At 44.9% G+C, this 57,671-nt stretch carries 54 protein-coding genes (2 of these 54 cut by a window edge); 31 read left to right on the forward strand and 23 right to left on the reverse strand.

The window, feature by feature from the left end; all coding sequences use genetic code 11:
* Both B7360_RS13780 and cobA read left to right on the forward strand, forming a co-directional pair.
* Window positions 1–332 carry the 3' end of a formate/nitrite transporter family protein gene (locus tag B7360_RS13780; protein WP_085343767.1) on the forward strand. It extends 520 nt beyond the left edge of the window, so only the last 332 of its 852 coding nucleotides appear in the window; its start codon lies off the left edge, out of view; the stop codon is at window positions 330–332.
* A gap of 173 nt (window positions 333–505) precedes the next feature.
* Window positions 506–1,264 carry a uroporphyrinogen-III C-methyltransferase gene (gene cobA / locus B7360_RS13785; protein WP_085343768.1) on the forward strand — a complete coding sequence of 253 codons (759 nt, stop codon included), beginning with the start codon at window positions 506–508 and terminating at the stop codon, window positions 1,262–1,264.
* A gap of 13 nt (window positions 1,265–1,277) precedes the next feature.
* On the opposite strand, the gene B7360_RS13790 is transcribed toward cobA, so the two are convergent.
* Window positions 1,278–1,718 carry a DUF4174 domain-containing protein gene (locus B7360_RS13790; RefSeq protein WP_085343769.1) on the reverse strand — a complete coding sequence of 147 codons (441 nt, stop codon included), beginning with the start codon at window positions 1,716–1,718 and terminating at the stop codon, window positions 1,278–1,280.
* 117 nt (window positions 1,719–1,835) lie between these two features.
* Between B7360_RS13790 and B7360_RS13795 the strand changes: the two genes are divergently transcribed.
* Complete coding sequence (locus B7360_RS13795) at window positions 1,836–2,324, forward strand: NYN domain-containing protein (protein ID WP_005394594.1); 489 nt, start codon at window positions 1,836–1,838, stop codon at window positions 2,322–2,324.
* Between the two features lie 88 nt (window positions 2,325–2,412).
* Here B7360_RS13795 and B7360_RS13800 read toward each other — a convergent pair whose 3' ends face one another.
* Window positions 2,413–3,744: an anaerobic C4-dicarboxylate transporter gene (locus B7360_RS13800; RefSeq protein WP_005394592.1), complete on the reverse strand. Its 1,332-nt coding sequence runs from the start codon at window positions 3,742–3,744 to the stop codon at window positions 2,413–2,415.
* Between the two features lie 420 nt (window positions 3,745–4,164).
* On the opposite strand from B7360_RS13800, the gene B7360_RS13810 reads away from it, so the two are divergent.
* On the forward strand, window positions 4,165–4,902 hold the full coding sequence (locus B7360_RS13810) for a siderophore ferric iron reductase (protein WP_085343770.1): 738 nt from the start codon (window positions 4,165–4,167) through the stop codon (window positions 4,900–4,902).
* An 88-nt stretch (window positions 4,903–4,990) separates the two neighbouring features.
* On the forward strand, window positions 4,991–7,162 hold the full coding sequence (locus B7360_RS13815) for a TonB-dependent receptor (protein WP_085343771.1): 2,172 nt from the start codon (window positions 4,991–4,993) through the stop codon (window positions 7,160–7,162).
* A 49-nt stretch (window positions 7,163–7,211) separates the two neighbouring features.
* Here B7360_RS13815 and B7360_RS13820 read toward each other — a convergent pair whose 3' ends face one another.
* Window positions 7,212–7,403, reverse strand: a complete 192-nt coding sequence (locus B7360_RS13820) for a DUF2986 domain-containing protein (RefSeq protein WP_005376066.1) — start codon at window positions 7,401–7,403, stop codon at window positions 7,212–7,214.
* A 136-nt stretch (window positions 7,404–7,539) separates the two neighbouring features.
* Here B7360_RS13820 and B7360_RS13825 point away from each other — a divergent pair, with 136 nt between their 5' ends.
* Window positions 7,540–8,049 carry a GNAT family N-acetyltransferase gene (locus tag B7360_RS13825; RefSeq protein WP_053808379.1) on the forward strand — a complete coding sequence of 170 codons (510 nt, stop codon included), beginning with the start codon at window positions 7,540–7,542 and terminating at the stop codon, window positions 8,047–8,049.
* A 13-nt stretch (window positions 8,050–8,062) separates the two neighbouring features.
* The gene (locus tag B7360_RS13830) at window positions 8,063–8,452 is read left to right on the forward strand and encodes a nitrous oxide-stimulated promoter family protein (protein ID WP_005394584.1); all 390 of its coding nucleotides are present in this window, start codon (window positions 8,063–8,065) and stop codon (window positions 8,450–8,452) included.
* Between the two features lie 49 nt (window positions 8,453–8,501).
* On the opposite strand, the gene B7360_RS13835 is transcribed toward B7360_RS13830, so the two are convergent.
* Entirely contained in the window at window positions 8,502–9,662 is a 1,161-nt protein-coding gene (locus B7360_RS13835) for an MFS transporter (protein WP_085343772.1), read from the reverse strand.
* Window positions 9,663–9,838: 176 nt separating this feature from the next.
* On the reverse strand, window positions 9,839–10,273 hold the full coding sequence (gene trxC, locus B7360_RS13840; RefSeq protein WP_085343773.1) for a thioredoxin TrxC: 435 nt from the start codon (window positions 10,271–10,273) through the stop codon (window positions 9,839–9,841).
* Window positions 10,274–10,435: 162 nt separating this feature from the next.
* Between trxC and B7360_RS13845 the strand changes: the two genes are divergently transcribed.
* Window positions 10,436–11,530: a ketoacyl-ACP synthase III gene (locus B7360_RS13845; RefSeq protein WP_005394577.1), complete on the forward strand. Its 1,095-nt coding sequence runs from the start codon at window positions 10,436–10,438 to the stop codon at window positions 11,528–11,530.
* A gap of 86 nt (window positions 11,531–11,616) precedes the next feature.
* Here the strand turns inward: B7360_RS13845 and B7360_RS13850 are convergent, their stop codons facing one another.
* From B7360_RS13850 to B7360_RS13895, 10 genes are all read right to left on the reverse strand, one after another.
* Window positions 11,617–12,942, reverse strand: a complete 1,326-nt coding sequence (locus tag B7360_RS13850) for a DUF1501 domain-containing protein (protein ID WP_085343774.1) — start codon at window positions 12,940–12,942, stop codon at window positions 11,617–11,619.
* A 9-nt stretch (window positions 12,943–12,951) separates the two neighbouring features.
* Window positions 12,952–14,520: a DUF1800 family protein gene (locus tag B7360_RS13855; protein ID WP_085343775.1), complete on the reverse strand. Its 1,569-nt coding sequence runs from the start codon at window positions 14,518–14,520 to the stop codon at window positions 12,952–12,954.
* Between the two features lie 406 nt (window positions 14,521–14,926).
* Entirely contained in the window at window positions 14,927–16,189 is a 1,263-nt protein-coding gene (locus B7360_RS13860; RefSeq protein WP_085343776.1) for a hydroxymethylglutaryl-CoA reductase, read from the reverse strand.
* Window positions 16,190–16,539: 350 nt separating this feature from the next.
* Window positions 16,540–17,757, reverse strand: a complete 1,218-nt coding sequence (gene manA, locus B7360_RS13865) for a mannose-6-phosphate isomerase, class I (RefSeq protein WP_085343777.1) — start codon at window positions 17,755–17,757, stop codon at window positions 16,540–16,542.
* A gap of 124 nt (window positions 17,758–17,881) precedes the next feature.
* Window positions 17,882–19,222, reverse strand: a complete 1,341-nt coding sequence (locus tag B7360_RS13870; protein WP_085343778.1) for an MFS transporter — start codon at window positions 19,220–19,222, stop codon at window positions 17,882–17,884.
* A gap of 6 nt (window positions 19,223–19,228) precedes the next feature.
* Complete coding sequence (gene uhpB, locus B7360_RS13875) at window positions 19,229–20,731, reverse strand: signal transduction histidine-protein kinase/phosphatase UhpB (protein ID WP_085343779.1); 1,503 nt, start codon at window positions 20,729–20,731, stop codon at window positions 19,229–19,231.
* Entirely contained in the window at window positions 20,731–21,339 is a 609-nt protein-coding gene (gene uhpA / locus B7360_RS13880) for a transcriptional regulator UhpA (protein ID WP_005376090.1), read from the reverse strand. Before uhpA ends, uhpB begins: the two co-directional genes overlap by 1 nt.
* Before the next feature lie 138 nt (window positions 21,340–21,477).
* Window positions 21,478–22,872 carry a hexose-6-phosphate:phosphate antiporter gene (uhpT, locus tag B7360_RS13885; protein ID WP_021707729.1) on the reverse strand — a complete coding sequence of 465 codons (1,395 nt, stop codon included), beginning with the start codon at window positions 22,870–22,872 and terminating at the stop codon, window positions 21,478–21,480.
* A gap of 406 nt (window positions 22,873–23,278) precedes the next feature.
* Window positions 23,279–24,109, reverse strand: a complete 831-nt coding sequence (gene fdhD / locus B7360_RS13890; RefSeq protein WP_085343780.1) for a formate dehydrogenase accessory sulfurtransferase FdhD — start codon at window positions 24,107–24,109, stop codon at window positions 23,279–23,281.
* Window positions 24,110–24,162: 53 nt separating this feature from the next.
* A complete protein-coding gene (locus B7360_RS13895; RefSeq protein WP_046875405.1) occupies window positions 24,163–25,047 on the reverse strand; it encodes a LysR family transcriptional regulator in 885 nt (294 codons plus the stop codon).
* 666 nt (window positions 25,048–25,713) lie between these two features.
* On the opposite strand from B7360_RS13895, the gene B7360_RS13900 reads away from it, so the two are divergent.
* From B7360_RS13900 to B7360_RS13915, 4 genes are all read left to right on the forward strand, one after another.
* Window positions 25,714–28,038, forward strand: coding sequence for an FdhF/YdeP family oxidoreductase (locus tag B7360_RS13900; protein ID WP_085343781.1), 2,325 nt, complete (start codon window positions 25,714–25,716; stop codon window positions 28,036–28,038).
* A 297-nt stretch (window positions 28,039–28,335) separates the two neighbouring features.
* A complete protein-coding gene (locus B7360_RS13905; RefSeq protein WP_085343782.1) occupies window positions 28,336–28,812 on the forward strand; it encodes a DM13 domain-containing protein in 477 nt (158 codons plus the stop codon).
* A gap of 141 nt (window positions 28,813–28,953) precedes the next feature.
* Window positions 28,954–29,754, forward strand: coding sequence for a PhzF family phenazine biosynthesis protein (locus tag B7360_RS13910; protein WP_085343783.1), 801 nt, complete (start codon window positions 28,954–28,956; stop codon window positions 29,752–29,754).
* Window positions 29,755–29,899: 145 nt separating this feature from the next.
* Window positions 29,900–30,595, forward strand: a complete 696-nt coding sequence (locus tag B7360_RS13915) for an aspartate/glutamate racemase family protein (RefSeq protein WP_085343784.1) — start codon at window positions 29,900–29,902, stop codon at window positions 30,593–30,595.
* Between the two features lie 78 nt (window positions 30,596–30,673).
* On the opposite strand, the gene B7360_RS13920 is transcribed toward B7360_RS13915, so the two are convergent.
* Both B7360_RS13920 and B7360_RS13925 read right to left on the reverse strand, forming a co-directional pair.
* A complete protein-coding gene (locus B7360_RS13920; RefSeq protein WP_085343785.1) occupies window positions 30,674–32,377 on the reverse strand; it encodes an FAD-dependent oxidoreductase in 1,704 nt (567 codons plus the stop codon).
* Window positions 32,378–32,448: 71 nt separating this feature from the next.
* Window positions 32,449–32,634 carry a DUF2892 domain-containing protein gene (locus B7360_RS13925; protein ID WP_012842250.1) on the reverse strand — a complete coding sequence of 62 codons (186 nt, stop codon included), beginning with the start codon at window positions 32,632–32,634 and terminating at the stop codon, window positions 32,449–32,451.
* Between the two features lie 178 nt (window positions 32,635–32,812).
* Here B7360_RS13925 and B7360_RS13930 point away from each other — a divergent pair, with 178 nt between their 5' ends.
* The 5 genes from B7360_RS13930 to B7360_RS13950 are packed head-to-tail and all read left to right on the forward strand — an operon-like array spanning window position 32,813 to window position 38,427.
* Entirely contained in the window at window positions 32,813–33,121 is a 309-nt protein-coding gene (locus tag B7360_RS13930; protein WP_085343786.1) for a metalloregulator ArsR/SmtB family transcription factor, read from the forward strand.
* A gap of 28 nt (window positions 33,122–33,149) precedes the next feature.
* Window positions 33,150–33,569, forward strand: coding sequence for a YeeE/YedE family protein (locus B7360_RS13935; RefSeq protein ID WP_005394547.1), 420 nt, complete (start codon window positions 33,150–33,152; stop codon window positions 33,567–33,569).
* 10 nt (window positions 33,570–33,579) lie between these two features.
* The gene (locus B7360_RS13940) at window positions 33,580–34,038 is read left to right on the forward strand and encodes a YeeE/YedE family protein (RefSeq protein WP_046875443.1); all 459 of its coding nucleotides are present in this window, start codon (window positions 33,580–33,582) and stop codon (window positions 34,036–34,038) included.
* Window positions 34,039–34,066: 28 nt separating this feature from the next.
* Window positions 34,067–37,375 carry an efflux RND transporter permease subunit gene (locus B7360_RS13945; RefSeq protein ID WP_085343787.1) on the forward strand — a complete coding sequence of 1,103 codons (3,309 nt, stop codon included), beginning with the start codon at window positions 34,067–34,069 and terminating at the stop codon, window positions 37,373–37,375.
* Window positions 37,372–38,427, forward strand: coding sequence for an efflux RND transporter periplasmic adaptor subunit (locus B7360_RS13950; protein WP_005394544.1), 1,056 nt, complete (start codon window positions 37,372–37,374; stop codon window positions 38,425–38,427). Before B7360_RS13945 ends, B7360_RS13950 begins: the two co-directional genes overlap by 4 nt.
* 91 nt (window positions 38,428–38,518) lie before the next feature.
* On the opposite strand, the gene B7360_RS13955 is transcribed toward B7360_RS13950, so the two are convergent.
* Window positions 38,519–39,385, reverse strand: coding sequence for an endonuclease/exonuclease/phosphatase family protein (locus tag B7360_RS13955; protein WP_085343788.1), 867 nt, complete (start codon window positions 39,383–39,385; stop codon window positions 38,519–38,521).
* Between the two features lie 309 nt (window positions 39,386–39,694).
* Between B7360_RS13955 and nrdD the strand changes: the two genes are divergently transcribed.
* Window positions 39,695–41,815, forward strand: a complete 2,121-nt coding sequence (nrdD, locus tag B7360_RS13960) for an anaerobic ribonucleoside-triphosphate reductase (protein WP_085343789.1) — start codon at window positions 39,695–39,697, stop codon at window positions 41,813–41,815.
* Between the two features lie 84 nt (window positions 41,816–41,899).
* Entirely contained in the window at window positions 41,900–42,370 is a 471-nt protein-coding gene (gene nrdG, locus B7360_RS13965) for an anaerobic ribonucleoside-triphosphate reductase-activating protein (RefSeq protein ID WP_005394529.1), read from the forward strand.
* Between the two features lie 84 nt (window positions 42,371–42,454).
* On the opposite strand, the gene B7360_RS13970 is transcribed toward nrdG, so the two are convergent.
* On the reverse strand, window positions 42,455–43,840 hold the full coding sequence (locus B7360_RS13970) for an MATE family efflux transporter (protein WP_085343790.1): 1,386 nt from the start codon (window positions 43,838–43,840) through the stop codon (window positions 42,455–42,457).
* Between the two features lie 120 nt (window positions 43,841–43,960).
* Here B7360_RS13970 and B7360_RS13975 point away from each other — a divergent pair, with 120 nt between their 5' ends.
* The 3 genes from B7360_RS13975 (at window position 43,961) to B7360_RS13985 (ending at window position 46,856) form a co-directional block, all read left to right on the forward strand.
* On the forward strand, window positions 43,961–44,818 hold the full coding sequence (locus B7360_RS13975) for an AraC family transcriptional regulator (RefSeq protein WP_053808398.1): 858 nt from the start codon (window positions 43,961–43,963) through the stop codon (window positions 44,816–44,818).
* A 155-nt stretch (window positions 44,819–44,973) separates the two neighbouring features.
* Window positions 44,974–46,161, forward strand: a complete 1,188-nt coding sequence (locus B7360_RS13980) for an amino acid aminotransferase (RefSeq protein ID WP_048625063.1) — start codon at window positions 44,974–44,976, stop codon at window positions 46,159–46,161.
* A gap of 11 nt (window positions 46,162–46,172) precedes the next feature.
* Window positions 46,173–46,856 carry an ATP-dependent zinc protease gene (locus B7360_RS13985; protein WP_054867620.1) on the forward strand — a complete coding sequence of 228 codons (684 nt, stop codon included), beginning with the start codon at window positions 46,173–46,175 and terminating at the stop codon, window positions 46,854–46,856.
* Window positions 46,857–46,969: 113 nt separating this feature from the next.
* Here B7360_RS13985 and B7360_RS13990 read toward each other — a convergent pair whose 3' ends face one another.
* On the reverse strand, window positions 46,970–47,506 hold the full coding sequence (locus B7360_RS13990) for a hypothetical protein (protein WP_005394515.1): 537 nt from the start codon (window positions 47,504–47,506) through the stop codon (window positions 46,970–46,972).
* 153 nt (window positions 47,507–47,659) lie between these two features.
* Window positions 47,660–48,034 (reverse strand): YgiW/YdeI family stress tolerance OB fold protein, encoded by a 375-nt coding sequence (locus B7360_RS13995; protein ID WP_085343791.1) that lies wholly within the window; start codon window positions 48,032–48,034, stop codon window positions 47,660–47,662.
* A 155-nt stretch (window positions 48,035–48,189) separates the two neighbouring features.
* Between B7360_RS13995 and B7360_RS14000 the strand changes: the two genes are divergently transcribed.
* The 4 genes from B7360_RS14000 (at window position 48,190) to modC (ending at window position 52,286) form a co-directional block, all read left to right on the forward strand.
* Window positions 48,190–49,641 (forward strand): cobyric acid synthase, encoded by a 1,452-nt coding sequence (locus B7360_RS14000; protein ID WP_085343801.1) that lies wholly within the window; start codon window positions 48,190–48,192, stop codon window positions 49,639–49,641.
* Between the two features lie 69 nt (window positions 49,642–49,710).
* Window positions 49,711–50,466 (forward strand): molybdate ABC transporter substrate-binding protein, encoded by a 756-nt coding sequence (gene modA, locus B7360_RS14005; protein ID WP_085343792.1) that lies wholly within the window; start codon window positions 49,711–49,713, stop codon window positions 50,464–50,466.
* Window positions 50,467–50,493: 27 nt separating this feature from the next.
* On the forward strand, window positions 50,494–51,180 hold the full coding sequence (modB, locus tag B7360_RS14010; RefSeq protein ID WP_005394498.1) for a molybdate ABC transporter permease subunit: 687 nt from the start codon (window positions 50,494–50,496) through the stop codon (window positions 51,178–51,180).
* Window positions 51,180–52,286 carry a molybdenum ABC transporter ATP-binding protein ModC gene (gene modC, locus B7360_RS14015; protein ID WP_085343793.1) on the forward strand — a complete coding sequence of 369 codons (1,107 nt, stop codon included), beginning with the start codon at window positions 51,180–51,182 and terminating at the stop codon, window positions 52,284–52,286. Before modB ends, modC begins: the two co-directional genes overlap by 1 nt.
* Window positions 52,287–52,357: 71 nt before the next feature.
* On the opposite strand, the gene B7360_RS14020 is transcribed toward modC, so the two are convergent.
* Window positions 52,358–52,795 (reverse strand): DUF3069 domain-containing protein, encoded by a 438-nt coding sequence (locus tag B7360_RS14020; protein WP_005394495.1) that lies wholly within the window; start codon window positions 52,793–52,795, stop codon window positions 52,358–52,360.
* Between the two features lie 273 nt (window positions 52,796–53,068).
* Between B7360_RS14020 and B7360_RS14025 the strand changes: the two genes are divergently transcribed.
* Together B7360_RS14025 and B7360_RS14030 are read left to right on the forward strand one after the other, a co-directional pair.
* A complete protein-coding gene (locus B7360_RS14025; protein WP_085343794.1) occupies window positions 53,069–54,028 on the forward strand; it encodes a diguanylate cyclase in 960 nt (319 codons plus the stop codon).
* Window positions 54,025–55,017, forward strand: coding sequence for a Solitary outer membrane autotransporter beta-barrel domain (locus B7360_RS14030; RefSeq protein ID WP_085343795.1), 993 nt, complete (start codon window positions 54,025–54,027; stop codon window positions 55,015–55,017). The genes B7360_RS14025 and B7360_RS14030 overlap by 4 nt, the downstream gene beginning before the upstream one ends.
* A gap of 24 nt (window positions 55,018–55,041) precedes the next feature.
* On the opposite strand, the gene B7360_RS14035 is transcribed toward B7360_RS14030, so the two are convergent.
* On the reverse strand, window positions 55,042–56,280 hold the full coding sequence (locus B7360_RS14035; protein ID WP_053808401.1) for a GGDEF domain-containing protein: 1,239 nt from the start codon (window positions 56,278–56,280) through the stop codon (window positions 55,042–55,044).
* Window positions 56,281–56,534: 254 nt separating this feature from the next.
* Between B7360_RS14035 and B7360_RS14040 the strand changes: the two genes are divergently transcribed.
* The 3 genes from B7360_RS14040 to B7360_RS14050 all read left to right on the forward strand — a co-directional run.
* Window positions 56,535–56,903 carry a late competence development ComFB family protein gene (locus B7360_RS14040; RefSeq protein ID WP_085343796.1) on the forward strand — a complete coding sequence of 123 codons (369 nt, stop codon included), beginning with the start codon at window positions 56,535–56,537 and terminating at the stop codon, window positions 56,901–56,903.
* A gap of 41 nt (window positions 56,904–56,944) precedes the next feature.
* A complete protein-coding gene (locus B7360_RS14045; protein WP_012842269.1) occupies window positions 56,945–57,226 on the forward strand; it encodes an HlyU family transcriptional regulator in 282 nt (93 codons plus the stop codon).
* Window positions 57,227–57,661: 435 nt separating this feature from the next.
* A protein-coding gene (locus B7360_RS14050) for a Re/Si-specific NAD(P)(+) transhydrogenase subunit alpha (protein WP_005394487.1) crosses the window boundary here: on the forward strand, window positions 57,662–57,671 show its beginning. The gene runs 1,547 nt beyond the window's last position; the window shows 10 of its 1,557 coding nt (coding positions 1–10); the start codon lies at window positions 57,662–57,664; the stop codon falls past the right edge of the window.

Consider the following 57,671-nt stretch of genomic DNA (forward strand, 5'->3'; position numbering starts at 1 on the left):
TAATGGTGTGCCTAGGCGTGATCGGCAACATGACGGCACGTTCAGTATCTGGTCGTGTAGCGATGATGTGGTTCCCAATCTTCATCTTCTTCGCGCTAGTATTCGAGCACACAGTAGTAAACATGTTCCTATTCCCACTGGGTATGATCTTAGGTGCGGATTTTGGTATCGCGACTTGGTTGAACTTCAACCTTATCCCAACCATCATAGGTAACATCGTTGGTGGTCTTGTAATGACTTGTCTGCCACTGTACCTAACTCATGCGAAAACAGCGCCTTCTATCAACGTAGTTGAAGAAGAAGTAAAAGCAGAGCCTGCAATCGCAAAATAAACTGCTTTTTTCTGGCCCTACCTATGGAAGGTAGGGCTACTCAACTCATTTAACTTTCAATAGATATTGTATTGATTTAGCTATAAAAAGTAATAACTCCTTGGGGTAGTTTAAACCTTAAGTTAATAACGTGAGTGTTACTCTTTATATCCAAATTTCCGATAGGCGTTGATATGACTACTGCGAACTCATCTTTAAACAGCGGCTTTGTTTCTTTAGTTGGTGCAGGTCCGGGCGATCCAGACTTGCTGACGGTCAAAGGTTTGAAAGCCATTCAAGCGGCTGAAGTTGTGGTGTATGACCGATTGGTATCTAAAGAGATTCTAGAGTTAGCACACGTATCCGCCGAGATGATTTATGTCGGGAAAAAGCTCGATTTTCACTGCGTACCACAAGACCAGATCAATCAAATTTTGGTGGAAAAAGCACAAGAAGGTAAACGCGTTGTGCGCCTAAAAGGTGGTGATTCTTTCATCTTTGGACGCGGCGGTGAAGAGTTAGAAGAGCTTGCAGAATATGGCATCAAATACGAAGTGGTGCCAGGGATCACCGCTGCGGCGGGTGCAACAGCTTACGCGGGTATTCCATTAACGCATCGCGACCACGCGCAAAGCGTTCAATTTATTACGGGTCACGTGCAAAAAGACGGTCGCGAAATTGAGTGGCATTCGTTAGCGCAATCTAACAACACACTTGTGTTCTACATGGGTTTGAAGCAAAGCGGTCACATCATGGATAAGCTGATCACTCATGGATTAGATCCAGAGATGTCATGCGCCATTATTGAAAATGGTACGCGTCCAGAGCAGCGCGTGTTCCAAGGAAAACTGAACGAACTTTCTGAAATGGCTGAGAAGGCGATCAGTCCAGCATTGATCCTCGTTGGCAGCGTGACTCAGTTGCACAACAAACTAGACTGGTTTAGAAAATAAGTTCATCTAATGGTTAGATTTTGCAGGGGCTATGACGTCTCTGCATTTCTTGCTTACGCATTGGCATTTGATCAATCAAGTTGTTGATAAATGGCCAATCCGTTTTTGCGCCCCATCGGTATTTCTCTTGACCATCTTTACCAAGTAAAATTGCGGTATGTGAGCCTTTTTCAATTTCATACAGCTTGGCAAGCATTTTCAAATCAAACTCTTCTTTGAGCCAAGCTGGAGACGTATAACCTTGTTCTGTAATGACTAATGTGACCACATCTCTGTCTTCCAACTCGCACTCATTCATGAGTGTTTCTAGTAAGAACTGTTTAACGTATTCATCGTTTTCTGGAGCGAAGTAAAGCACACTCCGATGCGGCCAGTACTTTGAATGTGCTGGATAACCGAATGCTGTCGATGACAAGATACAAGAAAGTAGTATCACTAGTAACTTTCCACCCATGACAGTTCCCCTAGAAACCCAAATACCGTTTATACGTTAAGTTTAGTGGAATTGGCTCATTGTGCTTTTACCAAAACTGACTTAGGGTAGGCAGCAAATAAATCAAGCGTAGAAAAGATGAATTCAGAAAGAAAACAAAAGATCGCCATTTTGGTTGATGTACAGAATGTGTATTACACCTGTCGCGAAGCGTATCGCAGTAATTTTGATTACAACCAGTTTTGGTATGTTGCGACGCAAGGGAAAGAGGTGGTGAGTGCTCGTGCTTATGCCATCGCGAGTAACGATCCAAAACAGCGTCAGTTTCATCACATTTTACGCGGTGTTGGGTTCGAGGTAATGCTTAAACCCTATATTCAGCGTCGTGACGGCAGCTCGAAAGGCGACTGGGATGTCGGTATTACTCTTGATGCGATTGAAATTGCCCCTGAAGTTGAGGAAGTGATTCTCGTTTCTGGAGATGGGGACTTTAGTCTTCTGGTGGAACGAATTCAGCAGCGCTTCAATAAAACGGTGACTGTTTATGGTGTGCCTAAGCTAACATCCCAAACTCTGATTGATTGTGCCGATAACTTTGTCGCGATTGATGATGACTTCTTACTGTAATCACTAGCGTGACAAAGAAAAGGCGAGTCATTCAGGCTGTACGCTAACGTACAATGACTCGCCTCTAATTTATTGTTGATTTGGCTAATTATGAAGGAATGATCATTTGTCCTAACAAGTAGCCCAGACAGCAGGCACCAATCACACCAATCAAACCTACCGACATAAATGAATGGTTGAAGTACCACTTACCAATCTTAGTGGTACCTGACGTATCGAAGTTCACTGTCGCGATGTCTGAAGGGTAGTTCGGAATAAAGAAGTAACCGTATACCGCAGGCATTAGGCCGATAAGCAGTGCAGGATCTAGACCCAAGCCAAGACCGACAGGCAACATCATACGTGCAGTCGCTGCTTGAGAATTCACTACAACCGACACAATGAACAACGCAAGCGCGAACGTCCAAGGGTAGTTGGTTACCATCTCAACGATGCCAGATTTGAACTGAGGCATTGCGTATTGGAAGTAAGTATCTGACATCCAGGCGATACCGAAGATCGCAATGGCAGCCACCATACCTGATTTGAATACTACGCCGTTTGGTACGTCACGTGGGTCAGTTTTGGTTGCAAGCAAAATGATACCGCCGAAGCAGAGCATCATCATTTGAATCACAACGGCCATGCTGATTGGTTTCGCGCCATCCACTATGGTACGAATGTCCGGCCACATCGCGATAACGACGATAACCAAGATAGAAGCGATGAACAGCAACACAGAGTTACGAGCACTTGTTGGTAGCACTTCATCAAGAGACGTTGCAGTGGTGTTGAGGATCTTTTCACGCCACACCGGATCTTTTAAACGCTCTTGGTATTCTTCATCGTCTTCCAGTTCTTTACCGCGTTTTAGGCTGTAAAGTGACATCAGCAACGTACCGAATAGCGTTGCAGGTACAGTAACGAGCAGAATAGAAAGCAGAGTGATCTCGTGTTGAATATCGGACAGCTGTGCCAAGTAGTAAACCACTGCCGCTGAAATTGGAGAGGCCGTAATCGCGATTTGTGAAGCGACGGAAGCGGCTGCCATTGGACGTTCTGGACGAATGCCGTTTTTCAGTGCAACGTCTCCAATGATTGGCATGATGGAGTAAACCGCGTGACCTGTACCGAGCAAGAAGGTCATAAAGTAAGTAACAAAAGGAGCGATCAGGGTGACGCGTTTTGGGTTTTTACGAAGCACACGTTCGGCAACTTGCAGCATGTATTTCAAACCACCAGCCGCTTCAAGAATGGATGCACATGTTACCACTGCCAAGATTATCAACATAACGGTGACAGGAGGGGAGGTTGGCGGCATCTTAAAGATGAAGACTTCAATCACCAAACCAATACCAGATACGACCCCAAGGCCTATACCACCATAACGTGAGCCGATATACAGCATCACGAGCAAAAATAGAAACTCAAGATACAACATGTGGATTTCCTTATTCAAAACAGGGGGCTATATAGCCAAATTACTTAATTACATTGTCCCGATATTCAGAAAGAAAATACTTCATGTTGTTCACACTCCTTTGGATAAGAAACAGCAATATTCAATTATTGGCAATAACTCACGCTACACAGGGAAACTGTTAACACAGTTTTATCAGGGTGTTTTTATGCTGTGTATTTTTACGGTCATGTCAGCGCTAAATGCGAAGAGGTTTAAGAGTTTGTTGCTATTTATCGCATACGTAACCAGACCTTACGGGCGCAAAGAGCTTGAAAATAGAGACAGAGACCACTGATGAGAATAGGCTCTGGTTATGTGAACACAAAGGATAATAGTTTGCATTGCGATTAGTGCTTGGGTATAAAGGTGTCAGAATGACTACACCAACAATAAACCATCATGTCTGAGCAATTTTTCCCGCAACTATTTCAAACTTCGAGTGAGATTACGCCTTACCTGCACGGTGATATTGGCGAAATAGGGCAAGAAGTTATTCATATCGAAAATGATATCAATCCGATCATTCAAGGCCTTTACCAACAGTTGTCTGAGGCTCATCCGGAAGCAGGAAAAGCGTATTGGTTGACGAGAACGTGGGATTTGTTGTGTTGGCAGCCTGTTTATGTTGCGTTCATTTCTATTTACGGTTTCCACACGTTGCCAAACATTCGTGAGATGGCGCAGCAACTCAAGCCTTGTTTTGTATCTGGATATCGATTCGCTGACGAAACACATATACATGGTAAGCCAGAAGAATTAATAAAAGAGGCCGGACGTCAAATTCGAGAGTTGTTCGATTTCTACCAACAAGAAATGAGTCAATGGACGCGCATTCGCCCAGGTTTCACTCACCAATTGATGTCGGATGGGATCATGGCTTGTTTGATTCGTCTTCAACAGCGTTTTCCGCAAATGACCAACACGACATTGCGTGAGCATGCCATCTTGTGGTTACAGGCATTGGGTTTAGATGCCAACAGTAGTCATTCACTTTATGAGACGTCACTGGATCAGCCGCTAAAATTGGTCAGAAAAAGCTGTTGTTTAGTCTATAAGTGTGAAGGCAGAAAGCTTTGTGAAGATTGTCCTCGTTTAGAAAAAAATCGACAGTTTATGAGCAAGCATAATCCTAATTAACATTTGGTTAACTTATGTAACAGTGCTCGATTTGAGAGTGAGAATAAGTATCATTGCATGCTCTTGTTGACAACAAAAGATAAATACAATGATAAAAAGGACGTTTTCTCTTAATCTCATCGTACTTGCGATGAGCAGTGGATACGCAGTTAGCTCAATAGCTGCGGAAGAACTTCAACAAACATCAACACCAAGTGATGAACAAATGGTGGTCGTGGGCAGTGTGATGCCGAAATCGATCTCTGATATTCCAGGAACGGTTTGGTTTGTAGGGCAAGAGGAAATTGCCCAACAATATCGCGCGGGCAAGACACTTGGTGACATTCTTTCTGCGACCATTCCTTCGCTAGACGTTGGTACGGGTGGTCGAACTAACTACGGCCAGAACCTGCGTGGCAGAGCGATGTTGGTGATGATTGATGGTGTCTCACTGCAGTCTTCTCGCCCAATTAGTCGTCAGCTTGATGCAATTGACCCATTCAACATCGAGCGAATTGAAGTACTATCTGGTGCAACCTCCATTTATGGGGCTGGCGCTACAGGTGGTGTTATCAACATTATCACCAAGAAAGCTTACTCCGATGACTTGTCGTTTGAATCCTACGTGAGTGGCACTACAGGTTTTAACAGCAGCGATGACTTTGATTACAAACTAGCGCAGTCTATCTCAGGTGGTAATGAGCGAATTGCCGCTAGGGGTTCGGTTGTGTACACCGAGACACAAGGTGCATTTGACGCAAATGGCGACATTGTCACGCCAGATATCTCCCAAGGCTCTTTGCAGTACAATTCAACGCTCGATGTGATGGGATCGACAGAGATTCAAATCTCCGATGCCAGCAAGTTAAACCTTGTCGCACAATACTATGACAGCCAGCAAGATTCGCCATACGGCTTGTACATTGTTAACAATAAATTTGTTGATGTACGAGAGGGATTCGATTCCGATCGTGAACACGGTACAGAGCGAGTTCTCTTAAGTGCGAACTACGCTCACGACAGCGTATTCGGTCATCAACTGATTGGCGAGTTATCTTACCGAAGTGAAGACCAAACATTTACTCCTTATTATCAAGGTGCTTCTCAGCAAAAAACAGAGGTTTTTGCTGGACGTTTGGCACTGGCAAAAAACTGGGAATCATTCAACCTTGTTTATGGTGTTGATGCGTATTTAGACCGTTTTGAGAGCAATCAAGCTCTGTTCGATCCAACTATCGCGAACAACTTGGGAAACTTGATTAATAAAACGTACGCCGAAGTTGGTCGTTACCCAGGTGTAGATGTAACGTCTTACGCAATGTTTGTTCAAGGTGACTATCAAATTAATCAAGATTGGTCCGTTCAAGCAGGCTACCGCTATCAATACATGGACAACAAGATTGATGACTTTGTTGCCTATAGCGTACAAAAGAAGATTGCCTCGGGTAAGGGGGTGTCAGCGGATGCGGTACCAGGTGGCAGCACCGACTACTCTGTAAGTCTGTTTAATTTGGGCACCATTTATCAGCTTAATGATGAATCTCAACTTTGGGCAAACTTCTCTCAAGGTTTCGAACTTGCTGACCCTGCGAAGTACTATGGTCAAGGCAGTTATGATGCTGTGGATGCAAACGGGCACTATGCGTTGAACAACAGCATTAATGTGTCTGACTCAAAAATGTCAGGTATTAAAACGGACAGCTATGAGATCGGTTACCGTCTTGATACCAACTCTCTTGCGCTTCAGGCGGCAGGCTACTACTCGCTTTCCGACAACTCCATCAAGTATGATAGAAAAACGTTGTTGATTACGAATGTTGACGACGAGCAGCGTGTTTACGGTGCAGAAGCAAACATCAATTACTGGGTGACCCGCGATATCCTGTTAGGGGCATCAGGACACTACGTAGTTTCTGAGCTGAAAACCGATGGTAAATGGGAGGATTTGAGCGCAGGTAAAGCCAGTACGTCTAAGGCTAATGCATGGGCTGCATACTACCAAGATTCGTACTCAATTCGTCTACAAAGTCAGACGATGTTTGATTACGAAGATGACGCCAACAATAAGTTGGAGGGCTACACCACGTTTGATCTTCTGGGTAATGTAACACTACCTATTGGGCAGTTAGGCTTTGGTATTCAAAACCTATTTGACGAAGACTACACAACCGCTTGGGGACAACGTGCGCAGATTCTCTACGCAGCACACTACGATGCAGCAGCGTACGACTACAAAGGAAGAGGTCGCACATTCACACTGAACTACAGTGTTGAATACTAAAGCTAACTCTCTTCGAGTATCAAAAAAGCCGCTTAAAGCGGCTTTTCTTTTAGGCTTGATCTGTCTGCGCTGTGTCTACAACGTTTTCCGTGTGCTCTGAAGCTTGGTTTTGTTCTTCAGCTTCCATTTTTGCACGTTCAGCTTTGGAGATATAACGCGGCTTATTGCTCTTATGTAGCTTAGCGTTATGCTTCTTCTGCTTCGCTTTTAAGATCTGATTGATTTTCTTCTTGCGGTTCATGGTGGTGGTCCTTTAATTTAGCGGGGCAGGATAGTTATTTTTTTATCAAGTTACAACTAAATAAGCCCTTACGTCGGTCGCAAGATTCAAGTACGTTTCTATGTCCAATCATCTCTCGCGTTTTAATGGAGTCAAAATGAAAACACTGATCACTGAACGTTTGATATTACGTCTTGTGAGTGTGGATGATGCACCATTCATATTAGAACTTTATAACCACCCAGACTTTTACCGTTTTGTCGGAGATAAACAAATTCGTACTGAATATGAAGCGGCGCGTTATATAAAAGAAAACATGCTACGCATGCAAAAAGTTAAAGGCGTGAGTTTACTCGTAGTAGAGAAAAAAGACGATGGACAACCGATCGGTATTTGTGGGCTAGTTAAACGTGACACATTGCAACACTACGATCTCGGGTATGGTTTTTTACCTTCTGCTTATGGTTGCGGCTACGGAGTCGAGTCGGCAACCGCGGTGCTGGAATATGCTCGAGGGGAAATGAAACTCGATAAGTTGGCTGCCATCACCAACAATGACAATATTCGTAGTATAAGTTTGCTCAAAAAACTGGGCTTTGAGTTTGAACGAGTTGAGCAGCAATACGATAATGGTCGAACGTTAGAACTTTACACAATGACGTTGTGATTTTTGGAAGCTCATGAGCGATATTTTACTTGGCAAGCTCGCCACTGAATTTAAGACGGTAAAAGCCATGGTAGAGGTTTACTGTCACGATCACCATGGAACAAAAAGTGACTTGTGCTCAGAATGTCGTGAGCTGCTTGAATACGCAGAAGTTCGTCTTGACCGTTGTCCTTATGGAGAGAATAAACCTACCTGTAACAAGTGTCCGATTCACTGTTATAAACCGGACCCGAAAGAGCAAATGCGTTTGGTCATGCGTTACTCTGGCCCCAGAATGCTACTGAAACATCCCATCTTGGCGGTTCGTCATTTACTTCATGAAAAGCGCGCGGTACCGGAAAAACCTGCTGCGAACGCGTCAAACCGTCACAAACGTTTATCTAAACAAAAAAGCGAAGAATAAAAAAACGAGGGCGACATGCCCTCGTTTTCGTTGAGTAGAAGTTGCGTGGTTAGAGGCCAGCCGCCATACGCTGCTTAGTTTTACTCGCTGCAAGTAGCATGTATACGCCAGTCGCAACCAAAGCGGCAAACAAGTAGCCTAGTAAGCCGTGTTCTTGGCCCATAAATTTATCAGCCACAACCGGGCCAGCAACAGAGCCAATGCTGTAGCTGAACAGCATGACTTGTGTGGCAGAGACAATAAAGCGCTCATCAAGTCCTTCACAACCTAAGTTGATCGCAATTGGGTACAAGGCAAAAGTAGCTGCACCTAAAAAGAATAAAGCAGCAGCTAATACCACGGCTGACGATGAAATAAAGGTCAAACCGATCGAAAAAATACCCAAAATACAGAAGAACGCCATTAGCACTGTGCGGCTCATGTATTTGTTCAATGTGGTCACCATTGGTTGAACCAACATGCCACCTAGGATCACTAATGCCATCAATGTACCAATGTCTTGATGGTTGATTTTACGGTTAGTTAGCTCAACAGGCATTAATCCGTAGATCGCGCCTAAGGTCAAACCTGATACAACACAACCAATAATTGCAGCATGGTTTAGCTTGGCGATTTGCTTAAATGACAAAGCGGTTGATTCATGGCTGTTTGGTTGTTCACACTCAATAAACATCAGTACCAGCATCGCCATTAGGATCAATGTTGTAATCGCAACAAAGGGTACGCCGCCACTTACGCCAAGAACGCCAATACCAAATTGACCTAGAGCCGAGCCGCCGTACAGAGAAAGCATGTATAGGCTTAGGCGTTTTGCGCGTGATGCTTCGTCGCCCGACATCAACCAGGATTCAACGATCACGAACACACCAGCAACTGCTACGCCAGCAATAAAGCGCGCAACGAGCCAAACTAGGCCATTCGGGAATGCTGGTAGAGCAACGATAGTGAGCGAAAAGGCAGCCAAACAGCCAATAAATGCTTTGCGGTGACCAACTTGACGCACGACACGTTCAATAAACATCGCGCCAACCAATAAGCCGCCATAAAAAACACTCGCCAACCAACTCGCATAATCTGCTGAGATGTTGTATTCACCGAGCATGAGAGGGATCAAGCTCATTAAATAGCCCGAAGCCACCGCATAAAGAGACAGTGCGACGACTGGAACTGTAACTCGTGGTGATGCTGCAGGAACGACTGTGTTTTCCACTGTTTTGCGCCTATAAGTTAAATGAAATCTATGGGTTATTCGGCGCGAATATGAGGCTAATAGTTAGGCAAGTAAAATGATTAATTTAAGTCGTTTCGACAAATAATATTTGTTAAATAGATAGGTCGATAAGTTGCATAAAAACGCCAACCTACCAGTGAGGTTGGCGTGGAGGATTACTTATTAAGTGCTTGATTTAACCATTGATCAAACTGACTCTTAGGCAGCGCACCATTGATCATATCAACGCGTTGACCGTTCTTGAAAACCATGATGGTAGGAATGCTTCGAATGCCAAATTGTGCAGCGAGCGCTTGTTGTGCTTCTGTATCAATCTTTACAAAACGAGCCGTTCCTGCTTGTTCATGAGCGACATCCGAGAAAACAGGGGCAAAACCGACGCACGGATTACACCAATGGGCCCAAAAGTCGACGACAACAGGCGTATCACTTTGTAATAGAGCAGAAAAGTTATCTTGCGTTCCCTCGATAGGCGCGCCATCAAAAAGTGCACTTTTACATTTACCGCAAGTTGCAGGTTCTGCAACACGCTCATTAGGGACACGATTCAGACCGCCGCATGAAGGGCAGCGAGTTTTAAACGATGACATGACTTCTTCCTTAATTACGTATTGATGAAAACATGACTTACCAGTCAGCCTCATTATTTGTATACTTATTTTTTAACCTGCCGAAATAACGCAGAGCAGGTTTGTATTTGAGCCTAAGGTTCTAAGAAATTTTATTAAAATACAACAATAAATAGGTCTGCGATGACAAATTACTACGCTGAAATTACAGGTTGGGGGAAATGTGTACCTCCTGCCGTGCTCTCTAACGATGATCTTAGCACTTTCCTTGATACTTCAGATGAGTGGATTCGTACCCGCACCGGTATCGAAAACCGCCGTATTAGCCATGTAAATACTTCAGACATGGCAACCGTTGCTGCCAAACACGCATTGGCGCGCGCGGGCGTTGACGCAAGCGACGTTGATTTAATCATTGTGGCGACTTGTTCTCCGGATTCACTTATTCCAAACATCGCATCTAAAATACAGCAGAACTTGGGCATTCGTTCTGCGGCGGCCTTTGATTTAAATGCCGCATGTACGGGATTTGTCTACGGCCTTGAAACGGGCACACGTTTGATTCAATCAGGTAACTATCGCAACGCGATCATTATTGGCGCGGAAAGATTGTCTTTCTACATCGATTGGGCCATGCGAGATACCGCTGTTCTATTTGGTGATGGCGCGGGCGCCGTTGTGTTATCAAGAACAGAAAAAGAAACGGGTCTACTGCAATCTCAAATTGGTTGTGACGCTAAAGGTCGCGATATTCTATCCGTGCCAAAGTTTGGTACTTGTATGGATCGCTTTGCGGAAGACAACGGTTACTGGGATTTCAACTTTGTAGGACAAGAAATTTTCAAACGTGCGGTAAAAGGCATGGGGCTAGCTGCGAAAACCGTGCTTAAAGCATCACAGTTAACTACCGATCAAATCGACGTTGTTATTCCTCATCAAGCGAATATTCGTATTATTCAAACCCTATGTGACCTATCTGGGATCCCACACGACAAAGCGTTTGTGAACATCCAAAACTACGGCAATACTTCTGCAGCGACGGTGCCAATTGCATTGTGTGAAGCGGTAGAGCAAGGCCGAGTTAACCCAGGTGATAACATGCTTCTTGCTGCATTTGGTGCAGGTTTGACATGGGGGGCGGCAGTATTGAAATGGGGTGACCGCGTAACGCCAATTGGTGAAAGTGATGCGGCTCTGCCTGAATGTGAGCAATCCGCGCTAGAATTACTTGAGCGTGCCATTAAGCTGTGTAACGAGCGCCGTCGCGACGAAGCGTAACGGACACTCAGCGGAAATGATATTGAAAAGGGAGCGTAAATGCTCCCTTTTTCATGACAAGTTAATTAAGAGCTCATTAAAGCAGCTTAAGCCATAAAGCCAAGGTTTGAATTAGCGAAGTTGCGGATATTCGGGAACACGTATTCCAGTGCCGCGTTATCACTCACACCCATCCACTGCGCGAGGGTTGAGCCCACTTGATCAGCTGCAATTTGGGGTATGAGTCGACCTTGAGAATAGTCATCGTTTCCGCCCAATACTAGTTCAGGCCATGTGCCGATAGGTCGCTGACCATTCACCGCGCCCCCAATCAATAGTTGATGACCACCCCAGCCGTGATCGGTGCCGTTACCGTTGCTTGTCATCCGTCGACCAAAGTCAGACATTGTAAAAGAGGTGACTTGCTTGTTTAGCCCCAACCGCGTAATCGCACGATACATTGCTAAGAGGTTAGTCGCTAGATCTTCGAGTAGTACGGGGTGTCGAACTAATTGAGAATCGTGTAGGTCGTAGCCAGAGTGTTTAACGAAGAAGACTTGTCGTTGTTGCTTTAACACATCTTGGCTTGCGATCAATTTGTAGACGGTTTGCATCTGCTTGCCGAGTGTTGATGAGGTGAACAGCGGCGCGTCATCAATATGATTGAGTTGCTCGCTTAGCACGCGGCTCATCATCATCGACTCATCAACCATCAAATTAAAGTGACCACTAAAAGGATTCTCTGTTTGATGAGAAAGCAGTTGATCATAGATCCCCTTGTATAGGGGGTTATCAATCGCGGTAAGCTGAACCGCACGGTCTTTTTTCAGCACGGTTTGGCGGTGTTCCATCGCGCGTAACCAAAGCGAGTTCCCGTGCACACTGTATAGCGGGGTTATTTCTGATTCAGAAGTTAATACGTCCAACATTCTGCCCGCCCAACCCAAATTGCTAGATTCTTGCATACCACCAAGTAACCAAGCGTCTGTTTGTGAATTGTGGGAAAACAGTTGCTCGGGAAGTGACGCTTCACCTAGCTCAATCGCTTGTTTTGTAACGGGATGGTTGAGAATACCGCTATTGAGCACGATATTGGCATCGCCTTGTTCGAAAATTGAAGACAGCGCCTTTAGTTTGGGGTGTAAGCCAAGTTCTACCAGATTATCCGAGCTATCGGCGGTACGCAAATTGATAGGGAGTATGTCGTCTTTGGCGACAGAAAGAGCCCCTCTGACTTTGGCATATTGGTTATAGTGCGCGTCAGACAACGGCAGTACAGTGTTGAACGCATCGTTTCCACCTGCTAAATAGACACATATTAATGCTCGAAAGTCATTAGATGGCGCCGCGAGAGAATAACCTGGTAGACCAAGCGAAGCTAAAGCGCCCATCGATGCAGTGCTTTTTATAAAATGTCGTCGTGAAATATCCATAATCCACTCCTAATCCTGAATATAGAATTCATCGCCGGAAATGGCGGTAAAAATCACCAAGGCGAGCTTTGTTGTTGGCACATAGTCCTCACGATATTCATCTAACACGGTGAGCATGAGTTTTTTTAATTCCGCCGAGGCCGTTCCAGCAAAGAAGCGTTCGTTAACCAGCTCGACTAAGGCATCGTGATCATCCAAAAGAAGATAGAACTCGCCGAGATCGAGTGTGTAGGAATCACCGCCGCCTCTGCGAGAGCTGGTCAACATATAGTTGACCAAATCGGTATAAACGGACCAGTTCAGTAGCTCATACTCCGGAGAGCTAATACCAGACTCCGTAAACTCGTTAGATGGTTGGTAGTCAGGAGAGTAAAAATTAAATACGGAAGGAGAACGAAGAGGTCCTTGATTGGCGATATTCATCATCGTAGTAGCGTCTTCGTAACGTGTAGATTTGATTGTAAAACCCGCTGCTCGATGAAAATTAGTTAGGACCAGTATTGGCTCTTTCACTTTTATTGGCGGGGTATCTGTCATGCCTAGAGCCTCAGAATCGAGCAAGATGGCATGAATGACCGCGTTTAAATCTCCTTTTTCTCCTTCGCCATTGTTATTGAATACCGAAGCAACACGTGCGATGTACTCCGGACTTGGATTCGAAGTTACAAAACGTTGGATAAGTAGCTTAGAAACAAACGGCGCCATGTTTGGATGAGACATCAAAATATCGATCACTTTTGAAAGCTCTTCTTGCGCAGTTAAACCAGCAGGAATTGTGTTACCAAGCAATCGTTTCTCGCCATCATCGTGTCGGTGGCTGATGACTCGCATCGGTTCGACAAACGCTAAATCGGCATTTTTCCACCCAGTTAATGCTCGAGCGAGCTCTTGAATATCCGTTTGGGTATATGTGGGGATAGGCTTACCCGTTGTACGATCAAGCTTTTTACTGCCATCGATATTCAGTTCATACAAGCCTAGGGTGAACAACTGCATCAACTCTCGAGCGAAGTTCTCATCAGGTAATGCACCCGTCGTGTTGTTCTCTTTTGCGCTACCGAGCATGGACAAATAGCTGCCCATAACAGGATGAATGGAAACGTCATATAATAAATCTCGGTAGTTGCCAAAAGCGTTAGCAATCAATACATCATAGTAGTCGACTAGACCAGTGGGCTTACTGGAAAGGACACCGCCATAGCGAGAGACCACTAAGATCTGGCTTAATGCATACGCCATGCGCTGTCTGAGTTGATCATCAGCGGTAATAACAATTTGATACCAAGCGTTTTCTCGATTGGATTGTGCGCCTTTGGAAAAAGGTGTCCGATAGAGCGGTTGATGATAGGTGGCAGGAAGGTAGATTTGTTGAGATATCCAACTTTCCATCCCGACTTCTTCTACCTCATCAATTAATGTTGGTGTTGGCCCAAAAGTGCTCTGATAGAGGAAACGCGCAACGGTTTGATCGGAGGGCGTTAGTTCCATTTCTGCTGGTACTGAAGGGACGTAACTTAGTAATAAGATAATCAACCCTAGTACCCAACAAGAGATTTCATTCTGTTTCTGACGTCTCATAGTTAACTCGCTTACCCGAGGGAACGACTTAAATCCATTTAACGGGAGTGATTAAGCTCAGTTGAGCTAAATAATAAATTTAGAAAAATCAAGCAGCTGCAGGAACGAGTATAGTCTCTATAAGTGACTAACAAAAAACTCAATCTATGAATTTGGTACTTTAGTGCTAGATGTTTTTGATATTTATTTAGGTAACGTACTGATATTTAATATCACGTGAGAATAGGGTCAAACAGTGATATAGCGAGGAATGTGTGGTGATACTGCAATAATGCGGTCAACGTGAGAGTGATGCAATTATTAAGTCTGCAATATAACTTAAACTAATTTATGAGCTAATAAATAAAGTTGTTTTATTGGCACAAGAGAAAACCGCATGGGTGTTCTCTTGTACAAAGTAAAAGGATTATTTTCTAGCAAGCTTATGGTGAGCTCGGGAGAAGTGATCGGCACAAAATGCGCCGACAATTGAGAGTTCACCGGCCAGACAAAGCGCAGCTGCGACTTCGGCTAAGGCTTTCGCATTGCCGTTGCCGTGCAAACCCAAAATATCCAAACATGCCTTTTGCGTTGGAAGGCTAGTGCCCCCGCCAACCGTGCCAACCATGATGTTTGGCAAGGTCACGCACGCGTACAAGTTGCCTTGAGCGTCCACATCCATACGAGTGATACCAATGGCAGACTCTGCAACGCAAGCGGCATCTTGACCACACGCAATGTACAGCGCGGCAAGGGCATTCGCGTAATGCGCGTTTACGCCAATCGTCCCACTGAGTAAACCACCCACCGTGGTCATTTTGCCAAATTGCACCATAGATTCCGGCGTGGTATGCAGATATTTTTCCACTAACTCAGCAGGAATGGTCACTTCGGCGGATACTTTCTTACCGCGTACCGAGCGCAGCGTGTGCGCGTTTGGTTTTTTGTCGCCTGATAAGTTGCCATCCAAGAAGGCTTGCGTTGGTTTGATTGGGCTGGTCGCCAAAATATGATGGAACACTTCGTTTGTTGCGATGGTCACCATGTTTTGTCCGGAAGCGTCACCGGTCACGTATTCAAAGACCAAATAAACGTGGTTTCCTTCGATATTTACATTGATGTCTTTGAGTTTGCCATGTGAGGTGGTGGATTCCGTTATTTGACGAAATGCGTCAAACTGGGTCACAACCCAACTGACGAACTGACCCGCATCGGCAAGGTTATTAAAGGCGAACACTGGCGTTCGGCTCACCCCTTCACTCAGCAACAATGCGCTCGCGCCACCAGCAGCGGTAATAAGATTTGCGCCACGGTTGTAGGAAGCGACTAACGCGGCTTCTGTCGTTGCGAGCGGAACCAAAAAGTCGTCGTTCGTATACAAACCGTTGACGCGTAAAGGACCTGCGATGCCGACCGGCACATTGACAGTACCAATGAAGTGCTCGATGTTGTTGGAGTAAGCGTCGCAATGTGACTGTGTGAAAGGATCAAGAAGATGATCTTTATTGGTCACTTGTTCCAATACTTGCCAACGGCGCGCCAAATGCTTATCCGATAGGCCAGGGCTTAAGCAGAGACGTTTCTCTGGCTTGTGAAACTTCGGTTCTAATGCCGATTGAATCTTACTGCTGGTTTCGATATCGGAAAGGGCGGAGCTTTGAACAGGGTTATCTTGGTTTAACTTCGGCATACAAACGTTAACTGAAAAATCGAACCAGAGATTGTAGTGATTGGGGCTTTGATTACAACGTTGATTATACGTTTTGCAACAAATACCACTGTGTGAGCGCCTTTGTTATCCAAGTAATTTGATATTGGAGCGGAGGATTTACCAGAAATAAATGGGTTTTGACAATGAGTGCTGTAGTGAACAGAATAATCGGGGGTAGAGAACTTAGATGGCTTAGGCCGCTGCGGATTTGAGTCGAAAAAGTGTAAGCATGAGTACCTTAAAAGCGGACTGGCTCAATCTATGAAAGGAATAAATTGTCTAACCCAGTCCCTTGGGTCAGACGCTAGTTTGAATCAGTTGTTCAAAAACTAGTTGAAAGCGCGAGCCACACGTCCCGCACTTTGAATGCGATAATGGCCAACGTAAGCAGGAACAAATACAGATTGTCCTTTCGCGGCGGTTAACGTCTCACCGTTATCACTGATGAGTGTCAGTTCGGCATCAATCGCCATCAAAATCTCTGCGCTGTTTGCCTCAACCACGTCGTGATTCGGTTGGTTAATAATGCTGAAACTAAAGTCTGCGACTGGAACGGGGTAAAGGCTCTGGCAACCATTGGCATTGGGTTCTAAAACAAGGCTGTCAAAAGGCTTAGGCACAAAATCTGTGCATTTAACCAGTTCTTCAACATCCATATGTTTCGGCGTGAGTCCTGCACGCAAAACGTTATCTGAGTTCGCCATGATCTCTAATCCCGTACCTTTAATGTAAGCGTGTGGCGTTTTTGCGCTAAGGAACATCGCTTCGCCAGGCTGCAGCGTGATGACATTCAACAGTAATGGCGCAAACAAGCCGACATCGCCGGGGTATTGAGTGGATAGATCCAAGATGAGCTGGAAAACGTCGCTGTCAGTGCCTTGCTCCGATTGACGTGAAGCGTGGGCAAGAAGCTGTTTCAGTGCTCGCTCTTTTGTTTCTCCTTCCATGGTCAGAATGTGCACAAAGAAATCTCGCAAACCTTGTGAGTTGATTTCGCGTTTGAATGCATCTAATGGCGCGCGTAGCTCATCGATATCACAAAGGCTAAATGCCTCAATAATCTCGGCATACGAGCGAAAACCGTTCATGGCTTGGTAACTTGTCAGTGCGTATACCAACTCAGGTTTGTGGTTTGGATCTTTGTAGTTACGATGGCTCGCGTTTAGTGGGATGCCAGCACTTTGCTCTTTTTCGAAGCCTATTTCGGCATCTTGTTTGCTTGGGTGAACTTGAATCGACAGTGCATGTTCGGCCGCTAAGATCTTAAACAGAAAGGGCAGGTCGCCAAATTTCGCTGCGGTTTCTGCTGATAAGTAAGCGGGTTGGTTTTGTTTGATCAGTTCAGACAAAGGCAGCGTGTTTTGCTCAATCTGAACTTCAGAGCAGCCGTTTGGGTGAGTCCCCATCCATACTTCTGCTTGAGGCTCATTCGCTTCGTTAGAAAAGCCAAACAAATCGTGAATAGAAGAGGTGCTTCCCCAAGCGTAGTTTTGGATTTTGTTGTTCATTTGAAAGAAGCTATGCGATGAAATAGTGTTCAAATTCATGAATTTTTCCCATAGTTAACCCTCCGAACTTAATCGGAAGAAAAATTGAGCAGAGATACGTTAAATAAGGATGGCGAGCGTGGTTAGGTCACTCGCCAATTTGCCCGAAGGGCGATAAGTCGATTTACAATCGAGGTTTTGGGTCGAGTGGTTTTCGTGATGGTTGCGCTTGCAAAAATGGCAGCAACAAAAGGCCAATAACGGCTGCACAAACTGAAATGGTGATGAAGAAACCCGTCCAATGATATTCTTCAAGAATTAACGCCAATGGATAACCAGACAATGCTGCGCCCATGTAGGCGAACAAGCCCACGAATCCTGTTGCCGCGCCGGCAGAATCTTTGTGAGAGCACTCCGCCGCCGCCATACCGATCAGCATTTGTGGCCCAAAGACAAAGAAGCCGATGGAGAACAATCCCGCCGCTTGGAATGCAAAGTTGGTCAGAGGCATCAGCCAAAGCGCGGAGACAGATAAGAAAATCCCAATCGCGAACAGCAAGTTCATTGGCCCACGGTTACCGCCAAAGAGTTTGTCTGAGCCCCAACCCGCAACCAATGAACCAACAAAACCACCTATTTCAAACATCGACAGAGCAGCGTTGGCGTTAATCAGGCTATAGTGATGCTGCTCGGTTAAATACAGGTTTCCCCAGTCGTTTATTGCGGTTCGGACGATGTAAACCAACACATAACTGAACGCGAGCAGCCAGATGTATTTGTTGTTAAATACGTACGATTTCAGAATTTCGCGGTAGGTGAGGCCACGTCCGTAATTTTCTTGCGCAAGTTCTAGCGCGTCGTTGCGCCATTGTCCGACACTTGGTAAACCCATTGTTGTGGGTTTATCGCGCAATCGCCAACAAACGAATAGACCGAGTAATACCCCGATGATGCCGGGTAGAATAAAACCTTCACGCCAGCTGTAGTGCAACGTTAAATAGCCCACCAAAATAGGGATCAGCGCGCCACCAACGTTGTGTGCGGTGTTCCAAATCGCCCATAAGAAGCCACGCTCGGAACGTGAATACCAAGTGGTTAACAGCTTCGAGCATGAAGGCCAGCCCCAGCCTTGGAACCACGCGTTTAAGATCCACAGAGTAATGAAAGCCGCGAGTGAGCTAGAAAAACCGAACGCGATATTGACCAGACCTGTCGCAATCAAGCCTAGCCCCATGAAATAACGAGGGTTAGAGCGATCCGAAATCGTGCCAGAAATAAACTTCGAGCAGCCGTAGGTGATGTAGAAAAGTGTACCGATAAGACCCAAATCGCCTTTATCTAAGCCAAGATCGGTAATCATAGCTGGTGCGGCGTAGTTAAAGGTCTTACGGGTAAAGTAAAAACCTGCGTAGCCGATGTACATCCCCAACATAATGTGCAAACGCCAATGGTGGTAACGCTGGTCGATTTGCTCCTTGCTCAGACTCGGTTGAGTAAATTTAGGTGAACGTAAAAATCCAAACATCTTGAGTTACACCTTAGGTAAAGTAATGCTGATTTGTGTGCCGATCACTTGATCGCTGGTGGAGTAGATAACCATTTTTCCACCTAACGCGTGCACACGCTCTTGCATGCCGCGAACGCCCATGCCTTTCATGCTGTCCTGAACTTTGAAGCCGACACCATCATCGTGAATCATCAGTGACACCGCAGCTTCTCCAATTGTCAGTTCAATATTGATCAACTGCGCTTCTGCGTACTTGGCTGCGTTATTTAATGATTCTTGGCATAAACGGAATAGGGTGACTTTGAGTGTGTCACTCAGGCTGGTGTAATCGCCCTGCCAGTTCAGTTGAACGTTGGTTCCGTGATTGGCGAACTCCATTTCTCGCGTTAGTTGCTCGACGGATTCTTTTAAGTCCAAATCATCCAGCATTTTTGGTCTTAGCTTGCTTAACAGTCGCTTAGTGGTGTCGTACACGTTGAGGGAAAGCCCTTCGATCATGTCGGCGCAACCCACGCTTGTTTCTGCGTTATTTACCCGCTTAATGATGTTGGCTTGTGTGCGGATCGCCGTGATGTTCTGGCCGATTTCGTCATGTAGCTCGCGCGCAATATCGCGTCTTACGGATTCTTCCGCTTTGATAAGCTGGCGAGACAAATTCTGATTGCGTGCAAGTTCGCCGCGCAGTTTGTGATTGAGGTCTTTTTGTTTCTGAACCCCTAAACCGAGCATAATGCCGGTGATGGTTTGCGCCGAGAGAGATAATAACAAATCGGTGATTTCTAGATTTGATACGCCGCTGCGAGCCGCAATCAGCGCAATGCTGTTGAGCATGGTGGCGAGTAGGGCCCCTTGCCAGCCGTAACGCAGAGCAAGCACGATGATTGGAATCGCCATACAAAATGGCGCAAATCGTTTTAGCTCTTCAGGCAAACTGGTTTGCACCAAAATACTGCCGATCAAAAGCAGCGCATAAAGCACGATATGACGCACCTGAAATACAACGGCATTACTAAGTAGGAGAGAGCTAAGCGGAGACCAACGACTTTGGAACAAATAACTCCATAACAAGTAGCACATAGGCACCACGAGCAAGCCTCCAGAAATGCTAGCCAGCCACACCATGTAAACCGAAGGAACGTGAAAACCAACGGCCATCACATTAATAAACGCGCTTATGATAATGACAACGCTCATCACGGCTAAATGGCGGTTTTGGTCTCCGTAGTAGTATTTTTTCGCAATCAGAGTGACCGGGATACTGGCAATGCTCGCAATCAGCACGGTAAGCCACTGCGGTTGACCCAGTAAGATCGCAAGTGCGATGGAAAGCCCCCACTCTGAAAGATAAATCGTTGGCCAATAAGCGGTGCGAGTGTGCAGGGCGACACCTAATCGTAAAGCGAAAGGAAACAATAAGATCGCCAGCTCGGGATCATTGACAAAGTAATAGGCAATCACCCACAAGCAGAACCAGGCGCAAGCCATAACAAAAAGTCCGCAAATGGTGGTAACAGCATAAGCTCGCATTAAAAGGACTCTTGAGAAAATAGTTTGGCGAGCTCAACGTTGTTTTTCACGCCGAGTTTGTCGATGGCATTTGCACGATGCACATGCACGGTCTTGTGGCTCAAGCCAAGCTCTGCCGCGACTGACTTTACATCTAACCCGGTAGCAAGTAGCTGACATACCTCGTTTTCACGTTTTGTCAGTTGGCATAGAGAGGTGGTGTTGTCGCTAGGCGTTGCAAGTTTAAGTGCAATATCTGATGTGAGGTAACAGCCGCCAGAAGCACTGGTTCTCACGGCTTGAATAAGTTCGTCTGGGCTACAGCGTTTACTAAGATAGCCTTTTGCTCCTAGCTTTAGTGATTTTTCCACCATCGCAGGGGAGTCATGCACGCTAAGCATCACGCAGGCAATGCCAGTTGGTATTTCGCTAAGAAAGTTTAAGCCGCTTTCATCTGGCATGGAAATATCTAGGATGACGACGTGTGGGTGTACCGCAGGCAACCCTTTGCGCGCTTCTGCGACAGAACCAAATTCACCAACAACGGTAATATCACTTTCTAAATTTAATAATTGTGCGAAACCAGAACGCACGATGACGTGATCATCAACTAGAGCAACATGAATCATTATTACAACCAAATAGAGCAGACGATTAACAACAATAAGCTCCAACAGGAGCCAATAGAAAAACCTTTAATGATACTGAATTGAACAACTCATTTTAATGATCTTGCGCGCTTTACCGAAGTAAAGCGCGCAGAGAAGTTAGGCTTGGTTTTGTGCAAGTTGAAGCTTCTTCGCGTGTCGAATCTTCTTCTCTTCCGCGATAGCGACGAAAGCAAGCAAAACAATACAAATCATGGCGGAGGTATCTAGGGCTGCGAAGGTACCTTTCCAGCCTGTTAGACCGAAGATTGGTGTACCGTCTGCAATCATACCGAGACCAAGTTTCGCGAAGCTGTCACCGATTAGGTAAGCGAATGTACCTTTTACGCCGTCAGCCACACTGATTGCTTTTTTAGGGACAAAACCAACCGCGGCAACACCGATAAGAAGTTGCGGACCAAACACCAAGAAGCCCAATACAAATAGAGAGGCCAAGTACATGAACTCGCTAGTGGCGTGCTGGTAGAACTCAAGCGATACGATGATCAAACCAAGAGATACACAAGCAACCAATGCGCGGCGACCGTTTGCTAGGTCAGACAGGTAACCCCACATCAACGTACCCACAAGTGCACCGACTTCGAACAGAGTAAAGCCAGAGATTGCCGTTTCTTTTGACAGGCCAAGCTCTTGGTACGCGTATACCGTTGACCATTGGTCGATACCGATACGAACGATGTAAAGGAAGATGTTTGCAAAGCAAAGTAGCCAGATAACTTTGTTTTTAAGAACGTATTCAACAAAGATTTCTTTCTTGGTCATCTGGTTTTCTTCAGCGGCGGTGTCTTCTTCACTCACTGCTTCATCGAAAAGTTCTTCTACTTTACCTAGACCGTAAGCTTCTGGTGAGTCGCTACCAAAGCGCATACCGATAAAGCCAACGATGATTGCGATGATAGAAGGGAACACGAACATGCCGATTACGTGGCCGTCGAATAGGTAGTTAGCACCGAAAAGAGCAACACCCGCTGCGCCCGCACCACCAACGTTGTGCGACATGTTCCACAAGCCTAGGTAAGAGCCGCGTTTGTTACGAGGTGTCCATTTTGTAATGGTTGAGTAACTAGAAGGGCCACCAGTACTTTGGAAGAAACCACTCAGAGCGTAGAAAGCCACCATCAAGAACAGGCTTGCACTACCGCCGCCCATGCTGAAGCTGAAACCAAGCATGGCAAGACCAGAAAGGATCAGCATAAAAGGGAGGAATTGCTTGGTGTTCTTACCGTCAGCGTAGTAAGACACAACGGTTTTACCGATGCCGTATGTGATGGAGAAGCCAAGGCCAATAAGACCTAGGTCTGTCATGCTCAAACCGTAAGTTGAGATCATGTCGTTTTGCGCGACATTGAAGTTCTTACGAATCAAGTACATGGTTAGGTAGCCGATGAATACGACCAAGTAAGATTGGATGAACGGTTTAAACCACATCTTTCTTCTAACTTCGACAGGAAGATCGAGGGTCGGCTTCCGCACCTGTTCGAGGAATTTTAACATGATGAACTCTCTTGTAATTGTTTTAGAAACACAACGGAGACCGTTATGCGCTCTTGTTACCTTTGACTGAGCGGAATTCTAGAGAGTGGTTTTGTGAGGCACATGAGATGGTTGCCTAGATCGGCTAGGAAAAATTCCTAGAAGTGCCTAGGAAGGCGGAAAAGCGTGAAAAGAGTCACACAAAATCCTTACTAATTTATGGGTTTTTGACAGGGTTCTTATCGGATTGGAAAGCGTTCAAATGCAAGCGGGTTAATATGCGTAAGCTTAGTGCAGACAAGGGGTGAGCACGTTTGGTTGGAGAGAATAGTGTCTTGTCGCTAAGTATCAATTGGGAACGAGAAGCAAACAACAGAGACCCAGAGGTCTCTGTTAGAAATATTAGGAATTCGGCTAAGTTGACGTGTTAAGGCGCAGGGCTGTATAGACGCGGCGAGCCGTGTTTTGGTAAGTGAATTAGGTTCAAATGGTTTCTTCTTGCCCATTCGACGGTTAACGCTGTAGGTGCAGATAAGCAAACCAGAGTGGGGATGCGCGCGCGAACGGCTTTGTGGATCAACTCCAAGCTGCAACGGCTTGTCATGATAGCGAAGCCACTTTGAGGCTCGATGTGATTGTTGGCCAATGCGCCAATCAACTTATCTAGCGCGTTGTGACGGCCGATGTCCTCTCGGCACAACTTGATGTTGCCTTGTAAATCTGCAAATAAAGCGGCGTGTAACGCGCCAGATTCACGTGCGGCTTCTTGATGCAGTGCGACTTTGTCTCGCAGCCCTTCAAATACATCGGAGCGCGGAGGAAGAGACGGGGTCAGCGGCGCCAAATCAGGCAAAGCTTGTTCAAGAGCCTCGACGCCACAAATGCCGCATCCTGTTGTGCCAGCAAGATTTCGGCGTTGTGTTTTTAACGCCCAGAAAGCGCGGTTGCTGATTTCCACTTCCGCATAGTGAGATTCGTGATCGCCACCAATTTCAATGTCTTTGATCTCTTTGAAGTCGTGGACGATGCTTGTGCTTAAGCTAAACCCTTTCACGAAGTCTTCCAGATGGCCTGGCGTCACCATCATGACCGCTTGGCTAATGCCGTTGTAGCTGATAGCTAAAGCGGACTCGCTCGCCAACGACATTTGTTGCACTGGGCGGCCATCAATCAATTCTCGGTAATTGAATGCACTTGGTTGAGGTGGTGCTTGATTGAAATCGGACAGTTCAAAATAAGATTGAGTAGTACATCTCATGAAATCACCTCATAAGCCGTTGTGTATGCCAAAAATTGACGTGTGGATTGTTGTTATCGATTGAATATGCTTTTTGCTTCTGCGAAACACTGATCGGTTAGCGCGGAGAAGGGTTCTTGTTTTCGCTTTAACAAACCTAGCGGGGCGTGAACGGCGGCTTCTTCGATAGGAATAATGCGAAGCGTATCGTTCAACTCTTCCAATCCACAATTCAGCGGCATAATGGCGCAACAAAGGCCACTGGTTACTGCTTGGATCAAGTGAAAGGTGGAGTTACTTTCAATGACGGTTTGTGGAACTAGCCCTTTACTCACAAAGCTAAGATCAATCGAGTGGCGATAGTGCATGCCCTTCGAAAGCAGCCCTAGCGGAATGTTATTGAGTGACTCCCACAACACTTCAGATTCGGCAAAATCAAAATGACGCTCATCGAATAAAACGCCAAGTTTGGTCGAATCTAGCTCGATAACATCGAAGTAAGCGGTGTTGACTTGATCGACATAACACATCCCCAAATCAAGCTGATTGCGATTGAGTTGGTCTATGATCTGTTCGGTCGTCATGGAGAGTATTTGAAAGCGTAACTCAGGGAACTGTTGAGCTAATGGTTTGAGCAATTGCATCGGGTTTTGGCTGGCGAGTGGCACCATTCCAAGCCGAAGTGAACCGACCAACTGACCACGGCAGTTGGCGGCTTCGGCTTGCAATCCATCATGAGCGGCTAAGACGGTTTTTGCCCAAGCTAAAATGCGCTCTCCGGCTTCAGTAAATCCTTCAAATCGTTGACTTCTCTGGATTAATTCGAGGTCGAGTTCTTCCTCTAAGCTTCGGATTCTCATGGACAAAGTAGGCTGCGTAATGTGGCACAATGCGGCGGCTTGACCAAAGTGTTTGGTCTGTTCAAGTGCGATGAGATATTTCAGTTGTTTGATATCCATAATGGATTGTTCACCTTACGTTGTGAGTCACATGTACGGGGAACTCCCTAAAAAAGGGCACAGCACTACCGTACTTTTTAAGCGCTGGAGCGTTTTAACTGGGAAATGGAAAACCAAAACCAAGTCAAGAATAAAACCACACTCAAAATTGATCTGAATCAAGGCTATTCCTGATATTAATTAGGGTCAAATTTAAAGTATCTATAGTGTGATAGATACTATCTATTATCAAGAATGCCGATTTTATTGAGTTCGTTAAGCTAACTAGGTGGAATCGAATGGGAAAACGATTAACCTCATAAACTGTATTGATTAAAAATGTGATGAGCGTCAGTGGAAAAATTCGTCATAGATTTTGTTTATCACTCGGTCAGGATTATCAATTGGACGCATATTGAATAACGACTTAATCTTTGATTTAGATCAAGGCGCAACAATGCGAATTGAATCTAACAGTCTTAGAAACAGTAGGCGGGTATCCGATATCAAGAATCTAGATAAGTAAACGCTCGGACAAGCGAGAGCATGTTGAGTGGTTACTTATTTGGATTAAAAAATACATGGATTAGAAACTAAGCCCTTCAATACTTCCGCATTATCTCAATAAATAACGCGCTTGTTTTCACGGGTACCCTGCTTGCTGGTATATCTGCGAGGAGTAAAGTCGTGAGCCAAAAAGAACAAATAAAAGCATACAAAGGTCCAGCTGGTGGTTGGGGTGCACTGAAAGCCGTAACCAGAAGTTGGTGGGGCAGTGAAAATGCAGTTAAAAACATTCGCACTATGCTCAAAACCAACCAAAATGGCGGTTTCGACTGTCCGGGATGTGCATGGGGTGAGTCGCCAGATAGTGGTAAAGTCAATTTCTGTGAGAATGGCGCGAAAGCAGTAAACTGGGAAGCGACCAATCGTCTGGTTGATCCTGAGTTTTTTGCCAATCACAGCGTTTCATCTCTCTCAACGCAAACTGATTACTGGTTGGAATACCAAGGTCGTATCACGCACCCAATGCGATACGATGCCGAATCCGATCACTATGTGCCAGTCTCTTGGGATGAGGCTTTTGCACTTGTCGCGAAACATCTCAATCAATTAGATTCACCGCACCAAGCGGAGTTTTATACCTCTGGTCGTGCAAGCAACGAAGCGGCGTTTTTGTATCAGCTATTTGTGCGCGCATTCGGTACCAACAACTTCCCAGATTGCTCCAACATGTGCCACGAAGCCAGTGCAATCGGGATGAAAGACACCATTGGCGTTGGTAAAGGCACAGTGATCTTTGATGATTTTGAAGAAGCTGATGCGATTTTCGTGATTGGTCAAAACCCGGGCACGAACCACCCACGAATGCTTGAACCTCTACGCGAAGCGGTAAAACGTGGTGCACAGGTTATCTGTCTAAACCCGCTGAAAGAGCGCGGATTAGAGCGTTTCCAAAACCCACAAATGCCGATTGAGATGTTGAGCAACGGCTCAGAGCCTACCAACACGGCGTACCTGCGTCCTGCTTTAGGCGGAGACATGGCAGTGTTTCGTGGCATCGCGAAATTCTTGTTGCAATGGGAACGCGAGGCATTTCAAAACGGTGGCAAAGCGGTATTTGACCGTGAATTCATCAAGCAACACACGATAGGTATTGATGAGTATTTGGCTGAAGTGGACGCAACCTCTTGGGAACACATCGCGGAACAATCGGGTCTTGATTTAAGTGAAATCGAGATGGTGGCGAGTATGTATCGACGTGCAGAACGTGTGATCATGTGTTGGGCAATGGGGTTGACTCAGCATCGTCACTCTGTGCCAACCATTAAAGAAGTCGCAAACGTTCAAATGTTACGAGGTAACGTTGGTAAGCCGGGCGCGGGTCTTTCACCAGTGCGTGGCCACAGTAACGTTCAGGGCGACCGTACGATGGGTATTGATGAAAAACCTTCAGATCTGTTGTTGGATCGCATTGAAAGTCGATTTAACTTTGCCGTCCCGCGTGGTGAAGGCCACAACACTGTGCAAGCCATTAAAGCGATGGAAGAAGGGCAAGCGAAAGTATTTATCGGTTTGGGCGGTAACTTTGCACAAGCAACGCCAGACACAGAACGTACGCACAACGCGATGCGAAACTGTAATTTAACCGTACACATTTCGACGAAGTTAAATCGTTCTCACCTTGTCACAGGTAAAGATGCGCTTATTCTTCCATGCTTAGGCCGTACTGAGATTGATCAGCAAGCGACGGGCCCACAAGGTGTGACGGTTGAAGATACTTTCAGCATGGTACATATCTCATTTGGTCAGCTAAAACCGCGTTCGGAGCATTTGCGTTCAGAACCAGCGATTATTGCCGGTATTGCCAATGCGACACTCGGGGCAAAACCAATTGATTGGTTGTGGGCGATTGAAGATTACGACCGTATTCGCGATTTGATTGCCGACACGATTCCGGGCTTTACCGACTTTAACCATAAGCTTAAACACCCGGGTGGATTCCACTTGGTAAACCCAGCTGCCGAGCGTCGATGGAATACACCAAGCGGCAAAGCACAGTTCAGCTCTAGTGAGTTGCCGAAACAGTTGATCAGCGAAGCGATACTCGAAAAAGGCCAAAAGCCAGATTTGATCTTGCAAACCATGCGCTCACACGACCAATACAATACGACACTTTACGGCTTAAATGATCGTTATCGTGGTGTATTTGGTATGCGCGAAGTACTGTTTATCAATGAAGCGGATATTCGTAAACTCGGATTTGAACCGGGCGATAAAGTGGACATGGTGTCATTATGGGAAGATGGCGTAGAGCGTCGCGTGAGCGGATTTACGCTTGTTGCCTATGATGTGCCAGCAGGTCAGGCGGCGGCTTACTATCCAGAAACGAACCCATTGGTTCCTTTAGATAGTTATGGGGATAGAACGTTTACGCCAACCTCTAAGTTTATTGCGATCAAATTGGAAAAATCGACATCCGATAAGATCGCTTTGGTGGAAGCAGAATAGTTCCCAAACCAGCACAACGACATTCCAGATAAGCAAACGGCTGATATCAATTATCAGCCGTTTTTAATTGCTCACTTTGCCTTTAGATCATTTCGTCGAAGGCGCTTAGGGGGCTGAATTTAAATAGTTATTTTCGTTAATAACGGGGTTATTGGATAGCACTCTAAAAGGCAGCAATTAAGGCGCATTGGTCCAGCTTGTGTATAATATTAATGAAATTAGGCTATTAGACGTATAACCTGACGGATGTCTGTATTTGAGCCGAAATCTAAGCTGATGAAACTAACAAGAAGATAGATGACCTTGAAAAGTATAATTAAATTAACGTTAAGCCACTTAGTGGCTGTTGCGATTGGTATTGCGATAGGTATCTATACTTTACCGATTCTTATTGCACCGCCTGCGCCGACCGATGAGCAAGTTGCTAAGAGCAAGCAAGGTGCAGAATACAGCGCAGTGTTTAAGAGGGAACTCAAAGGTAGCGACGCTTTTCATTGGGGAGAGGGAGAAATTCATTTGAGTTCCCAAGCTATTACGCTGGTAGGAAAACTCGCTCCCGGGCCTGACTATAAACTCTATTTATCTCCTAAATTTGTCGAGACTGAACAAGCGTTTAATGACCTTAAATCTGAGATGAGCTTGGTTGGTGATGTCAAAACGTTCAATAACTTCGTTGTTGAGGTTCCTCAAGGCATTTCCATTTCTGAATACAATACTGTTGTTGTTTGGTGTGAAACATTCGGTGAGTTCATTACTTCGGCAAAATACCAATAAATCCCATCAGGAGAAGAAGTGGTTTCTTCTTAGTTAAGAAAGGTTTACTGCTCAAATAACTGGTGCAATACATTACGTGGTACAAATGCACTAAGTGCTGCTAATGGTTCTACAGTGGTTGATAGAACTTAAGGATATTTTGTGGAAGTTAAAATTTTTCAGGTCGACTCGTTTACATCAGATGTGTTCAAAGGCAATCCTGCAGGTGTGTGTATCACAGAATCAAGCCTTGATGAGGAAGTGATGTTGGCCATAGCGGCAGAGATGTCACTATCTGAAACCGCGTTTCTGTCATTAAATACAATGCAACTTCGTTGGTTTACACCTGAAACGGAAGTCGCTTTGTGTGGACATGGCACATTGGCCACGGCGCACGTGCTGAGAGAGCAAGGGTTATATAGTACAGGTGATACCATTGAGTTTGGCACGCTATCCGGCGTTTTAACTGCACAACTTGATCATGACGACATTCATTTGGTGTTTCCTGCTCCTATTTTAGATATGCGAGCAAGTATTAACACAGACTTGCTTCACGGCTTAGGGCTCGATGTGGCTGATGTAATCGCTTATGGTCAGTTTGATAATAAGCAGTTGATCGTCATCAATGATGAGTCTTTGATAGAGCAACTCGAACCTGATTTTAGTGCGTTACTTAAACAAAAAGGTCGTGGAGTTGTTATCACTGCTCAATCAAGCACTGACGCTGATTTTGTCTCTCGCTATTTTGCCCCTTGGGTGGGTGTTGATGAGGATCCAGTGACAGGTTCTGCTCATTGCGCTTTATGTGTTTACTGGGCTAAAGAGCTCGGTAAAGCGCAATTAAAAGGCTTCCAAGCATCCAAGAGAAGTGGAGTTGTTTATACAGAATTATTGAGTCCGGAATGCGTTAAGCTTTCTGGAAGTGCGGTAACAATGTTGCGAGGAGATATGAGAATCGCGTAGTCGTCCTTTTTGGTTCTCGTTTTTTCTGATTGCAGGTTTATCCAGTTTTCACTAGTGACAAAGCTAGAAGGCTGTCTATCCACGTGGTTGACTTTGTTTGTAAAAGCACCCCTCCCACGGTGGTGTATAACGATTGGAGAGTTATATGAAAACTATCGGTCTTCTAGGCGGCATGAGCTGGGAGTCGACGCTTAGTTATTACAAATTGATCAACAAAGGAGTCAAAGAGACGTTAGGCGGCCTAAATTCCGCAAAAATTTGTATGTATAGCGTGAATTTTTCAGAGATAGAGAAACTTCAACACCAAGGTAAATGGGAAGAAACGGCAAGTATTCTATCTGATGCTGCATCTTCAATAGAAAAAGGGGGCGCTGATTTTATTCTTATTTGTACGAACACAATGCACAAAGTTGCTCCTCAAATTGAAGCCAGTATTAATATCCCCATACTACATATCGCAGACGCGACTGCTGAGTTACTTCGTGAGAAAGGGGTTCAAAAGGTCGGACTCCTTGGTACTCAATTCACAATGGAGCAAGACTTTTACAAAGGACGGCTTTCCGACCTCTATGGGCTGGATGTCATAACTCCCGCTCAAGACGATCGCTCTATAGTGCATAACATTATTTATAAAGAGTTATGCCAAGGTGAAATCAAAGAGGAATCGAGAACGATATACCTGCAAATTATTGAAAAACTAAAAGAGCAGGGAGCTGAAGCTGTGATTCTCGGGTGCACTGAAATTGCCTTACTTGTAAACCAAAGTCACACCGATGTTACGCTACTCGATACCACGTCTATCCATGCTCAAGCGGCAGTCCGTTTGGCGATAGAAGGTTAATGAGTTAGATTTGAGTCCATGTAAATAAAAAAAGAGAAAACCAATCCCTCGGTTTTCTCTTTTTTTTTTATTATCCCGTTATAAGCTCGAGAATTTGAGTGTTCTGTATCCACCAATCAAGTTACGAGCTTTGTAACCATTGTTGACGAGTTGACGGTATGCCACGTTACCGCGCAAGCCTACTTGACAGTAAATCACAATCTCTTTGTCTTTTGGTAGTTCACCCATACGATGGCGTAACTGGTCAACCGGAATGTTGATTGCCCCTTCAAGATAACCAACAGACTCCAATTCACCCGGGTTACGGACGTCGAGGAGAATTTGATCTTCAGTCAGGTTGTCGATTTCATCGTAATGAATCGCCGCTGCGTCACCTTTGATGATGTTATTTGCCACAAACGCCGCTTGGTTGATCACATCTTTTGCACTGCCGTAAGGTGGCGCGTAAGTCAGTTCAAGATGCTGTAGTTGTTCAACCGTCATACCAGCACGTTGTGCAACAGCCATAACGTCAATACGTTTGTCTATACCGTCTTTACCAACTGCTTGAGCACCTAAAATCTTGCCTGATTTTGGATCGAACAACATTTTGAACGACACCACTTCTGCACCAGGGTAGTAGCTCGCGTGGCTTGCGGTATGGACGTACACTTTTTCGTATTCAACGCCAGCGCGTTTTAGTTGCTTCTCGTTTTTACCGGTAGAAGCCACAGCAAGGTCAAAGATTTTACAAATCGCTGTCCCTTGTGTGCCTTGGTAAGTTTCTTTGCGGCCGAGCATATTGTCTGCTGCCATACGACCTTGACGGTTTGCCGGGCCTGCAAGTGGCACTAGAGTTTGCTCGCCAGTCACGAAGTCTTTCTCTTCTACCGCGTCACCGACAGCGTAGATAGATGGATCGCTGGTTTGCATGTGTTCGTTCGTGTAAATACCGCCTAGCGCGCCAATTTGAAGGCCGGCTTCTTGCGCCAGTTTTGTCTCAGGACGAACACCAATTGCCATAATCAAAATATCGGTGGTGAGTTTTTCACCGTTGTTTAGTGTTAACTCCAATTCACCTTCTAGGTGTTGGTGTTTCTCACTCTCACCAGAGTCGAAACTTGCAACGTGCTCGTTAGGTACGAATTTCACAGATTCAAGCGCGACGCCAAGTTTTAGGTCGACACCTTTGTCACGAATTTCTGCATGAGCAAAACCTGCCATTTCACGGTCTACTGGCGTCATGACTTGGTCTGCCATTTCGATCAGAGAGGTTTTAATGCCAAGTTGGTGGAAGGCTTCCATCATTTCTAAACCGATGAAACCGCCGCCAACAACCGTAGCATGCTCTGGTTTGTTCATTTGGATCGTTTCGATGATGCGATCCATATCTGGAATGTTACGTAGCGAGTGGGTTAGCGGGTTATCGAGACCTGGGATTGGCGGAACAATAGGGCCTGCACCTGGGCTAAGCAGTAGGAAGTCGTATGATTCTACGTATTCAGACTCATCCAACAGGTTTTTGATCGTAACGGTTTTGTCCTGTCGGTTAATAGAAACTACTTCATTCATCACGCGAACATCAACGTTAAAACGTGCTAAAAAGCTTTCTGGCGTTTGTAGTAGTAACTTACTGCGTTCTTGGATATTGCCGCCGATGTGATAAGGCAAGCCACAGTTGGCAAATGAAACAAACGGGCCACGTTCAAACATGATGATTTCGGCATCTTCGCTTAGACGACGAGCACGCGCCGCCGCAGATGCACCACCTGCAACACCACCGACGATTAAGATCTTAGTCATTTTTAACTCCAAGTTTTAGGGCGAGCTGACCTTTCACGAATAGCCTGTGTGAAAGGTCACTACGCTCTAGATTATCTAAAACCAAATTTCTTTAAAAAATAAGCAGCAGGGCAGATTCCCGTGTAAGCACTTTGAATAAGATTAACGCCGATAAACACGGTGAACCAAATGAAGTTACTGTGAACGAACACGGTTAGTATGACCGAGATCAATACCATCGTGCCTGCAAAAATTCGTACTGCATTTTCTAACGTCATAACTCTTCTCCTTCGTACTCTCAAACTGAGAACGCCATCCTTTGATATTCATCACTATAATTATCTAAATTAGAAATGTCTAATGTTAATTTATCTAAATTCGCCATTACTAATTTAGCGTTGACTAAATGCATTGTTTTAGTAATATCTAATTTAGTTTTTAATGTAGAGGTGAGTCATGAGCTATACAGATATGGATGTAGCAGCAATGAAAGGCAATGCCAATGAAGCTGCTGATCTCCTAAAAGTAATGGCACATCCGGAAAGGCTAATGGTGTTGTGCCAACTGACCCAAGGTGAGGTTGGTGCTGGGGAGCTGCAAAAGAACTCGTTCCTTAGCCAATCTGCCTTTTCACAGCACTTGACGGTGCTTCGCAAACACAAATTGATCAAGGCTCGTAAGGCATCACAGCAAGTGTTTTATTCGTTGTCAGAACCGAGAGTTGAGTCATTAATCAAAGCGCTTCATAGCGTTTTCTGTAACTAATTCGTAGCTAAGATTTTAGAGGTAAATAATGTTAAACGTTATTCCATGGGAATCGTTGTTTGGTGGCATTTTGTTAGGGATCTCCGCCACTATATTGTTGTTGGTTAACGGGAAAATTGCCGGAATCAGTGGAATTATGAATGGCATTATGTCACCGAAAAAAGGCGATTATTCGTGGCGATTGCTTTTTGCGGTTGGAATGATAGCTGGTGGCTTGATTAGCGTTCTGATGTTGGGCGTTGCGGTTCCTAGTACCGCGAACCTTTCTTTAGGGATGGTGATTGCCGCTGGTTTATTGGTAGGAATCGGAACCAGACTGGGTAACGGATGTACTAGTGGGCACGGCATTTGTGGCATGGGCCGTTTGTCTAAGCGCTCTATTGTGGCGACCTGTGTATTTATGGCTGTCGCTGGCCTAACGGTATTCGTTCGACTTCACCTAGTTTAAGAGAGATTCCATGAACAAGACTATTTTTCGTTTTTCTGCTCTTTTGAGCGGTGTGTTATTCGGTATGGGCATGGCGGTGTCTGGTATGATCGACCCAGCTAAAGTCATTGGATTTTTAGATATTTCTGGCAGTTGGGACCCAAGTTTGGCTTTTGTGATGGGCGGCGCACTCGCGGTATTCATGCCAAGCTATTTTTTAATCATCAAGCCGAGAAAACAATCAGTTAGCGGTGAAGCGTTTTGCACACCAACCAATAAGAACATCGACGGACGTTTGTTATCTGGTGCGGCCATCTTTGGTTTAGGTTGGGGTTTGGCAGGTATTTGCCCTGGCCCTGCGGTTGCGAGTCTGGCATTAGGCAACGTGAGCATTGTGGTGTTCTTCCTTGCGATGTTAGTTGGATCTCTGTTCGCGAAGGCGATCATTACTTACCGTAACGCGAAGAAGATGAAAACCGCGAACGCGTAAACAATCAATCTGATATGGAGGGGAAAGGATGCCCGACAAACTAAAGCGAAGTTTTGTTCAGTCCGTGATGAACAGCTTTTTCCCTCCGATCATGATTTTACTCGCGCTTATGGTCGGTGCCGCGGCTTTGTGGTTGACCCCGAAAGAGGAAGACCCGCAAATCGTTGTGCCAATGGCAGATGTATTGGTTTCGGCTCCCGGACTAAGCGCTTCTCAAGTCGAAAATCAAATCACTGAACCATTAGAAAAGCTTGTTAGCCAAATTGACGGTGTGGAATACGTTTATTCTTCGTCAATGGAAGGTGCTGCGCAAGTCATCGTTCGTTTCTATGTCGGCGAAAACCGCGAAGATGCTTTGGTTAAGCTTTACAACAAACTCTATTCCAACCAAGACAAAGTTCCTCCTTCTGTCACCAACTGGCTTGTAAAGCCTGTTGAAATCGATGATGTACCCATTGTTGTTGCCGCAATTTATTCCACCGATCCAGACCTTCTCGATCGCCATCAGCTGAGACGTATTGCAGACCAAGCCACGTTAGGTATTAAATCATTGGATGCCACCAACAAGGTGGAAGTGATTGGCGGTGAGCCGAGAAAAATCCAGATAGAGCTTGATTCCGTTGCGATGGCAAACTTCAAAGTAACCATCGATGACCTCGAACAGGCCATTCAGTTCAGTAATAGCAAAACCCAAGGCAAGAGCGTTCGCGTAAACGGGCAAAATTACACATTGGAGTCGGGACGGTTTCTGACTAACGCCGAAGAGGTAGGCGATCTTGTTATCGCGGTGCTCAATGGCAAACCCGTTTACTTGAAAGATGTCGCGCGTATTTACGACGGTGAAGGTGAGGCAACATCCGATACTTGGTATCGCGATAAAAACCACGATGAAGCATACCCAGCGGTGTTCATTTCTGTCGCTAAACAAAAAGGCTCGAACGCGGTTAACGTGGCTCAGTCTGTTCGGGATAAACTGGCGGAGCTTCAATCCGAGCAGTTTCCTCCGCAAGTACAAGTTGAAGTCATTCGGGACTATGGCGAAACAGCGAACGCAAAAGTAAACAATTTGGTATCAAGCCTTGGTATTTCGATTCTAACGGTCGTGGTGTTTGTTGGTTTGTTCTTGAACTGGCGAAGTGCATTGGTGGTTGGCATCGCGATTCCAATTAGCTATGGTGCCGCGCTCGGGATGGACTTGGCATTTGGCTATTCCATCAACCGAGTCACGCTCTTTGCATTGATTTTGGCGCTAGGTTTGATCGTGGACGACCCGATTGCCAGTATCGATAACATTGAACGCTACCTCAAACGCAAAAATCTAACACGAGCCAATGCGATTGTTCTCGCCATGGCAGAAATTCGTAGCGCCTTGTTAATGTCGACGGTCGCAATCGTGATCGTGTTTACGCCGATGTTTTTTATCTCTGGGATGATGGGGCCTTACATGGCGCCACTGGCGTTCAACGTTCCGATCAGCGTTATCTTTAGTACCGTTGTCGCGTTTATGATCACGCCTTGGCTTGCCAAGAAGCTACTCAAAGGTGCTGAGGAAAACGGCCACTATGACATCCAATCTTCGCCGATGTATCGTTTGTATCGTGGTGTGTTGATTCCGTTACTTGAAAGTCGCAAGAAAGCGTGGCTTTTCCTTGGTTTGGTTGCCTTGTTGTTCGTCTCGGCAGCATTGTTGCCAGCACTTCGCTTAGTTCCACTCAAGTTGCTGCCTTATGACAATAAAAATGAGTTCCAATTGGTATTAAACATGCCAGAGTCTTCAAGCTTTGTGGATACCTCCAACGCTCTGTCGAGCTTTACGGACTATTTAATGACGGTGCCGGAAGTGACAAGTGTGTCGGGCTTTGCAGGCACCGCTTCCCCAATGGACTTCAACGGCATGGTGCGCCACTACTTTATGCGTAGCGAACCATACCAAGGCGAGCTTCGAGTCGTTCTTGCAGAGAAGAATCGGCGCGCAATGCAATCACACGAACTGGTGACACGACTCAGGGCGGATTTAGAGCAGATTGCAGATAAGTTTGACGCTGACGTGCAGCTAGTCGAAGTGCCACCAGGCCCGCCTGTTATCGCCACCATTACGGCAGAAGTTTACGGTGATGAAGCGACATCTTATGAAGATCTGATGATCCAAGCAGAGAAAGTCGCGGATAGGCTTCGCAAAGAACAGTTGGTTTCTGAGGTGGATACCAGCATCCAAGGTGATTTAGAAACGTGGCAATTCATCGTTGATCAAGAAAAAGCGGCGCTGTCTGGTGTTTCTGTTGCTGATATCAATAACACGCTTATTACCGCCGCGAACGCCAAAGTGCTCGGTTATATCGCCGATCCAAGAGAAGTGGAACCACTACCTATCGAAGTGCAGCTCCGACGCGAAGACAGAGATAACCTGAATCAACTCGAGCAGCTTTATGTGCGAGGCCGTCCGGGCATTGCAAAAGTAGAATCCAATGGGGCGGTTGTGGATGCTCCTCAGCCTATCGTGCAGTTGTCTGAAGTCGGTCATTTTGTGAAACGCGCAGCGGACAAACCGATTTTCCATAAAAACCTCAAGCCTGTTGTGTATGTCTACGCTGAGGTAGTTGGGCGTGTTCCGGGTGAAGTGATTGCCGATGTGATGGTTGACCAAGATACAACTCACGCGGAAGATGTGCATCGTCACTGGCAAGATCGCACGTACTTGAGCAATGGCGCTGGTGTCACTTGGAGCGTGCCAGACAACATCGAAGTGGTTTGGAGTGGTGAGGGGGAATGGAAAATCACAGTGGACGTATTCCGCGATTTAGGCATTGCTTATGGCGCTGCGCTGCTTGGCGTATTTGTGGTGATGTTGATTCAAACTGGTTTACCTGCGGTATCGGGCATCATCATGCTGGCGATACCCCTGACCGTGATTGGGATTATGCCGGGGTTCTGGATTTTGAATGTGTTAAGCAGTGACATCGGTAATTACCCGAACCCAGCGCTGTTCACGGCGACCGCGATGATCGGCATGATTGCGCTAGCAGGGATTGTGGTGCGTAACTCACTCGTTTTGATTGAATTTGTTCAGCAATCGCTGGCTGAAGGTCGTAGTTTACATGATGCGTTGATTGAATCTGGTGTTGTTCGTATGCGGCCAATATTGCTGACCGCGGGTACAACGTTACTGGGTAACGTTGTGATTACGCTAGACCCAATTTTTAACGGTTTGGCTTGGGCAATCATATTCGGTATTACCGCCTCGACCATCTTTACGCTGCTTGTGGTTCCGGTGGTTTATAACCTTGCATACCAAAACACCAAAGGACATGGATTACCTCAGATGGAGGAAGAGCAATGAAATTAGATACCAAATGGTTAGGCGTGATTCTGTTTGCCATACTCGCGCTTCTTTTTCTCTATATGGCTGGTTTTTTTACAGAAAAGTTGCCGACCGAACATGACGCGAAAACCAACCAGATTGATGTAAATAACGCAGAGACACATCAACTGATGTTAACCAGCGAATCGGTTGTTCGAGAGTTTCCGGGCGTCGTCGTTGCAGAGCAGCACGCCGATATCGCGGCACGGTTAACGGCATCGGTGATGGAGGTATTGGTGAAGGTTGGCGATAGAGTGAAGCAAGGAGACGTGTTGGCGCGGCTAGAAAGCGATGATCTCGACGCGCGAGTTCGTCAAAGTGAGCAGGCTTTATCCTCTGCACAAGCGCAGCTCAATGCGGCGAGAAAGGAGTTTTCTCGTGTCAGAGCGCTTTTAAACAAAAAGCTGATCCCTCAATCGCAATTTGACCAAGCGGAAAGTGCGTTGCAAACCGCACAAGCCAACTTCAATAAAGCGCAAGCGGCGGTCTCTGAGGCGGAAACGACCTTTGGCTACAGCATCATTACTGCACCGTTTGATGGCTTGATCACGCAAAAGCCCATCAACAAAGGTGATACCGCGACGCCGGGGGCTTTGCTTTTATCAATGTACAATCCAAACTCGTTGGAAATAGAGGTGAACTTTGCTGAGTCTGTCATGCCTTATGTGACTTACGATAAAGAAGTGGACGTTGTTTTCCCGTCTTACAACCTCAATGCGCAAGCGGCTGTAAAAGAAGTGACGCCGTCGGCAGATGCCAACTCGCGCAGTTATACCGTAAAGCTTCAATTTGAGCCGCCAACGGCTATCTATCCAGGTACATACGCCAAAGTCGCGTTGACCTTGACCGACGATGTTGTACTTCGCGTGCCAAAAGAGGCGGTTTACCAAGTTGGCCAATTGGACTACGTAAAAGTGGTGCAAGACAGCGGTGAGGTAGAAACTCGGCTTATTCAGCTTGGAGAGTTGGGGAGAGTGCGAACGGGGTTAAAGCAGGGTGACGTCGTACTGCTGAATCCAAGATCGCTTTGATAGAACGGTTTCTCTCGTTAACCAATCAAACGTCTATCTAACAGGTAACAACATAAAGTAGCCCAGCATGATGCTGGGCTACTTTGTTCGTTCAGTTAAGCGTTACCGTTGTGTTTACAGGACAATGGTCACTCAGTTTGTAATCCAAAACATCTTGTGAGCTGAACAGAGTTTGATGCGCGTTTTTCGCTTTTATTTGCGGGCTAACAATAATGTGATCAATCAAAGAGCGGAATTGGTGTGTTTTTCTTGGGGTCTTATTTGAGCGAACCTTGCAATCGGCTTTGGTATCTCGCGTTACCAATTGTGCATCGTTACCGAGCGTCATGATCGCCCACAGCCAATCACGTTGATACGACAAGTTGTGATTGAAATCGCCCATTACGGCGTACTGCTGCTTTTTCTTTTCTCTCTCGCTCATCCATTTCGCAAGTGCTTCTCCTTGTTGGCTCAGTGTTTGGCAATTGCGGTTGTTTTTATATGCTCCGCTGCATCCTGCTTTTAAATGCACAGAGAGCAGGTGAAGCTCGTCCTTTTGGTTTTGGTTAACGACGATGTAGCTGGCAAAGCGCAACTTGCTATTACCACGCGTGATTGAGAAGTCTGCTGGATCAGACACTTCAATGTCTTTGCGCACAGCAAAACCGGTGTACTGGTTGGTATCAGAAAACTGAAGGTGCTTATTGTTTGATTGAGCTCGATCAGAGAGGTAAATCGCGTAGCCATCGCCTACGGCTTTTTGAACGGCGGCTTTGGAGTCGACCTCTTGAAAGGCGATGATGTCGGCTTGAGTTTTATCCACATATTGATTGAGTTTGACGAAATCGTCACTGGTTCTAGAAACCTTACCTCCATTTATAGACAGCCATTCTATATTCCAACTGGTTAAGTTGATGGAGTTTTGAGCAAGTGACGTTGAACTAAAAATTAATAAGGCAGTAACAAATAGTGATCGCATATTGGCTTGTTTCACTCCTGGATTTTAGCGTATTCCTTTCCAACCTTTATCCTATAAGCGCTCTAAAAAAAGCAAGTAGATTTCGTACCAATTTTGCAATTTTCATGGTTTTCTTCTCAACTGAGATCAGTACCAATAAGATCGATTTGTTCTTGTCCGCTAGCCGATCTTTATTGATCAAAATCAATGTTTTCAAGTGGTGCTTTTCGTTAAATACGCCACAATATATTGTGTTAGCAGAATAAAAAATAACCCCATATAGTGTGTTTGTGGATAACTCTGTGAGTATGCTGGGGTAAGGAGAAGAAAGTGAAACCAATCGTAATCAAGCGTGACGGCTCAAGAGCTCCGTTCAACAGGGATCGTATCCAAGCAGCAGTTGAAGCGGCAGCGGAAAACAAAGATAAAGATGTCGCCATTTATGCTCTTAATGTCGCTCTTGCTGTCGAGTTACAGCTAAAAGATCACGATGAAGTTCACATCCATGAGATTCAAGACTTAGTCGAGAATGAGCTCATGCAAGGTCCTTACAAAGCCCTAGCACGTTCTTACATTGAATATCGCCATGACCGCGACATCGCGCGTGAAAAGCAAAGTGCACTAACTCGTGAAATCGAAGGCTTGATTGAAGAAAGTAACCTTGATTTGATCAACGAAAACGCGAACAAAGACGGCAAAGTTATCCCAACTCAGCGTGACCTTCTAGCGGGTATCGTGGCGAAGCACTACGCGAAAACGCACATCCTGCCTCGCGATGTGGTTCAAGCACACGAAGTGGGTGACATTCACTACCACGATCTGGATTACGCACCATTCTTCCCGATGTTTAACTGTATGCTTATCGATTTGAAAGGCATGCTAACGCACGGCTTCAAAATGGGTAATGCAGAAATCGATACGCCTAAATCGATTTCAACTGCGACCGCAGTAACAGCGCAAATTATTGCGCAAGTGGCTAGCCATATTTATGGCGGTACAACCATCAACCGTATCGACGAAGTGTTGGAACCTTACGTCATCACGAGCTATGAAAAGCATTTAGAAATCGCGAAAGAGTGGAACATTGCTGAGCCAGAAGAGTTCGCTAGAGCGCGCACAGAGAAAGAGTGTTACGACGCATTCCAATCTCTTGAATACGAAGTAAACACACTACACACGGCGAACGGGCAAACCCCATTCGTAACGTTTGGTTTTGGTCTTGGTACAAGCTGGGCATCACGCCTTATCCAGCAATCGATTCTGAAGAACCGTATCGCTGGTCTTGGCAAAAACCGTAAAACCGCCGTATTCCCTAAATTGGTGTTCGGTATTAAAGACGGTCTAAACCACAAGGCAGAAGATCCTAACTACGACATTAAGAAGCTTGCACTTGAGTGTGCTTCAAAACGTATGTACCCAGACATTCTTAACTACGACAAAGTCGTGGAAGTAACGGGTTCATTCAAAACACCTATGGGTTGTCGTAGCTTCCTAGGTACTTACGAAGAGGATGGCGAACTTATCCATGAAGGTCGTAACAACCTTGGTGTAGTTAGCTTGAACTTGCCACGTATTGCGCTTCGCGCAAAAGGCAGCGAAGAGAAGTTCTATGAACTGCTTGATGATCGTCTACGTCTTGCTCGTAAAGCACTAGAAACGCGTATTTCTCGTCTAGAGAACGTAAAAGCGCGCGTTGCGCCCATTCTATATATGGAAGGTGCATGTGGTGTGCGCTTGAAAGCGGACGATTCGATTGCAGAAATTTTCAAAAACGGCCGTGCGTCAATTTCTCTAGGCTACATTGGCGTGCATGAAACTATCAACGCGTTGTTTGGTACTGAAGCGCACGTTTACGATGATGCGGTATTGCGTGAAAAAGCGGTCGCGATCATCAAACATCTAAAAGATGCGGTGAACCAATGGGCTGACGAAACTGGCTATGGCTTTAGCTTGTACGCAACACCAAGTGAAAACCTATGTAGTCGTTTCTGCCGCATCGACACTAAAGAGTTTGGTTTGATTAAAGGCGTAACAGACAAAGGTTACTACACCAACAGCTTCCACTTGGACGTTGAGAAGAAGGTTAACCCTTACGACAAGATCGACTTCGAGATGCCTTACCCAGAAATCTCAAGCGGTGGCTTCATCTGTTACGGTGAGTTCCCGAACATGCAACGTAACGTAGAAGCGCTAGAAAACGTGTGGGACTACAGTTACACCCGCGTTCCTTACTACGGAACCAACACTCCGATTGATGAGTGTTACGAATGTGGTTACACCGGTGAGTTTGAATGTACAAGCAAAGGCTTTACTTGCCCAAGTTGTGGCAACCACGATTCAACCAAAGTATCGGTGACACGTCGCGTATGTGGCTACTTGGGCAGCCCAGATGCACGTCCGTTTAACTTCGGCAAACAAGAAGAAGTTAAACGTCGAGTGAAACACCTATAAGGTTAATTACCACTCGATTCAACACTTTGAAAATCAACCTGCTTTAGGTTGATTTTCTTTTTCGCGATAACAAAGAGACGCATTATGAACTACCACCAATATTATCCAATTGACGTTGTTAACGGACCGGGTACGCGCTGCACATTGTTTGTGTCGGGGTGTGTACATCAGTGTCGCGGCTGTTATAACCAGTCGACGCAACGCTTGGATTCGGGTGTGTTGTTTACGCAAGAAGCGGAAGACAAGATCATCAATGACTTGAATGACACGCGCATTAAGCGTCGCGGTTTGTCGTTGTCGGGCGGAGATCCGCTTCATCCTGCTAATGTGCCTCATATTTTAAAGATCGTGAAAAGGGTGAGAGAAGAGTGTCCCGGTAAAGACATCTGGGTTTGGACAGGCTACACGCTGGCTGAACTGGATGACGCGCAAAGAGAAGTGGTGCAATACATCGATGTTTTGATTGATGGTAAGTTTGAACAAGACAAGAAAGATCTCAATCTCGAATGGCGTGGCAGTTCAAACCAAATCATTCATCGCTTTACGGATATTTAATCAAGCATTCTTCAAACATAAAAAGGGCTCACACGTGCATAACGTGTGAGCCCTTTTGGTGTGAGTTCGTTAGTGTATTTCCAGTTACGCTGTCACCGTTTGGTCATCCTCGACCATATTATTTATCCAACGTTTAGATTGGATACGATAAGTCGTCAGTACGCCTTTCACAAATTCTTCAGCTAGCAGAGACATTAAGACAAAATGCAAAGGCAACCCGAGTACCATACCAGTGTAATAGGTAAGGGGAATACCAATAGCCCACTGACCGAACGTATCAATAAAAATGCTGTAGCGAATATCTGCGCCACTCTTTAGTACGCCGCCAATCCCTACCATGTTAAACACTCTCAAAATCATACCCAGCGCCATGACTAAGCATACGTTAAGTGCCATTTCTGCATCGGTTAATGGGCTTAGTACCAATAGATGATGAATTAAAGGCGAGCTCAACCACACTAGGAAAAACAGTAAGGTGGCTAAGATTGCGCTGGTTAACACATACCACCATGCCGTTTTCTCGACCCGGTCATAATGTTTTGCGCCAATATCATTACCAAGAAGAACGGATGCTGCGACCGCAAACCCCATAAAGGTTGAAATCAGTACACCTTCAATTGGTGATAAGAATGAGATGATCGCAAGTTCTGAAACGCCCAATTGACCATAGATGATGCTGTAAACGATCAGTCCACCAGTCCAGAGCGCATCGTGGACCAGCATGGGTAGAGAAACCTTAAAGTATTTTTGACGATACTGCTTTAAACGGCCTTGCGCCCAATCGAACTTGGTCGGAATAAGGTATGCATAGCGTTTACAGAAAAAGTAAATCAACACTGCCGTTTGGAAAAATCGAGAAACAAAGCTGCCAACGGCTGCACCAAATACGCCCCATTGAGGGAAGCCGAATAAACCGAAAATCAAAACATAATTAAGCACGACGTTCACGACAATCGCGGAGATACTAACGTTGGTTGCCAGTTTGGTTTGACCTACGGAGCGCAATACCGCTTCAATAGGTACCACTATCGCCGTTGCAATGAGACTAAAGCCCGTAACCACAAGATAATCACGTGCATAAGTGACGTATTCGGGATCGTCTGACATGAAAGAGACGATCTCTTTATCAAAAATCGCATAAAGAACAATAAACGGCAGCGTCACTAAAATGGAAATAAACCAAGATTGCGCCAATGTTCTGCGGATTCCTGCCAGGTTCCCTGAGCCGTAATATTGAGAAGCCAGCACCGTTACTGCACCGCAAAGACCGAAAATGACTGCAAGGTTAAAGAAAAAAATGCGATTTCCGACACCGACTGCAGCCGTTGCGGATTCGCCGAGTTGGCTCACCATGAAAATATCCACGACGCCGAGTAACGCAAAAAGCATGGATTGAAGTGAAACAGGAAGGCCAATCGCAATCAGCTTTTGCCAAAATGCTTTATCGATGTATTCGCGTGTTAAGAGCATCGCATTTCTCCTTAAAGATTAATGCGAGTAGTTTATCCCTATGATTTGGCGGTGTATTTTTCAAAGGCATCCAAAACCTTTGTAAAACTCTCCACTAGTGTATATGTGAGCCAATAAATCATGGAAGATAAACAAGAACGCTACGCGATTTCAGAAAAAACCTATCAAGAGTTTATTGATCACAGTCGAGTACTGGCATTGGAGGAGAGAGGCATTGTGCAGTGCGGAATTGCAACCTGTCGTGACTTCTTCTCTGTTTATCGTAAAAACCAAAAAAAACACATGCTGCTTTACACCGTGCGCGGTAAAGGTTGGTTAGAAAGTGGGGCGTGTCGATATGATTTGGAGCCTGGCTCGTTGATCACGGTGCCTGCAGGTGTTGAAAACGGTTTTGGTATGGAAGAGGAACCCTGGCAGATCGCATGGCTTTTTCTTACTCCTGATAGAGCATGGCCAATGATAGAGAGTAATATTAGTTACCAGCTCACATCTGCACCTGAGGTGATGTATGCGTGTATCCAAACGTTGTTACGCAGTATTAATCTTCCTATTGATTATGGTGGTGCGGTTGGTGCACATAGCGTGGCTCAGTTAGAGCTGATGTTAAACATGCCGCCCTCAGAGTCGATATCACGCAGCCAATTGAGGCTTCGGCGCGTATTCGATCTTGTCCAGCGTCAGCTCCATAAGGATTGGAGTGTCGAGCAAGTGGCAGCTTTATATCCATGTTCGGAGCCACATTTGCACCGTCTGACTCAAAAGCAGTTTGGTCGAAGCCCGATGGCACATTTAACACGTATGCGCATGGAATACGCTGCTAGGTTACTTCGTTCAACAGAATGGCCGATTCAACATATTGGAGAGATAGTCGGATATCCAACTAGTGCCAACTTTAGTACACGTTTTAAAGCGTGGTCGAGCATGACGCCAAGAGAATTTAGGAAAAACGGAAGAGTGGATTGGTATATTGAGGAGTGAATCGTTCTTTTTATAACCGATAGAGCGCACAAAACTTATCGTAACCCAGAATTTTGTTCTCTAATTGATGAAATAAGTGAAAAATCATTTCGCCATTTTTTGCGATGGTGTTAACGTGAGGTTCGGTACTTGAATTTCAAAGGGTTATGACTTTCATGTTTTCTAATCTCCCAACTCCCGTATTAGATCCTATTTTATCTCTATCCGTTGCATACCGTAACGATGACCGTCCAAACAAGGTTGACCTTGGTATTGGCGTCTATAAGAACAGCGCAGGCGAAACGCCGATCATGAAAGCCATTCAAATGGCGCAGGATGTCGTTGTTGAAACTCAAAAAACCAAATCGTACGTTGGTCTTGCGGGTTGCGAAGAATTTAATAAAAGCATGATCGATTTGCTACTGACGGGAACGTCAGCAATGGATCGTGTTGCAGCCATTCAAACGCCAGGTGCAAGTGGTGCGCTGCGTATGTTAGGTGACCTGATGAAGGTCGCACAGCCAGATACGACGGTTTGGATTTCAAACCCTAGCTACGTAAACCATAAACCAGTGATGGAAGCGGCAGGTCTTAAAGTTAAGTTCTACCATTACTTTTCTCCAGAAACGAAACAAGTAGACACTGCAAAAATGATGGATGACCTTGCGAAAGCAGGACCTTCCGATGTTGTATTGCTGCATGGTTGTTGTCACAACCCAACAGGCGCAGATATCGATTTTTCTGCTTGGCAAGCCATTACGGAATTGTCACAGAAGAACGGTTTCACCCCATTTGTTGATATTGCCTACCAAGGCTTTGGTGATGGCTTAGAGGAAGACGCAAAAGGGCTTCGCTTCATGGCAGATAACGTTGAAGAGATGTTAATTACGACATCATGTTCGAAGAACTTTGGCCTATATCGCGAGCGCACAGGTGCGGCGATTGTCGTTGGTAAGAACATGCAAGACGTGGCCAACGCAAAAGGCAAGTTACTTACGTTAGCGCGTTCTACTTACACGATGCCACCCGATCATGGAGCGGCTTTGGTTAAGACGATTCTTCAAGATGACAACCTGACTTCCGTTTGGAAGCAAGAGTTGAGTGAAATGCAACATCGTTTGGTTAGTCTTCGTCAAAGTTTGTGTAACGAATTGAGAAACAACCATAATACCGATCAATTTGACTTCATTGAGGGTCACAAAGGCATGTTTACTGTGCTAGGCTTTAGTGAAAACCAAATGGCGCAACTGCGTGAAGATTATGGCATTTATGGTGTTGGCGATGGTCGAATTAACATCGCTGGACTTACCGAAACTCATATTCCATACGTAGCGGACGCAATTAAGAAAGTATCTCAAGCTTAATTGGAGTGTGGATGAAAAACTGGAAACTGATTCTGCCGCTTATGATGAGCGGCAGTTTAATTGCTTGTACGTCAACTCAAACGACGCAGGAACCTGTTGAGCCTGAGTCGCCGAAGGTCGAAGAACCTGTCAAAGTAGAGCCAGAAGTGAAACCAGAGGTTGATCCAACGCCTGAGGTTGAGCCTAAGCCTGAAGTAAAACCTGAGAAAAAGCCCGAGCCAAAACCGACAAAACCAGCCAAAGTGACAAAGACACCAGACGGCATGTTGATTCTTGGTTCTGAAGAGTGGGTTTACGTTCCTGAAATTGATCAAACCTTCAAAGCTAGGGTTGATACAGGGGCGACAACATCATCAATTAGCGCGACAGACATTGTTCCGTTTGAGCGTGATGGTAAAGATTGGGTTCAGTTTAAGATCGACTTGGGTGATAAAGAAACTAAAGAGTTTAAAGTACCTGTAGAGCGCTGGGCTAAAATCAAGCAGTCATCGTCAGAAGAGGTGGATAAACGAGCGGTAGTAAAAGCGTATATTACCGTCGGTGACCACAAAGAAAAGACAGAGTTTACGTTAGCTGAGCGTGGGCATATGAAGTTTCCAATTTTACTTGGTCGAAGCTTTTTTAGAGATATCGCCGTTGTGGATGTATCGAAAAAGTATGTCCAAGATAAACCTAAAAAATCCGGCAAAAATTAAAGCCTTGTTACTAGTTCCTGCTAACAATCGGTACTTAACAAAAATGGCCTCCGAAACCGGAGGCCATTTTTATTGAATCACACACTTATTAATGCAACTGCTTAGTTACTTAATTAAAATGCAAAACGAGCAGACATCACAATTTGTTGGCCATAGACACCATTATTTTTGAAATCCGCGCCAAGTGATAGTTGCTGAGTAGAGTGGAATCTTGCGCCAAAATTATAAACGGTATTGGAATCGTCGTTATCCATTATTTGACCGATACGGGCATGTAGCTCAACATTTTGCATGAACCAAATACGAGTACCAATATTCACCTCAGTGCGCCACTCGTCACCCACTTTATCACTGCCGTTTTCTTTAATGTTGTGTACTAACATTTGGCCATAAATATCTGCAAATTGGCCTGCTGGGCCGTTAAAGCCAATACCACCAGCAATGTCCCAGTCTCCGCTGAATTCACTGTCTGCGCGAGCAATGAAGTGGGTGTTTTCCGTAAAGTAGGTATTGAACTCGCCACCAAATGTACCAGGGCTAGTGCCCATGCGAAATTCCATCGTGTTGTAGTTGAAATTATTTGCATGTGCGGAAAGTGGCAAAACAGCGCACAAACCAAAGGCTGCAACCTTTAGAGCTTTACCTAGCATGGTGTCTCCGGGCAAGATGATTAAAATGAACAAAAAAATGGTCTGCAAAAAGCAGACCAAGATTGATAAAGCTATCATTTTAAGTGCTTGCCGTCACCATTTAGCTGTAATGGTCACCACATCATGCTGATATCCAAAGCAATCGGGGTTGTTTTACATGATCACCAGTTGCTCGACTTCAATTTCTGGCTTATTTCCGCCTTCAAATTCGCCAAACAGACGGACTTTAGTCGTGTGATCAATCGGAGTGTTTAGCTGAATATCGTCATCGAATTCCACCATCACTTCACCGGAACCGTCGCTAAAGACAAACTTATCCGCGCGAACTTGACGTAATAAGTTACCTTCAACGACTACATCTTTTTCAGTAAACATATTGGAGTCGTTTAGCAAGGCGTCCAATTTTTCCACAGTGACAGGACCATTAAACTGCAAGTTTGATTGGTTTTGAGCGTGATCTTTCGCGAACGCGATAGAAGGAGCAATAACTAAGGCGGCGATTGTTGCGATAATTGTATTCTTTTTCATGTTACATCCTCATCGGTTTGTTTTGATGGGTTCATTAAAACAGAGCTTGTTTGAACCAATGATGATTTCAACATTCATATTCTATTCATTTGCTTGAGTAAGTGGGGACGATGACGTTATGATTGTTCATCTTCCTCTATTCCTTACAAATGTTCATGAAATCAGCGATCCCATCTTTAATGGTTCAAGGCACCACTTCGGATGCCGGAAAAAGTGTCCTTGTGGCAGGTTTATGCCGTGTATTAGCGAGAAAAGGGATAAACGTTGCCCCATTTAAGCCACAAAACATGGCACTAAATAGTGCGGTAACCAAAGATGGCGGTGAAATAGGTCGAGCTCAGGCAGTTCAGGCACAGGCGTGTAATATTGAGCCAACCGTGCATATGAATCCGGTTTTGATTAAACCTAACAGTGATACAGGTGCTCAGATCATTTTGCAGGGCAAGGCGCTTTCAAATATGGATGCGGCTGGCTTTCATGATTACAAGAAAGTTGCGATGGATACGGTGTTAGATTCCTTCTCTCGTCTGACTCAAGAATTTGATTCGATCATGATCGAGGGTGCAGGGAGTCCTGCTGAAATCAATTTACGTGAAGGCGATATCGCGAACATGGGTTTTGCGGAGGCCGCTGATGTTCCGGTGATCATTGTTGCTGATATTGATCGTGGTGGTGTATTTGCGCATTTGTACGGAACACTCGCGTTACTTTCTGAATCTGAACAAGCGCGAGTAAAAGGATTTGTTATCAACCGTTTTCGAGGTGATATTCGTTTATTGCAATCGGGCCTCGACTGGCTAGAAGAAAAAACAGGCAAACCTGTACTCGGCGTGCTTCCTTTTCTTCATGGTTTGAATTTAGAAGCAGAAGACGCGATCACCGCGCAGCAAGAGTTGCACTCTGAGGTAAAACTGAATGTCGTTGTGCCTGTTTTAACCCGGATTAGTAATCATACTGATTTTGATGTGTTGCGATTGAATCCCGACATCAATCTACGTTATGTAGGCAAAGGCGAGAAAATAGATAAAGCCGACCTTGTTATTTTGCCTGGGACCAAATCAGTTAGAGACGACTTAGAGTATCTAAGAAGCCAAGGGTGGGATAAAGATATCTTACGTCATATTCGTCTTGGTGGAAAAGTGATTGGTATCTGCGGTGGCTACCAGATGCTTGGAAGCTTGATTGATGATCCAAATGGCGTCGAAGGCCAGCCGGGTCAAAGCGAAGGGCTTGGCTTACTAGACATCACCACGACGCTAACTAACAGCAAACAGCTTACAAATACACAAGCACAGCTTTCTCTTAATGGCAAAACAGCCAATGTAAAGGGGTATGAAATCCACGTAGGACAAAGTGAAGTGCAGGGCATTCAACCTCTTACATTGAGTACTGGTGAAGCAGAGGGGGCTATCAGCAAGTGTGGCCAAATCATGGGAACCTACCTTCACGGGTTCTTTGATGAGGCAGATGTCTTAAGCCTGGTGTCAGAGTGGGTAAACGGCACTCAAATCAAACAACAAGACTTTGAAGCGTTAAAGGAACAAGGAATTAATCGTATTGCAGATGCGATAGAACAACATATGAACCTTGATTTTTTGTTTAAATAGCACATTAACTGATTGAACTTTCAACCCAAATAACCAGTTCTTTCGCTTGCCTTGTATTGGAGTTTCTCTATGAAAGCATGGAAAACGCATGCTTGCCTCGCGGCAATATTAAGCATTTCATTTTCAGCTAACGCAGCTACGAACCTCAAAGTGTATGCGGCGTCTTCGATGACGAATGCGATCGACGAAATCGCACAAAACTTTGAAGAAAAGTATGACGTTTCTATCACTCCCGTTTATGGTGGTTCTTCTTCTATCGCTCGACAAATTATCAACGGCGCACCAGCGGATATATTCATTTCTGCGAATACTAAATGGATGGATTATTTGGTCGATAAAGACGTTATTTCTCGTGACAATGTCACAAGCTTGGTGCGCAATAGCTTAGTGTTGATTGCGCCTCAGTCTTCAGAATTAACCTCATTTAACTTCTCTGATGCAACAGCATGGGAAAAGGCATTGCATGGAAATCGCCTTGCGTTAGGCAATCCGACGTCAGTGCCTGCTGGTATGTACGCGAAAGAATCACTGACTACACTGGGTGTATGGAAAGAGATTCAAACTCAAATCGCACCAGCAAAGAATGTGCGCCTAGCTTTGGCGTTGGTTGAACGTGGAGAAGCACCTTTAGGCGTGGTCTACAAAACCGATGCGCAGTTAACCGACAAAGTCAAAATCGTCGGTGAATTTGCGAGTGATACGCATGCGGCTATTGTTTATCCGGCTGCAGTTGTGAATGATTCTACTGAGTCCGAGCAGTTCTTCCAGTACCTAAAATCGGACGAAGCCGCACGCGTTTTTGCTCAATATGGCTTTCAGCAATAAACCGGCTTTCAATAATAGGAACGAAGCGTGACAGAACTGGAATACCAAGCCTTAATGTTAAGCCTCAAAGTGGGCGCGTACGCAGTACTTTGGCTCATTCCTCTCGGCGTTTTTCTTGCTTGGCTACTTTCTCGAAAAACGTTCTTCGGTAAATCGATCCTCGATAGCTTAATTCATTTACCACTGGTATTGCCGCCAGTGGTTATCGGCTATTTGTTGTTGATTTCTCTTGGGCGGCAAGGGTTTCTTGGAAAGTGGCTCTATGAACATGTAGGGCTAGTCTTTAGCTTTAATTGGAAAGGAGCAGTAGTCGCTTGTATTGTCGTGGCCTTGCCTTTGATGGTTCGGTCTGTGCGGTTAAGTTTAGAGAACGTTGACCCTAAACTGGAACATGCCGCGTCAACGTTAGGCGCTTCTCCTTTAAAAGTTTTTCTCACCATTACGTTACCACTGACCATTCCCGGAATTATTACTGGGACGATGCTGTCCTTTGCTCGTAGTCTTGGTGAATTTGGGGCGACGATCAGTTTCGTCTCTAACATTCCAGGAGAGACCCAAACGATTCCACTGGCAATGTACAACTTTATTGAAACGCCAGGCGCGGAAATGCAGGCGGCTCGCCTATGTATCATTTCTATCGCGTTAGCTTTGTCTACATTAATGATCTCTGAATGGTTAAATCGTAAAGCGGCAAGTCGATTGGGTGCGAAGTAATGACGATTAAAGTTCAATTTAAACAAATGCTTGGTGATACTGACTTCGATATTAAGCTTGAGTTACCGTGTAATGGAATTAGCGCTTTGTTTGGGCGATCTGGTGCGGGAAAAACCACGTTAATTAATATCATCAGCGGATTAGTTGCACCAAAGCAGGGACATGTTGCGATTGGTGATCACGTTTTGTTTGATAGTGAAATGGGGATCAACTTACCAACACACAAGCGCGGCATTGGTTACGTGTTTCAGGACTCGCGTTTATTTCCTCACTATTCGGTTCAAGGCAACTTGTTGTATGGCGTTAAAGAAAAAGATGACAAGTACTTTGATGCCGTCACCGAACTCTTGTCTATCAAACCGTTACTAAAGCGCTTCCCGATCTCACTGTCTGGTGGTGAAAAGCAACGTGTTGCGATTGCGCGCGCATTACTATCAAAACCCAACTTGCTTTTGATGGATGAACCACTTGCGTCACTTGATATGCCGAGAAAACGTGAGGTGATGCCATTTCTGGAGGAACTGTCGGATAAGGTTAATATTCCGATTATCTATGTCACGCACAGTCTCCAAGAAATTTTAAGGCTTGCTCAGCACCTTGCAATTATTGACCAAGGTAAAATTACGAGTTCAGGTAAGCTTGAAGACGTGTGGGCTTCTCATGCGATGCGTCCGTGGCAGTCTTTCTCGGATCAAAGCAGCTTATTTGAAGGCCGAATTGCTGAACATCATGAGCGTTATGCGCTGACTTGTGTCAGCCTTGCACCTAATGCATCACTATGGGTGCAAAAGATTGATGGTGAGCCAGAGACGCCAATTCGCTTACAAGTGCGTGCCAACGACGTTTCTATTACGCTAGAGCAACCTAAGGCGACTTCTATTCGAAATATCCTGCCTGCGACTGTCGATTCAATCGAGGTGTTTAACGCGGCTGATGATAAACAGAGTATTAATGTATCGCTAAAGCTAGATGAGGGATGTTGTTTGTGGGCAACGATAACACCTTGGGCGCTTGATGATCTCGACTTAAAGGCAGGTGATAGTGTATTCGCACAAATTAAAGGTGTCAGTGTCACGCAAAAAGACGTGGCGTTAGCGCCGCATTAATCGTTTAAAGCTACGCACGCTTAATGATCAAAAAAGGCCGCAAACGCGGCCTTTATTTTGTCGGAAAAACGTTATTTTGCGAACACTTCTTTGAATTCGCGTTTAAGAAGTGGGTCGCGACGTGCTTTCTTAAGTTGCTTAACCATGTCTTTCACGCAGTTGTGAAGCACATTATCAAGTAATTGAGCGCGGTATTCTTCTTTATCTTCATCTGTCATGTTTTCTGGCAGATTAAGAGTAGGGAATTCTTCCATCACGTTGATACCAGCAAATGCTTGGCCAACAGAAACTAGAGCATGAAATTGCTCGAAGTTATCTAGAATGTTCTGAGCACTTGCAGGCATTTCGTCCCAAGACTCACGCACTGCTTCTTCAGACACTTCATGGATAGAGGTAACCATTTCGAACATTTGCTCTGGAACTTCGTCAAACTCAATAACTTTACGTAGTTCAGGAGAAATGGTTGCTAGATCGATTTTTTTGCTTTCGCTGTTAGTTGCTTCTGACATGGTGTGTCTCTCATTACAAAAAGGCGGGAATATTAATACCAAATGCATCAAATAGCTATACCCATGTGTCCGCAAGATGACCAGAACACGTGAGTTTGTTGAACTAACGTTCGTTGGTCATGTTTTGGTAGGGCAATTTTCAGTGTAATCGTTATAGACAATTGATTCCGTGATATTTAAACAAAAATATAGCACTTAATTATGAGTCGAATGCAACAACTCTATGAGTATGGTATATGTTTAATAAAGACAAAATAAGAAATGGAACGCGTTATGCAACCGACAGGGACATCAATGCGAATCCTCCTGGTTGACGATGTTCAGCTAGACAGGATGCAGTTGGCTATTCGTCTTAAGCAACTTGGACATATTGTAAAAGCGGTGGGGAGTGGGCTAGAAGCACTAAACACCTACGAGAGTTTTGATCCTGAACTGGTATTACTCGATATATCGATGCCAGATATGAACGGTTTTGAAGTCTCTCTTCATATCAGAGAAACCTTTCCCGACTGGATCCCAATAATTTTCCTGAGCAGTCACGAAGAACCAGAAATGATTGCAAAGACCATAGAGGCCGGCGGTGATGATTATTTAATTAAACCCGTAGATAAACTCGTACTGAACTCTAAGCTTATCGCAATGCAGCGTATTGCCCATATGAGACGAGAGCTTAAACAAGCGACAGCTCAATTGGAGAAAGTGAATCAACTTTTGACCCAGCAAGCGAATGAAGATGGCTTAACCAAACTCTATAACCGTCGTTATATCGATCATAAGTTAGAATCGATGGTTGCATGGCATGGCCGTCACAACATGCCAATGGCTTTGATTTTATTGGACGTCGATTTTTTCAAACCGTTTAATGATAATTACGGTCATATAGAAGGAGATCGTTGCTTGCAAGCCATTGCGAACCAACTTAAAGCAACATTTTGTCGCTCTGGTGAATACGTAGGGCGTTATGGCGGAGAAGAGTTTGTGGTGTTACTGGGTTGCACAGACGCCCAAACCGCAGAAAGAGAAGCAGAACGTATACAAGAGGCCATGTATTTTCTGGATTACCCACATGAGTATTCTAGTGTGTCTAATAGAGTGACAGTGTCACAAGGTGTTTTTGTTTTTCAACCAACGGGAAAAGAGCTGCAGTCTGATTTGTATGCGACGGTGGATAGAGCGTTGTATACCTCAAAATCTTTAGGAAGAAATACACATACGGTGGTAAATGCAAGTTGAAACAATCTGTTATCAATAGTTATACCTTAGCTACACTGTCACTTTTTTCATTATGTTCTAAGGCTAATTCGATTCAAGATCAGATACAAAAAGAGTATGAAAGGAACTTTGCTATTGGGATCGTTCTGTCAGATAGCGATGTCTTTACGGTAGGATTTCATGATTTCGATCCGAACGAATACTTCAACATAGATAACGAAGACATTGGTACTCAAGATTCGGTTGATCTCAGAAAGAAGATCGCTGTATCAACGCTACCATTTAGTTTTGATTTGTTTGAACAAGAGGGAATACAAACTCACTATCTATTAAATGGCCGAGTTTATGCCTTAAGTACAGAGCAAGATTTGTATGTAGACCAAAAAGGACAGATTCCAGATAAAAGTAAAGAGTTAGTCATGGGCGGGTATATTGAGTTTGCTGGAGAAAAACACCTCACAGACAAACTAGCGCTTAGCGGTGCAATCGGCTCACACTTAATGTACTATCAAAACGATTATAGTTATCGTAGTAATGCACTGAATGACCTAAAACCATTTCTAGAAGGTGTATACCTAAACACCAGTGCTTGGGCCGTTGTCGGAGAAGTCAACACAAAGCTCAAATACCTAGAGCATGAATCGTGGGGGAAATGGTACCTCTGGTCGGCTCCTCACTATTTTTATGGCACTGGCTGGGGTAAAGCAAATAATGGTGATATTGGCAATCCGGAAGGCTGGTATTGGGTCAATGGAATAAAGGTGTTTTATGATTTTACCCACATTGGAGATACTGTGCAGTCAGTGTATTCGAGCTTCAATCGAGTTGATATTGGTGGTGATACAAGAAAACCCATGAATACTGTGCACTACTACGAAGCCAGTGTTGGATGGTTAATGACACCACCATTTGACTCCGATTGGATAGATAATATCGGGATCGGATTAACGATCAATTATGGCAGTGCGTTAAAAGGAGGAAGCTTAGTCTTGTTCTTTAATCAAGATTAGTCAGCTAACTTTCGCTCTGGGGTATTAATGAAGCCTCACGCAATTGCGTCCAGCTTTTTTCGCTTTGTAAAGCGCTTCGTCCGCTAACTTAATCACGTCCTGAGGTGCTTGCCCGTTTTTGCTGTCGGCCGCTCCGAAACTTGCGGTAACAAAGACCGACTTTCTCCTCGAACTGTCGTTACCACGCTTTTTTTGACCTTGTTTATGGTTATCTGGGCGGGATTCTTCATCACGTAAAATCATCTCATACTCTGCAATGGATTTACGTGCTTCTTCTAAAAACTCTTTACACTCATCTGCGTACTTGCCTTTAAAGACGATGGTAAATTCTTCTCCGCCAAATCGATATACTTTTGCGCCACCGGGAGTTTTAGTTAGACGCGAAGCGACCATTTTTAATACGTCATCACCCGTATCGTGACCGTAGGTATCGTTAAACTTTTTAAAGTGGTCAACATCAAGCATTGCGATCGTGAACTTTTTGCCCATGTGTTTTAAGTCAAGGTCGAGTGCGCGCCTACTCGGGATCCGCGTTAAGCTATCTGTGAAAGCCAATTGATGGCTGGCAGAGGCAGCATAAATAATGATAAGCAATCCCGTTAGGGTAAACATGGTGCTAGATATGTATTGCACATCAAAGAAAATGAACGTCGCGGACGCCAGCACCATTGCAGAGTAGGTCATCGCATGGATGATTTCATTCTTCTTTAAAACAAGAATTCCGAGGAAGCAGACAATACCCACACAATATAAAACTAGAATAAAAGGCAGTTTAGAAACCGTAGGTACGATAAATAAAATGCCGCTTGTCCATTGTTCAAACCCACCTTCAACGTAATACGCTAACGTAAGGTAAGACCAAAGAACGAACATCGTTAACATCAAGAGGTAAGTAAACATGGCTCTTGAGTCGAAACCGTCTTTACTAAACAAAAATACCGCAAGAAAAGAAACAGGAAGTAGCGTGGCTAAAATGGTCAGCTCAAGTAAGGCTGTACCACTTTGAAGTGGAACTTGTAGCCTGTGCTGTATCACGAAATAGGCCAGTAACGTCGCTAAGCACACCATTGACTCCCGACCTTGCTTAAATGAATAGCAAAGGAGCAGTGCACAGCCTAACAGTATGTACGGCAAATTTGCGGCAATACCCCAGTTTGACTGAGTCATCTGAATGATGTTGTTCATGCTCGAACTCACTAATCCCAGCAACATAAATGGGAAAAGGAATCGAAAGCCTGATGAAGTCATTGATGATGAGGACATCTATTACAAATTGCCTGAAAATAGTTGATTATATAATTGGTTAGGTTAAGCGTTTCATCAATATAGATATTAATCTGCTATCGATTTTCATGCTTCGAGAACTAGCAAGAATACGTCTATTTGCTCATTTTCCCAAGTATTTTGGGAGACATTACGACAAAAAGAGAGAGATTGATTAAATTAAGAGCAATCAATAAGTTGTTATAAACAAGTCGTTGCTATACTTGTTTTCATAGAACAAGGGAGATTTGCCAATGCAGATAAGTTCAGATGTGCATAACTACATGGAAACACTTGTTGGACAAGTGCTCAGTTTGCCTCAGTTTGTAGAGCAGTATAACAACGAGCAGCTCGCAGATATTGCGTGCCTTGCACTTATTCAGCTTAAACCTGTCTATATTCGTCATGATATTGATTTTCTATCTTCGCTTCCGGAACAAAAGCTCACCCAATTTAAGCAAAGTGCAGATATCGCGGTGAAAAACGCGGCAGAAATGGTGAAAGAAGACCGGCGTAAAAACCGAGATTATGATGTACCTGTAATTTTTACCCATACCAGTTATGATGAAGACAAAGAATTGGACTGGTATGAAAAACCAATCCTCAATGTCAATATTAAGTGATACAAGCTTAATCTATCGATGAGCTTACCCAAGGAGGAACCGTGGGATTTTTTTCGCGTTTGTTTGGTGGTAGTGAAAAGACTGCTGAAGTAAAAACTGTGGAACCAGTTAAGTACAAAGGTTTCCTTATTTACCAAGAGAGCCTTTCAGAGGGTGGGCAATACCGCATTGCTGGTCGAATAGAAAAGCAATACGACGATGAAGTAAAAACGCATCGATTTATTCGTTCAGATTTGCTCGGCTCGGAACAAGATGCCAATGAACTTATGTTGAAGAAATCTCAAATGTTTATCGATCAAATGGGCGATAAAATCTTCGACTAACAATTCACCGCAACTTGATTCCAATCATCTTAAAAAGAGCCATTAGTGTATATGCTGATGGCTCTTTCTTTTTTAGAGCTTAAATGTTTGTTAAGTCAGCATTTAATTATGATCTGGTTAGACCTCAGTCTAGTAAGGCATGGCGTTGTTATTTTTCGTGCTCAGAGCGACAATCATTCATTACTTAGCGTTATATGTAATGAAATTTAGTATTTAAATTACAAAACACTTGAAGTAATGAGACGCGTTCGATACAAACAGAATAATAACAGGGCTGTTAGTCAAGGTGTTATTGTGCAAATGGGTGGCCCCAAACACCATCTTTCGTTTGCAATTGTCTTGCGTGGTAAACAGATAGAAATAAAAAAGAGTTAGAGTAGAGCGACGCTCTGTTTTGGGACTAATTTATTGATATGTATACAAGGAGTATGCGTTTTGCAAATCG

The organism is Vibrio sp. ArtGut-C1, from assembly GCF_002105475.1.
Lineage (GTDB): Bacteria > Pseudomonadota > Gammaproteobacteria > Enterobacterales > Vibrionaceae > Vibrio > Vibrio diabolicus.

What these genes read in the sequence shown, in the direction of transcription:
- B7360_RS13925 (WP_012842250.1), bottom strand. Translation starts at nt 32,634, where the DNA reads ATGACGTTAGAAAATGCAGTACGAATTTTTGCAGGCACGATGGTATTG.
- B7360_RS13990 (WP_005394515.1), bottom strand. Translation starts at nt 47,506, where the DNA reads ATGCTAGGTAAAGCTCTAAAGGTTGCAGCCTTTGGTTTGTGCGCTGTT.
- B7360_RS13790 (WP_085343769.1), bottom strand. Translation starts at nt 1,718, where the DNA reads ATGGGTGGAAAGTTACTAGTGATACTACTTTCTTGTATCTTGTCATCG.
- B7360_RS14040 (WP_085343796.1), top strand. Translation starts at nt 56,535, where the DNA reads ATGCAGATAAGTTCAGATGTGCATAACTACATGGAAACACTTGTTGGA.
- modA (WP_085343792.1), top strand. Translation starts at nt 49,711, where the DNA reads ATGAAAGCATGGAAAACGCATGCTTGCCTCGCGGCAATATTAAGCATT.
- B7360_RS13860 (WP_085343776.1), bottom strand. Translation starts at nt 16,189, where the DNA reads ATGCCGAAGTTAAACCAAGATAACCCTGTTCAAAGCTCCGCCCTTTCC.
- B7360_RS13935 (WP_005394547.1), top strand. Translation starts at nt 33,150, where the DNA reads ATGTTAAACGTTATTCCATGGGAATCGTTGTTTGGTGGCATTTTGTTA.
- nrdG (WP_005394529.1), top strand. Translation starts at nt 41,900, where the DNA reads ATGAACTACCACCAATATTATCCAATTGACGTTGTTAACGGACCGGGT.
- B7360_RS13800 (WP_005394592.1), bottom strand. Translation starts at nt 3,744, where the DNA reads ATGTTGTATCTTGAGTTTCTATTTTTGCTCGTGATGCTGTATATCGGC.
- cobA (WP_085343768.1), top strand. Translation starts at nt 506, where the DNA reads ATGACTACTGCGAACTCATCTTTAAACAGCGGCTTTGTTTCTTTAGTT.
- uhpA (WP_005376090.1), bottom strand. Translation starts at nt 21,339, where the DNA reads ATGATTCATGTTGCTCTAGTTGATGATCACGTCATCGTGCGTTCTGGT.
- B7360_RS13975 (WP_053808398.1), top strand. Translation starts at nt 43,961, where the DNA reads ATGGAAGATAAACAAGAACGCTACGCGATTTCAGAAAAAACCTATCAA.
- fdhD (WP_085343780.1), bottom strand. Translation starts at nt 24,109, where the DNA reads ATGAGATGTACTACTCAATCTTATTTTGAACTGTCCGATTTCAATCAA.
- B7360_RS13825 (WP_053808379.1), top strand. Translation starts at nt 7,540, where the DNA reads ATGAAAACACTGATCACTGAACGTTTGATATTACGTCTTGTGAGTGTG.
- uhpB (WP_085343779.1), bottom strand. Translation starts at nt 20,731, where the DNA reads ATGCGAGCTTATGCTGTTACCACCATTTGCGGACTTTTTGTTATGGCT.
- B7360_RS13980 (WP_048625063.1), top strand. Translation starts at nt 44,974, where the DNA reads ATGTTTTCTAATCTCCCAACTCCCGTATTAGATCCTATTTTATCTCTA.
- B7360_RS13830 (WP_005394584.1), top strand. Translation starts at nt 8,063, where the DNA reads ATGAGCGATATTTTACTTGGCAAGCTCGCCACTGAATTTAAGACGGTA.
- B7360_RS13845 (WP_005394577.1), top strand. Translation starts at nt 10,436, where the DNA reads ATGACAAATTACTACGCTGAAATTACAGGTTGGGGGAAATGTGTACCT.
- B7360_RS13940 (WP_046875443.1), top strand. Translation starts at nt 33,580, where the DNA reads ATGAACAAGACTATTTTTCGTTTTTCTGCTCTTTTGAGCGGTGTGTTA.
- B7360_RS13795 (WP_005394594.1), top strand. Translation starts at nt 1,836, where the DNA reads ATGAATTCAGAAAGAAAACAAAAGATCGCCATTTTGGTTGATGTACAG.
- B7360_RS14025 (WP_085343794.1), top strand. Translation starts at nt 53,069, where the DNA reads ATGCAACCGACAGGGACATCAATGCGAATCCTCCTGGTTGACGATGTT.
- B7360_RS13850 (WP_085343774.1), bottom strand. Translation starts at nt 12,942, where the DNA reads ATGGATATTTCACGACGACATTTTATAAAAAGCACTGCATCGATGGGC.
- B7360_RS13970 (WP_085343790.1), bottom strand. Translation starts at nt 43,840, where the DNA reads ATGCTCTTAACACGCGAATACATCGATAAAGCATTTTGGCAAAAGCTG.
- B7360_RS13820 (WP_005376066.1), bottom strand. Translation starts at nt 7,403, where the DNA reads ATGAACCGCAAGAAGAAAATCAATCAGATCTTAAAAGCGAAGCAGAAG.
- B7360_RS13995 (WP_085343791.1), bottom strand. Translation starts at nt 48,034, where the DNA reads ATGAAAAAGAATACAATTATCGCAACAATCGCCGCCTTAGTTATTGCT.
- B7360_RS13810 (WP_085343770.1), top strand. Translation starts at nt 4,165, where the DNA reads ATGTCTGAGCAATTTTTCCCGCAACTATTTCAAACTTCGAGTGAGATT.
- uhpT (WP_021707729.1), bottom strand. Translation starts at nt 22,872, where the DNA reads ATGTTAAAATTCCTCGAACAGGTGCGGAAGCCGACCCTCGATCTTCCT.
- B7360_RS13815 (WP_085343771.1), top strand. Translation starts at nt 4,991, where the DNA reads ATGATAAAAAGGACGTTTTCTCTTAATCTCATCGTACTTGCGATGAGC.
- B7360_RS13955 (WP_085343788.1), bottom strand. Translation starts at nt 39,385, where the DNA reads ATGCGATCACTATTTGTTACTGCCTTATTAATTTTTAGTTCAACGTCA.
- B7360_RS14000 (WP_085343801.1), top strand. Translation starts at nt 48,190, where the DNA reads ATGAAATCAGCGATCCCATCTTTAATGGTTCAAGGCACCACTTCGGAT.
- modC (WP_085343793.1), top strand. Translation starts at nt 51,180, where the DNA reads ATGACGATTAAAGTTCAATTTAAACAAATGCTTGGTGATACTGACTTC.
- B7360_RS14020 (WP_005394495.1), bottom strand. Translation starts at nt 52,795, where the DNA reads ATGTCAGAAGCAACTAACAGCGAAAGCAAAAAAATCGATCTAGCAACC.
- B7360_RS13855 (WP_085343775.1), bottom strand. Translation starts at nt 14,520, where the DNA reads ATGAGACGTCAGAAACAGAATGAAATCTCTTGTTGGGTACTAGGGTTG.
- B7360_RS13870 (WP_085343778.1), bottom strand. Translation starts at nt 19,222, where the DNA reads ATGTTTGGATTTTTACGTTCACCTAAATTTACTCAACCGAGTCTGAGC.
- B7360_RS13950 (WP_005394544.1), top strand. Translation starts at nt 37,372, where the DNA reads ATGAAATTAGATACCAAATGGTTAGGCGTGATTCTGTTTGCCATACTC.
- B7360_RS13920 (WP_085343785.1), bottom strand. Translation starts at nt 32,377, where the DNA reads ATGACTAAGATCTTAATCGTCGGTGGTGTTGCAGGTGGTGCATCTGCG.
- manA (WP_085343777.1), bottom strand. Translation starts at nt 17,757, where the DNA reads ATGAATTTGAACACTATTTCATCGCATAGCTTCTTTCAAATGAACAAC.
- B7360_RS14035 (WP_053808401.1), bottom strand. Translation starts at nt 56,280, where the DNA reads ATGTCCTCATCATCAATGACTTCATCAGGCTTTCGATTCCTTTTCCCA.
- B7360_RS13985 (WP_054867620.1), top strand. Translation starts at nt 46,173, where the DNA reads ATGAAAAACTGGAAACTGATTCTGCCGCTTATGATGAGCGGCAGTTTA.
- B7360_RS13905 (WP_085343782.1), top strand. Translation starts at nt 28,336, where the DNA reads ATGACCTTGAAAAGTATAATTAAATTAACGTTAAGCCACTTAGTGGCT.
- trxC (WP_085343773.1), bottom strand. Translation starts at nt 10,273, where the DNA reads ATGTCATCGTTTAAAACTCGCTGCCCTTCATGCGGCGGTCTGAATCGT.
- B7360_RS13915 (WP_085343784.1), top strand. Translation starts at nt 29,900, where the DNA reads ATGAAAACTATCGGTCTTCTAGGCGGCATGAGCTGGGAGTCGACGCTT.
- B7360_RS13895 (WP_046875405.1), bottom strand. Translation starts at nt 25,047, where the DNA reads ATGGATATCAAACAACTGAAATATCTCATCGCACTTGAACAGACCAAA.
- B7360_RS13930 (WP_085343786.1), top strand. Translation starts at nt 32,813, where the DNA reads ATGAGCTATACAGATATGGATGTAGCAGCAATGAAAGGCAATGCCAAT.
- B7360_RS13945 (WP_085343787.1), top strand. Translation starts at nt 34,067, where the DNA reads ATGCCCGACAAACTAAAGCGAAGTTTTGTTCAGTCCGTGATGAACAGC.